The 56,934-nt window shown below is 63.9% G+C and carries 49 protein-coding genes (1 of these 49 only partly in view); 23 read left to right on the plus strand and 26 right to left on the minus strand.

Annotated features, from left to right (window positions below; genetic code table 11):
- Positions 1 to 53 precede the first annotated feature (53 nt).
- Entirely contained in the window at positions 54 to 2,378 is a 2,325-nt protein-coding gene (locus tag JQ627_RS11940) for a xanthine dehydrogenase family protein molybdopterin-binding subunit (protein ID WP_212484404.1), read from the plus strand.
- 224 nt (positions 2,379 to 2,602) lie between these two features.
- Here the strand turns inward: JQ627_RS11940 and JQ627_RS11945 are convergent, their stop codons facing one another.
- The 3 genes from JQ627_RS11945 to JQ627_RS11955 are packed head-to-tail and all read right to left on the minus strand — an operon-like array spanning position 2,603 to position 5,822.
- Positions 2,603 to 3,799, minus strand: coding sequence for an acyl-CoA dehydrogenase family protein (locus JQ627_RS11945; protein WP_212484405.1), 1,197 nt, complete (start codon positions 3,797 to 3,799; stop codon positions 2,603 to 2,605).
- A 15-nt stretch (positions 3,800 to 3,814) separates the two neighbouring features.
- Positions 3,815 to 4,963 (minus strand): acyl-CoA dehydrogenase family protein, encoded by a 1,149-nt coding sequence (locus tag JQ627_RS11950; RefSeq protein ID WP_212484406.1) that lies wholly within the window; start codon positions 4,961 to 4,963, stop codon positions 3,815 to 3,817.
- A 4-nt stretch (positions 4,964 to 4,967) separates the two neighbouring features.
- Entirely contained in the window at positions 4,968 to 5,822 is an 855-nt protein-coding gene (locus tag JQ627_RS11955; protein ID WP_212484407.1) for an enoyl-CoA hydratase, read from the minus strand.
- A gap of 139 nt (positions 5,823 to 5,961) precedes the next feature.
- On the opposite strand from JQ627_RS11955, the gene JQ627_RS11960 reads away from it, so the two are divergent.
- The 6 genes from JQ627_RS11960 (at position 5,962) to JQ627_RS11985 (ending at position 11,334) form a co-directional block, all read left to right on the plus strand.
- On the plus strand, positions 5,962 to 6,570 hold the full coding sequence (locus JQ627_RS11960; RefSeq protein ID WP_212484408.1) for a LemA family protein: 609 nt from the start codon (positions 5,962 to 5,964) through the stop codon (positions 6,568 to 6,570).
- Positions 6,571 to 6,702: 132 nt separating this feature from the next.
- Entirely contained in the window at positions 6,703 to 7,620 is a 918-nt protein-coding gene (locus tag JQ627_RS11965) for a YgcG family protein (protein ID WP_212484409.1), read from the plus strand.
- Between the two features lie 5 nt (positions 7,621 to 7,625).
- The gene (locus JQ627_RS11970) at positions 7,626 to 8,123 is read left to right on the plus strand and encodes a TPM domain-containing protein (protein WP_212484410.1); all 498 of its coding nucleotides are present in this window, start codon (positions 7,626 to 7,628) and stop codon (positions 8,121 to 8,123) included.
- A 347-nt stretch (positions 8,124 to 8,470) separates the two neighbouring features.
- The gene (locus tag JQ627_RS11975; RefSeq protein ID WP_212484411.1) at positions 8,471 to 9,454 is read left to right on the plus strand and encodes a hypothetical protein; all 984 of its coding nucleotides are present in this window, start codon (positions 8,471 to 8,473) and stop codon (positions 9,452 to 9,454) included.
- Between the two features lie 93 nt (positions 9,455 to 9,547).
- The gene (locus JQ627_RS11980) at positions 9,548 to 11,095 is read left to right on the plus strand and encodes a hypothetical protein (RefSeq protein ID WP_212484412.1); all 1,548 of its coding nucleotides are present in this window, start codon (positions 9,548 to 9,550) and stop codon (positions 11,093 to 11,095) included.
- A gap of 74 nt (positions 11,096 to 11,169) precedes the next feature.
- A complete protein-coding gene (locus tag JQ627_RS11985) occupies positions 11,170 to 11,334 on the plus strand; it encodes a hypothetical protein (RefSeq protein WP_212484413.1) in 165 nt (54 codons plus the stop codon).
- 125 nt (positions 11,335 to 11,459) lie between these two features.
- Here the strand turns inward: JQ627_RS11985 and JQ627_RS11990 are convergent, their stop codons facing one another.
- The 3 genes from JQ627_RS11990 to putA all read right to left on the minus strand — a co-directional run bounded on the left by JQ627_RS11990 (position 11,460) and on the right by putA (position 16,775).
- A complete protein-coding gene (locus tag JQ627_RS11990) occupies positions 11,460 to 12,107 on the minus strand; it encodes a glutathione S-transferase family protein (RefSeq protein WP_212484414.1) in 648 nt (215 codons plus the stop codon).
- Between the two features lie 157 nt (positions 12,108 to 12,264).
- Entirely contained in the window at positions 12,265 to 13,470 is a 1,206-nt protein-coding gene (locus tag JQ627_RS11995; RefSeq protein WP_212484415.1) for a CaiB/BaiF CoA-transferase family protein, read from the minus strand.
- Between the two features lie 305 nt (positions 13,471 to 13,775).
- On the minus strand, positions 13,776 to 16,775 hold the full coding sequence (gene putA / locus JQ627_RS12000) for a bifunctional proline dehydrogenase/L-glutamate gamma-semialdehyde dehydrogenase PutA (protein ID WP_212484416.1): 3,000 nt from the start codon (positions 16,773 to 16,775) through the stop codon (positions 13,776 to 13,778).
- Between the two features lie 114 nt (positions 16,776 to 16,889).
- Between putA and JQ627_RS12005 the strand changes: the two genes are divergently transcribed.
- Positions 16,890 to 17,351, plus strand: a complete 462-nt coding sequence (locus tag JQ627_RS12005) for an Lrp/AsnC ligand binding domain-containing protein (RefSeq protein ID WP_212484417.1) — start codon at positions 16,890 to 16,892, stop codon at positions 17,349 to 17,351.
- 171 nt (positions 17,352 to 17,522) lie between these two features.
- Here the strand turns inward: JQ627_RS12005 and JQ627_RS12010 are convergent, their stop codons facing one another.
- From JQ627_RS12010 to JQ627_RS12025, 4 genes are all read right to left on the minus strand, one after another.
- Complete coding sequence (locus tag JQ627_RS12010; RefSeq protein WP_008134691.1) at positions 17,523 to 17,723, minus strand: cold-shock protein; 201 nt, start codon at positions 17,721 to 17,723, stop codon at positions 17,523 to 17,525.
- Positions 17,724 to 17,931: 208 nt separating this feature from the next.
- Positions 17,932 to 18,240 (minus strand): cytochrome c, encoded by a 309-nt coding sequence (locus JQ627_RS12015; RefSeq protein ID WP_212484418.1) that lies wholly within the window; start codon positions 18,238 to 18,240, stop codon positions 17,932 to 17,934.
- A gap of 12 nt (positions 18,241 to 18,252) precedes the next feature.
- On the minus strand, positions 18,253 to 19,452 hold the full coding sequence (locus tag JQ627_RS12020; RefSeq protein ID WP_212484419.1) for a molybdopterin-dependent oxidoreductase: 1,200 nt from the start codon (positions 19,450 to 19,452) through the stop codon (positions 18,253 to 18,255).
- A gap of 221 nt (positions 19,453 to 19,673) precedes the next feature.
- Positions 19,674 to 21,404 (minus strand): adenylate/guanylate cyclase domain-containing protein, encoded by a 1,731-nt coding sequence (locus JQ627_RS12025; protein WP_212484420.1) that lies wholly within the window; start codon positions 21,402 to 21,404, stop codon positions 19,674 to 19,676.
- A gap of 435 nt (positions 21,405 to 21,839) precedes the next feature.
- On the opposite strand from JQ627_RS12025, the gene JQ627_RS12030 reads away from it, so the two are divergent.
- The 6 genes from JQ627_RS12030 to JQ627_RS12055 all read left to right on the plus strand — a co-directional run bounded on the left by JQ627_RS12030 (position 21,840) and on the right by JQ627_RS12055 (position 30,399).
- The gene (locus JQ627_RS12030) at positions 21,840 to 23,345 is read left to right on the plus strand and encodes a glycosyltransferase family 39 protein (RefSeq protein ID WP_249143056.1); all 1,506 of its coding nucleotides are present in this window, start codon (positions 21,840 to 21,842) and stop codon (positions 23,343 to 23,345) included.
- Between the two features lie 297 nt (positions 23,346 to 23,642).
- On the plus strand, positions 23,643 to 23,900 hold the full coding sequence (locus tag JQ627_RS12035; protein WP_212484421.1) for a hypothetical protein: 258 nt from the start codon (positions 23,643 to 23,645) through the stop codon (positions 23,898 to 23,900).
- Between the two features lie 1,138 nt (positions 23,901 to 25,038).
- On the plus strand, positions 25,039 to 28,158 hold the full coding sequence (locus tag JQ627_RS12040; RefSeq protein ID WP_212484422.1) for an adenylate/guanylate cyclase domain-containing protein: 3,120 nt from the start codon (positions 25,039 to 25,041) through the stop codon (positions 28,156 to 28,158).
- Positions 28,159 to 28,531: 373 nt separating this feature from the next.
- Positions 28,532 to 29,629 carry a radical SAM protein gene (locus JQ627_RS12045; protein ID WP_312015757.1) on the plus strand — a complete coding sequence of 366 codons (1,098 nt, stop codon included), beginning with the start codon at positions 28,532 to 28,534 and terminating at the stop codon, positions 29,627 to 29,629.
- A gap of 4 nt (positions 29,630 to 29,633) precedes the next feature.
- Positions 29,634 to 29,870, plus strand: a complete 237-nt coding sequence (locus JQ627_RS12050) for a PqqD family protein (protein WP_212484423.1) — start codon at positions 29,634 to 29,636, stop codon at positions 29,868 to 29,870.
- Entirely contained in the window at positions 29,863 to 30,399 is a 537-nt protein-coding gene (locus tag JQ627_RS12055) for a hypothetical protein (protein WP_212484424.1), read from the plus strand. Before JQ627_RS12050 ends, JQ627_RS12055 begins: the two co-directional genes overlap by 8 nt.
- A gap of 351 nt (positions 30,400 to 30,750) precedes the next feature.
- Here the strand turns inward: JQ627_RS12055 and JQ627_RS12060 are convergent, their stop codons facing one another.
- Both JQ627_RS12060 and JQ627_RS12065 read right to left on the minus strand, forming a co-directional pair.
- A complete protein-coding gene (locus tag JQ627_RS12060) occupies positions 30,751 to 31,776 on the minus strand; it encodes a YcjF family protein (protein ID WP_212484425.1) in 1,026 nt (341 codons plus the stop codon).
- Positions 31,773 to 33,242, minus strand: coding sequence for a YcjX family protein (locus JQ627_RS12065; protein ID WP_212484426.1), 1,470 nt, complete (start codon positions 33,240 to 33,242; stop codon positions 31,773 to 31,775). The genes JQ627_RS12060 and JQ627_RS12065 overlap by 4 nt, the downstream gene beginning before the upstream one ends.
- Positions 33,243 to 33,423: 181 nt before the next feature.
- On the opposite strand from JQ627_RS12065, the gene trhA reads away from it, so the two are divergent.
- Both trhA and JQ627_RS12075 read left to right on the plus strand, forming a co-directional pair.
- Positions 33,424 to 34,119, plus strand: coding sequence for a PAQR family membrane homeostasis protein TrhA (gene trhA / locus JQ627_RS12070; RefSeq protein WP_212484427.1), 696 nt, complete (start codon positions 33,424 to 33,426; stop codon positions 34,117 to 34,119).
- Between the two features lie 73 nt (positions 34,120 to 34,192).
- Positions 34,193 to 34,987, plus strand: a complete 795-nt coding sequence (locus JQ627_RS12075; protein ID WP_212484428.1) for an SDR family oxidoreductase — start codon at positions 34,193 to 34,195, stop codon at positions 34,985 to 34,987.
- 139 nt (positions 34,988 to 35,126) lie between these two features.
- Here the strand turns inward: JQ627_RS12075 and JQ627_RS12080 are convergent, their stop codons facing one another.
- Complete coding sequence (locus tag JQ627_RS12080; RefSeq protein ID WP_212484429.1) at positions 35,127 to 35,588, minus strand: MarR family winged helix-turn-helix transcriptional regulator; 462 nt, start codon at positions 35,586 to 35,588, stop codon at positions 35,127 to 35,129.
- Between the two features lie 76 nt (positions 35,589 to 35,664).
- Between JQ627_RS12080 and JQ627_RS12085 the strand changes: the two genes are divergently transcribed.
- Positions 35,665 to 36,441, plus strand: coding sequence for an SDR family NAD(P)-dependent oxidoreductase (locus JQ627_RS12085; RefSeq protein ID WP_212484430.1), 777 nt, complete (start codon positions 35,665 to 35,667; stop codon positions 36,439 to 36,441).
- Between the two features lie 78 nt (positions 36,442 to 36,519).
- Here the strand turns inward: JQ627_RS12085 and mdlC are convergent, their stop codons facing one another.
- The 4 genes from mdlC to JQ627_RS12105 all read right to left on the minus strand — a co-directional run bounded on the left by mdlC (position 36,520) and on the right by JQ627_RS12105 (position 41,418).
- Positions 36,520 to 38,142, minus strand: a complete 1,623-nt coding sequence (mdlC, locus tag JQ627_RS12090; protein WP_212484431.1) for a benzoylformate decarboxylase — start codon at positions 38,140 to 38,142, stop codon at positions 36,520 to 36,522.
- Positions 38,143 to 38,269: 127 nt separating this feature from the next.
- Entirely contained in the window at positions 38,270 to 39,121 is an 852-nt protein-coding gene (locus JQ627_RS12095) for a MaoC family dehydratase N-terminal domain-containing protein (RefSeq protein ID WP_212484432.1), read from the minus strand.
- Positions 39,122 to 39,135: 14 nt separating this feature from the next.
- Positions 39,136 to 40,239, minus strand: a complete 1,104-nt coding sequence (locus JQ627_RS12100; RefSeq protein WP_212484433.1) for a CaiB/BaiF CoA-transferase family protein — start codon at positions 40,237 to 40,239, stop codon at positions 39,136 to 39,138.
- A 9-nt stretch (positions 40,240 to 40,248) separates the two neighbouring features.
- Entirely contained in the window at positions 40,249 to 41,418 is a 1,170-nt protein-coding gene (locus JQ627_RS12105; RefSeq protein ID WP_212484434.1) for an acyl-CoA dehydrogenase family protein, read from the minus strand.
- A gap of 125 nt (positions 41,419 to 41,543) precedes the next feature.
- Here JQ627_RS12105 and JQ627_RS12110 point away from each other — a divergent pair, with 125 nt between their 5' ends.
- On the plus strand, positions 41,544 to 42,464 hold the full coding sequence (locus tag JQ627_RS12110; protein ID WP_212484435.1) for a LysR substrate-binding domain-containing protein: 921 nt from the start codon (positions 41,544 to 41,546) through the stop codon (positions 42,462 to 42,464).
- Positions 42,465 to 42,715: 251 nt separating this feature from the next.
- Here JQ627_RS12110 and JQ627_RS12115 read toward each other — a convergent pair whose 3' ends face one another.
- Together JQ627_RS12115 and JQ627_RS12120 are read right to left on the minus strand one after the other, a co-directional pair.
- On the minus strand, positions 42,716 to 43,990 hold the full coding sequence (locus tag JQ627_RS12115; protein ID WP_212484436.1) for a cytochrome P450: 1,275 nt from the start codon (positions 43,988 to 43,990) through the stop codon (positions 42,716 to 42,718).
- A 62-nt stretch (positions 43,991 to 44,052) separates the two neighbouring features.
- Positions 44,053 to 45,318 carry a cytochrome P450 gene (locus tag JQ627_RS12120; protein ID WP_212484437.1) on the minus strand — a complete coding sequence of 422 codons (1,266 nt, stop codon included), beginning with the start codon at positions 45,316 to 45,318 and terminating at the stop codon, positions 44,053 to 44,055.
- Positions 45,319 to 45,629: 311 nt separating this feature from the next.
- Between JQ627_RS12120 and JQ627_RS12125 the strand changes: the two genes are divergently transcribed.
- The gene (locus tag JQ627_RS12125; protein WP_212484476.1) at positions 45,630 to 46,775 is read left to right on the plus strand and encodes a YjgN family protein; all 1,146 of its coding nucleotides are present in this window, start codon (positions 45,630 to 45,632) and stop codon (positions 46,773 to 46,775) included.
- 3 nt (positions 46,776 to 46,778) lie between these two features.
- Complete coding sequence (locus JQ627_RS12130) at positions 46,779 to 47,891, plus strand: M48 family metallopeptidase (RefSeq protein WP_212484438.1); 1,113 nt, start codon at positions 46,779 to 46,781, stop codon at positions 47,889 to 47,891.
- Between the two features lie 73 nt (positions 47,892 to 47,964).
- Here JQ627_RS12130 and upp read toward each other — a convergent pair whose 3' ends face one another.
- From upp to JQ627_RS12155, 5 genes are all read right to left on the minus strand, one after another.
- Complete coding sequence (gene upp, locus JQ627_RS12135) at positions 47,965 to 48,594, minus strand: uracil phosphoribosyltransferase (RefSeq protein ID WP_212484439.1); 630 nt, start codon at positions 48,592 to 48,594, stop codon at positions 47,965 to 47,967.
- Positions 48,595 to 48,651: 57 nt separating this feature from the next.
- A complete protein-coding gene (locus JQ627_RS12140) occupies positions 48,652 to 49,890 on the minus strand; it encodes a URC4/urg3 family protein (RefSeq protein WP_212484440.1) in 1,239 nt (412 codons plus the stop codon).
- A gap of 7 nt (positions 49,891 to 49,897) precedes the next feature.
- Positions 49,898 to 51,154, minus strand: a complete 1,257-nt coding sequence (locus JQ627_RS12145; RefSeq protein ID WP_212484441.1) for a GTP cyclohydrolase II — start codon at positions 51,152 to 51,154, stop codon at positions 49,898 to 49,900.
- 271 nt (positions 51,155 to 51,425) lie between these two features.
- Positions 51,426 to 52,061 (minus strand): VOC family protein, encoded by a 636-nt coding sequence (locus JQ627_RS12150; RefSeq protein WP_212484442.1) that lies wholly within the window; start codon positions 52,059 to 52,061, stop codon positions 51,426 to 51,428.
- Between the two features lie 2 nt (positions 52,062 to 52,063).
- A complete protein-coding gene (locus JQ627_RS12155; protein WP_212484443.1) occupies positions 52,064 to 52,606 on the minus strand; it encodes a hypothetical protein in 543 nt (180 codons plus the stop codon).
- 133 nt (positions 52,607 to 52,739) lie between these two features.
- On the opposite strand from JQ627_RS12155, the gene JQ627_RS12160 reads away from it, so the two are divergent.
- Genes JQ627_RS12160 through JQ627_RS12170 form a run of 3 tightly spaced genes read left to right on the plus strand, consistent with a single transcriptional unit; the run spans position 52,740 to position 55,665 of the window.
- Positions 52,740 to 53,867: a threonine synthase gene (locus tag JQ627_RS12160; RefSeq protein ID WP_212484444.1), complete on the plus strand. Its 1,128-nt coding sequence runs from the start codon at positions 52,740 to 52,742 to the stop codon at positions 53,865 to 53,867.
- A gap of 9 nt (positions 53,868 to 53,876) precedes the next feature.
- Complete coding sequence (locus tag JQ627_RS12165) at positions 53,877 to 54,530, plus strand: transcriptional regulator (RefSeq protein WP_212484445.1); 654 nt, start codon at positions 53,877 to 53,879, stop codon at positions 54,528 to 54,530.
- On the plus strand, positions 54,514 to 55,665 hold the full coding sequence (locus tag JQ627_RS12170) for an alanine racemase (RefSeq protein ID WP_212484446.1): 1,152 nt from the start codon (positions 54,514 to 54,516) through the stop codon (positions 55,663 to 55,665). The genes JQ627_RS12165 and JQ627_RS12170 overlap by 17 nt, the downstream gene beginning before the upstream one ends.
- A gap of 200 nt (positions 55,666 to 55,865) precedes the next feature.
- On the opposite strand, the gene JQ627_RS12175 is transcribed toward JQ627_RS12170, so the two are convergent.
- Together JQ627_RS12175 and JQ627_RS12180 are read right to left on the minus strand one after the other, a co-directional pair.
- Positions 55,866 to 56,681, minus strand: coding sequence for a DUF2927 domain-containing protein (locus JQ627_RS12175; RefSeq protein ID WP_212484447.1), 816 nt, complete (start codon positions 56,679 to 56,681; stop codon positions 55,866 to 55,868).
- Between the two features lie 84 nt (positions 56,682 to 56,765).
- Positions 56,766 to 56,934, minus strand: the end of a protein-coding gene (locus JQ627_RS12180; RefSeq protein WP_212484448.1) for a L,D-transpeptidase. Its footprint extends 410 nt past the window's final position; 169 of the gene's 579 nt are visible here — the last part of the coding sequence; the start codon falls outside the window, past its right edge; the stop codon is at positions 56,766 to 56,768.

Here is a 56,934-nt window from a genome sequence, read left to right on the forward strand (position 1 = left end):
GATCCGCTAAAAGGCTGCCCGCAGTTTCGAAAAGACCCTGAGGACCCCACGGAATGAATATTCTTCCCGGCAATTTGCGTTTCGGAGCGGGCCAGCCCGTCAAGCGTTTGGAAGACCAGCGGCTGCTCACCGGGAAGGGCCAGTTCATCGACGACAAGCCGGAGGAGGGCGCGCTGTGGTTGCATGTGCTGCGCTCGCCGCATGCCCACGCGAACATCGTCGCGATCGACACCAGCGCAGCCGCGTCGATGCCGGGCGTCGCCGCGATCTATACCGGCGCCGACCTCGTCAGGGACGATATAGGCACCATCCCGACGCTGAGCATCTTCAAGCGCCCGGACGGCAAGCCGATGACCGTGCCGCCGCGCCGCCTGCTCGCCCATGAGATCGTGCGCTATGCCGGCGAGGCGGTCGCAGCCGTGGTCGCCTCGTCGCGCACCGAGGCGCAAAGCGCGGCCGAAGCGATCGTGGTCGAGTACGACGTGCAGCCCGCGGTGGTCGATCCGGTCGAGGCCGTAAAACCCGGTGCGCCCGTGGTCTGGCCCGAGGCGCCCGACAACATCGTCGGCGCGATGAGCTATGGCGATGCCGCAAAGGCCGACGAGGCATTCGCCAAGGCCGCGCACACGGTCGAGCTCGACATCGTCAGCCAGCGCCTCGTGCCCTCCGCGATGGAGCCGCGCTCGACCATTGCCGAGATTGACAAGAAAACCGGCCGCCTCCTCCTGCACGTGCAGTCGCAGACCCCGGCCTCGACCCGCGACGTGCTGGCGGAAGCCGTGCTCAAGCGTCCCAAGGACAGCGTACGCGTGCTGGTCGGCGACATCGGCGGCGGTTTTGGCCAGAAGACCAACCTCTATCCGGAAGACGGGATCGTCGCTTATGCCGCGACCAAGCTGAACAAAAAGATCCGCTGGCGCGGTGACCGCACCGACGAGTTCGTCGGCGGCACGCACGGCCGCGATCTCACCTCGACCGCCTCCTTCGCGCTGGACGAGAAGGGCAAGGTGCTGGCCTATCGCGTCAAGTCGATCGGCTGCACCGGCGCTTACTCCTCGGGTGCGGCGAACATCATCCCGCTGGTGCTCGGGCCATTCGTGCAGACCGGTGTCTACGATCTACCGCTGGTGCATTTCGAGGTGCAGTCGGTGATGACCAACACCGCGCCTGTCGGCGCCTATCGCGGCGCGGGCCGCCCGGAGGCGGTGTTCATCGTCGAGCGCCTGTTCGACGCAGCCGCCCGAAAGATCGGCATGGATCCGCGCGCGATCCGGAAAGCGAACTACATCAAGCCTGCGCAGCTGCCCTACACCAACGCTGCCGGGCAGGTTTACGATTCCGGTGCCTTCGCCCACATGCTCGACCGCGCCGTGAAGCTCGCCGATTGGGATGGCTTTGCCGCGCGCAAGAAGGCGGCGAAGAAGAAGGGCCTGCTCTACGGCCGCGGGCTCACCTCCTACATCGAATGGACCGGCGGCCGCGCCCACACCGAGAAGGTCAGCCTGCACGCGACCTCGCAGGGCCGCGTCGTCCTGCATTCCGGCACCATGGCGATGGGGCAGGGGCTGCAGACCACCTACACCCAGATGATCTCGGACACACTCGGCATTGCCATGGACAAGATCGACGTGGTCCAGGGCGATACCGATCTCGCCATGGGCTTTGGCAGCGTCGGCTCGCGCTCGCTGTTCGTCGGCGGCACGGCGGTGGCGGTCTCCTCCAACGATCTGATCCAGAAGGCACGTGAGAAGGCGGCGAACGTGCTCGAGACCTCGGTCGAGGACATCGAGTACCAGGGCGGCATGCTCACCGTGGTTGGTACCGACCGCCGCATCAGCCTGTTCGATCTTGCCGAGAAGGAAGGCGGCGCAAAACTCAGCGTCGATTCCGAAGGTGAGGTCGATGGCCCGAGCTGGCCGAACGGCACGCATATCTGCGAGGTCGAGATCGACCCCGAGACCGGCGTCTCCCGCGTTGTGCGCTACACCACGGTCGACGACGTCGGCGTTGCCGTGAACCCGATGCTGGTCACCGGCCAGATCCATGGCGGCGTCGCGCAGGGCATCGGCCAGGCGCTCTACGAAGGCGTATCCTACGACGCCGACGGTCAGCTCCTCACCGCCAGCTACCAGGATTACTGCATCCCGCGCGCCGACGACGTGCCGCCGATCGTGGTGACGCTAGACGATTCCGCGCCCTGCCGCACCAATCCGCTCGGCGCCAAGGGCTGCGGCGAATCCGGTGCCATCGGCGGCCCGCCCTGCGTCACCAACGGCGTGATGGACGCGCTCGCCGAGCTCGGCATCACCCAGCTCAACACGCCGCTGACGCCGCAGAAGATCTGGAAGGCGATCCGGGACGCGAAGGTTGCGGGCTAAGCGCAGCTGTTACGCGGGCTATCGCGACACATTCCACTGCCGTCCCGGGGCGCGCACAGCGCGAGCCCGGGACCCATAACCACAGGGCGCGGCTTGACGCGAAGCCGCCAACTCCGAGTCCCCGTAACCAAATCCGCCTGTGGTTATGGGTCCCCGCCCCCGTGCGCAATTGCGCACTAGGCGGGGGCGACACCGAGTAGGTGGCTCCATCCGGACTACGAGCCTCAAATCCCCAGCATCATCTTTGCGATGATGTCGCGCTGGATTTCCGAGGTGCCCCCGAAGATCGTATAGGCCCGGCCGTTGAGATATTCCGGCACCACCGTCAGCATCTCCTCAGGCACCGCGGGCTCGTGGTTGAGCTTGTAGAGCGGGCGCATCGGCTCGACTGCGAGCGCATCGTGACCGATCACGTCGACGCCCAGTCGCGTCACGGCCTGGCGGATCTCGCTGTTACGCAGCTTCAGGATCGACGACACCGCGCCGGGATTTTGTCCGGTCTGCAGCGCCGACAGCACGCGCAGCTCGGTCATCTCCAGCGCGTCGATGTCGACTTCGACCTCGGAGATGCGCGAGGCGATATCGGGACTGTCGATCGCGCGACCGGTCAGATCTGACTCGGCGAGCTCCGCAATCGCCTTCAACCCCTCGCGCAGCTTCGCCGACGCAATGCCGGAGCCGCGCTCGAACTCGAGCAGATATTTGCCGTAGGTCCAGCCCTTGCCTTCCTCACCGACGCGGTTGGCGACGGGTACGCGCACGTCGTCGAAGAACACCTGGTTGACCTCGTGGTCGCCGCCGATGGTGAGGATCGGACGCGTGGTGATGCCTGGCGTCGTCATGTCGATCAGGACAAAGCTGATGCCGTCCTGCTGCCGCGGCCCGTCGCTGGTGCGCACCAGCGCGAACATGCGGTTGGCGTGGTGCGCATGCGTGGTCCAGATTTTTGTGCCGTTGATGATGTAGTCGTCGCCGTCGCGCACCGCGCGCGTCTTCAGCGACGAGAGATCGGAGCCGGAGCCCGGCTCGGAATAGCCCTGGCACCAATAATCCTCGCCGGAGAGAATCCGCGGCAGGTAGAAATTCTTTTGCTCGGGACTGCCGAAGCCGATGATGACGGGCCCGACCATCTTCACGCCCATCACATTGACATTGGGCACGCCGGCCCGCGCGCTCTCGGTCTCGAAAATCCAGCGCTGCGCCGGCGTCCAGTCCGGGCCGCCATATTCGACTGGCCAGCCCGGTGCGCCCCAGCCCTGCCGGTGCAGCGCGCGCTGCCAGGCCATGCCGATATCAGGATCGGAGAACACCGACGGCGTCAGCGCGGTCGCGCGCTTCATCTCCTCAGTGAGATTTTTCGCGATGAAGCCACGCACCTCGTCCTGGAAGGCGCGCTCCTCGGCATTGAACGACAGGTCCATGATGCGCTCCTTGCGTCAGGCAGGCTGGGTGGTGCGGCCGAGCCAGGCGTGGCGGCCATAGTGATGCGCGCTGCCGCCGAACAGCGTGTCGAAGGCGACCAGCCGCTTGAAATAGGCACCGACCTCGAGTTCTTCCGTGACGCCCATGCCGCCATGGAGCTGGATCGACTGCTCGCCGACGAAGCGCGCGCATTTGCCGATCTTCGCTTTCGCACCCGACGCGGCCCGCGCGCGCTCGACCGGCGGGCTATCCGCCTTCAGCGCGGCGCGCAGTGCCATCGAGCGTGACTCGTCGACCTGCATCGCCATGTCCGCGAGGCGGTGGCGGATCACCTGGTTGGCGGAGAGCGGCCGGCCAAACTGCTTTCGGATCTTAGTGTATTCGAGCGTGGTGTCGAGCAGTACCTGCATGATGCCGACGGCTTCGGCGCCAAGCGCGGCCATGGTGCGATCGACGGCCCATTCGATCGCGGAAAGCGCATCGCTGCCGTCACCGAGCAGCGCATCCTCCGGCAGCTCCACGCCCGATAGCTCTATGTTGCAGGCCCGTCCGCCGCCGAGGCGCTCATAGTCGCTGATCGAAACGCTCGGCGTCTTCGCCGGCACCAGGAACAAGCCGATCCGTCCCGATGGTCCCTGATGATCATGGATATGCGCGGAGATGATGATCTCGTCGGCCGCGTGGCCGTCGAGCACGGCGATCTTGCTGCCGGCAAGGCGCCAGCCTTGGGCGGTCTTGTGGGCGACGGTCGCGACCTTGGTGAGATCGAACCGCGCCGCGCGCTCGGAATGGGCGAAGGCGAGTTTGAGTGATCCGTCCGCGACCTTCGGCAGCCTAGCCTGTTTCTGCGCCGTGCTGCCGCATCTCTCGATCAGGGCCGCTCCCAGCACGACCGTCGCGACATACGGCTCGGACACCAGCCCGCGGCCGAAAGCTTCCATCAGAATGCCGATCTCGACCGTGCCGCCACCGAGCCCGTCAAACTCTTCCGCGATCGGCAGCGCCAGCCAGCCGAGCTCGGCGAACTGCTTCCACACATCAGGGCTGAAGCCGGACGGGTCCTTCGCCATCTTGCGGCGGTGATCGGCATCGTAGCTTTCGGCCACGAAGCGTTCCGCGCTCTCGCGCAGCAGCCGTTGCTCGTCGCTGAGATTGAGGTCCATGTATCTACTCCGCGGCCGCCGCCGGCTTGCGCACGGAGGGATGAAGTCCGGATGGATCGACCACCATGCCGAACTCCTGAAGATTATGGGCGTGACAGAGCTGATGCAGCGCGAAGGCCTGGTCGATCGCGGCGGGCTGGCCCATCACGTCGACGGAGCGGTTCACCGCCTCCTTGGTCAGCTTCAGCGCGAAGGACGGCTTTGCTGCGATCCTGAGCGCCAGCTCCATCACGGATGCCGAGAGTTCCGCGCGCGGCACGACCCGGTTGACCATGCCGAGCTGATGCGCCTCCTGCGCGCTCCAGCTGTCGGCGGTGAACAGAAATTCCTTGGCCTTGCGCGCATCCAACTCCCAGGGATGCACGAACCATTCGACGCCGCAGACGCCCATGGTGACCACGGGATCGCAGAATTGCGCATCGTCGCTGGCGACGATGAGGTCGCAGGCCCAGGCCAGCATCAGGCCGCCGGCGATGCATTTGCCATGCACCTCGGCAATGGTCGGCTTGGCGAGGTTGCGCCAGCGCCGCGTGATCTGGAGATAGATTTCCTGTTCGCGCGCGAAACGTCCGTGCGCGTTCGGTTCGGCAAAGCCGCCCCAATTTCCTACCGGCGGAAAATCGACGCCTGCGGCATTTTTGCCGCCCGGGCGCAGATCGTGGCCGGAGGAGAAGTGCGGACCGTTGCCGGCGAGGATGATGACTTTGACCGTATCGTCCTGCACCGCCGCATCGAAGGCGGCGTTGATATCGTAGGTCATTTGCAGGTTTTGCGCGTTGCGCGCCTCGGGCCGGTTCATCACGACCCGTGTAATCGCCGGATCCGGCCTCTCCACGAGGATGGTCTCGAACGAGGTCATCGCGTTCCCCCTGGCGTTTCCGTTCTTGTTTTGCTCAAGTTGACTATGTCGGCCAGGGATAGGCAAGAGGCTTGCGTAAATCGGCTGCTTTTCGCCCGCAATCTGGTAGTTTGCGCCAGATTTCACCGGGAGAAATTTGATGCGCAAGATCCTCACCGTGCTGGCGGCGCTGGCGTCGCTCAGCCTGACCAATTGCGGCTACAACGCGATCCAGAGCGAGGACGAGCAGATCAAGGCCAACTGGTCCGAGGTCGTGAACCAGTATCAGCGCCGCGCCGATCTCGTGCCCAATCTCGTCAATTCGGTAAAGGGCTTTGCCCAGCAGGAAAAGGACGTGCTGCTCGGCGTCACCAATGCCCGCGCCAAGGTCGGCAGCATCCAGGCCACGCCCGAGGTGTTGAACGACCCGGCCGCGTTCCAGAAATTCCAGGCCGCCCAGGGCGAGCTCTCCAGCGCGCTCTCGCGTCTCCTCGTCGTCACCGAGAACTACCCGCAGCTCAAGTCGGACGCGCTGTTCAAGGACTTGATGTCGCAGCTCGAAGGCACCGAGAACCGCATCACGGTGGCGCGCAATCGCTACATCAAGGCGGTGCAGGATTATAACGTCACCATTCGCTCCTTCCCGAGCAACCTCACCGCGATGATGTTCGGCTACAAGGATAAGCCGAACTTCTCGGTCGACAACGAGAAGGAAATCTCGACCGCGCCGAAGGTCGATTTCAACCCGGCGCCTGCGCCGTCGAAGTAAGCGCGTTCGCCCCCAATGCGCGCCACACACTCCGCTGTCATTCCCCGCGAAGGCGGGGAATCCAGTACGCCGCGGCTCCTGCGTAGTCCTCTGGCGTCTCTGGAATACTGGATCGCCCGGTCAAGCCGGGCGATGACAGCGAGGTTGTGGCGCGCTTGTTCTGCTGTTTCACTGTGCGTTGCCCTCTTTCTCGCGCTTGCACTTACCTTTGCCTTCCCCGCCTTGGCCGATGTCACCGTGCCGCAGCTCACCGGCCGCGTGGTCGATCAGACCGGCACGCTGTCGAGCAGCGACATCGCCGCGCTGTCGCAAAAACTGCGTGACTTCGAGACGCGCAAGGGCAGCCAGGTCGCCGTCCTGATCGTACCGACGACGGCCCCGGAGACGATCGAGCAGTTTTCCATTCGCGTCGCGGACGCCTGGAAGATCGGCCGCAAGAAGGTGGACGACGGCGCGATTCTCGTCGTCGCCAAGAACGACAGGCATTTGCGCATCGAGGTCGGCTATGGCCTCGAAGGCGCGCTGACCGACGTCACGTCGCGGCGGATCATCGACGAGATCATCACACCGAAATTCAGGACGGGCGATTTCGCCGGCGGCATCTCGGATGGCGTCGATCGCATGATCCGCGTCATCGACGGCGAGCCGCTGCCGGTTCCTTCACCCAGCGTCAACTTCGGCAATCTGGACGATCTCGCACCGATCTTCATTGTGACGCTGTTCGCCTCGATCGGGGTCGGCGGGTTCTTCCGGGCCATACTGGGGCGGCTGCTCGGATCATTGGCGACCGGAGGCATCATCGCGGCGCTGACCTGGCTCATTCTCGGCTCTGTCGCGCTCGCCATGGCTGTGGGAGTCCTCGGCTTCATCATCGGGTTCATGGCCGATCTGTTCTCGGCTATAGGGCCAAGCTCGGGCTCGTCGCGCGGCGGTTCGTGGTCGAGCGGCTCCTCGGGAGGCGGGTGGAGCAGTGGCTCGTCGAGCGACAGCGGCAGCTTCAGCGGCGGCGGTGGCAGTTTTGGCGGCGGCGGCGCCTCGGGGAGCTGGTAGCGGTCATGAGCATCAAGCGCATTGCCAAACATCTCGTACAGCATCATTGGCGGGCGAAGCAGATCTTTCCGCCAAGAGTGCTCGCCCGCATCGAGCAGGCGATCAAGCAAGGCGAGACCACGCATTCCGGTCAGGTCCGCTTCGTCGTCGAAGGCGCCCTCGACGGCAGGCCGCTGTTCCGCAACCAGCCGGCCCGCGCGCGCGCGCTCGACGTGTTCTCGCATCTGCGCATCTGGGACACCGCGCACAACAACGGTGTCCTGATCTATCTCCTGCTCGCCGACCGCGACGTCGAAATCGTTGCCGATCGCGGCATTGACGCGAAGGTCGGTGGGGAGGGCTGGGAAAGCATCTGCCGCGCGATGGAGGCCGAGTTCGCCTCCGGCCAGTTCGAGCGAGGCGTGATCGGCGGCATTGAGGCGGTATCGCAGGAGCTGGCGCGGCATTTCCCGCCCCAAGGCCCGCGTGCGAACGAGCTGCCGGATGCGCCGGTGGTGATGTGACCGCGAAGCAATCCAGACCGCCTCTGCGGAAAGGCTCTGGATTGCTTCGCTGCGCTCGCAATGACGAGGTGGATGCAGCGCGCTCAACTCTCTGACCGTCACCCTGAGGTGGCCGCTTCTTCAGCGGCCCTCGAAGGGCGACGGCCCGGCCGTTGCGCGGCCGTTCATCTTCCCCCGCTTACAATTTGTTTCACGCCCGCCACACCGGTTCCACGTTCCCGGCCAAATTCGGCCCCGGATGACTTCCTAAAATTTCGGTAAGCGGGTCCCGAGGTAAGGATTTCGCAAGCAATGAAAGTTACCAAAAGGTCAATCCAGCGTGGAGTATTTGAACTGTGAGCGAACCAATGGCTGAGCAGGCTGCCCAGGACAACAGCGTCGTCGAAGCCGCCGCGACCGCGCCGGCTGTCGAGGCTGCCGGGATCGAGGCCCCCTCGATTGCTCCCGACCATGAGACGTTGCCCAAGCCGGATCCGGTGAAGGCCGAGGCTCCCAAGATCGAGCCGCCGCGGATCGAAGTTCCGAAGTTCGAAGCCAGGGTTGAGCCGAAGGCCGAGACCAAGCCCGAGCCGAAGCCCGGCAAGCTTATCGTCATGGCGCCCTCGGAGCGCTCCTGGGAGCGCGAGGAGTTTGCCCCGCATGTGAAGGCGGACGAGCCGCGCGAGACCGGCGGCAAGCGCCGCCTGTCGGCGATGGCCGCGGTGGTGGCGATCGCGGCCTGCGTCGGCGCCATCAGCGGCGCGCTCGCGACCGCCGGCATGATGCACTTCGCAGCCCCGGCCCCCGCGCCGGCGCAGGTCGCCGACACCAGCGCGCTGGACGCCTCTGTCGCCCGGATCGATGCCGACGTCGTCGCGCTGAAGGCCAACGTCGAGCACACCTCCAAGACCGGCCTCGGTCAGTTCAACCGAACCAACGACCGCCTCGACAAGCTCGAGAAGGCCCAGGCCGAACCGATGGCAAAAATCGCAAAGTTGTCGGAGGCCGTCGACAAGCTCCGCGCCACGCCGCCCGCGGCCCCCGCGCAGGCCGCAGCGGCAGCCGCGAAGGAGACCACCGGCTCGATCGCGCCGACCCAGGTTGCGACCGCCGCCGCCGCACCGGTTCCGGTCCCTGCCGCGCCGAAGACCGAGGTCGGCCGGTTGCCGACGATCGACGGCTGGGTGCTGCGCGACGTCGCCAATGGAGGCGCGCTGATCGAGGGCCGCGGAGGCCTCTACGAGGTCTACGCCGGCGACCCCATCCCCGGAATTGGCCGCGTCGACGCGATCCGCCGCCAGGACGGCCGCTGGGTCGTCGTCACCAGCAAGGGCCTTATCGTCGCGCGCTGAGCGTTCGATATCCGATCTTCAAAGAGGCGCTTCACCACCGTGTGAAGCGCCTTTTTACTTGAATAGGCCGGCTTGCGCGGTGTTACCTCAGGCATGAGCCGCGCATTGCGAATTCTCGTTGCTGCCGTCGTCTTGCTGGGCGGCACCGTGTCGCTTTTCGCCGCGGACAACGCGCCGCTGACGCGCGGCACGGCGATCACCGATCCCGATCTCCTGCGCAAGCTCGACCAGCACGACGCGCTCACGATCTCGCGCCTGCTGTGGCCGGAACGGAACGCGGACTTTCCGCTGACGACCGATCTGCTGTTTTCGCAGCTGTCGCAGCTCAAGGGAATTCCCCCCGCGATCGACGCGGAATTCGACCGCTACATCATCGGGCAGAAGGCGGCATATCCGATCGAGACCATCGGCGTCGGCGAAGGCTTTGACGTGCAGTTGTTCGACCGGGCCAATCTGAAATCCCGCGACACGCGCTTTGTCCTGGCGGGCATCGTCAACCGCATGGACCGCGCCTATGTCGCGGAAGACTCCTGCGGCGAGATCCGGCTGATCTATCGACTGGCGCATTTCGAGACCAGGCCGGACGGCGGCAAGAACGCAACGCGGCTGCCGATGACGCTCAATCTGGTGATGAAGGCGAGGGATGCGCGCCAGACCGATGCGAACGGCAAGCCGGTCACCTGCGCCGAGGTCGCGCGGCGCTGGCTCGACAATGGCGACTGGCAGGGGCTGATCGGCAGCAGCTCCTATCCTTACGATGCCATGCTCGATCGCATCGAAACCAACATCCAGATCTCCATCGCGCCGAAATCGGCGTTGCACGATTTCCGCTCCGACTATCTGCTCAAGGTGTTCAAGTACAACGCCGCCACGAAACAGTTCGAGGAATCGACGCTGGAGAACCAGATCGACCGTGATCGGATTCTCGCGGATGACGCGCTTCGACGTGACTTCAAGGCCTGGCTGCTTGCGCCGGACAATCTTCGTGAGTTCGATCGTGGCACGGTGCTGATCCCCGAGAAGTTTCTGGCGAAGGCCGCGGTGGTGTTGACGCCTGCCGGCCTCGATGCCTCCGCATTGCAGCCGGAGTTCGGCATGATGCAAGGGGAAGGAAAAGGGGAGGGCAAGGACAATCCCGTCTTCACCGACAACGACGTTGTCGGCGCGTTGAAGCAGGCGGCCGCGCGCGGGGACATGCAGAACATCCGTTCGGTCGCGGGCTTCCAGCGCCGCCTCAACGACGTCACCTGCGCCGGCTGCCACCAGACCCGCGGCATCGGCGGCTTCCATTTCCCCGGCGTCGACTGGCTCGCGGACAAGCCGTCTAATTCCACCATCGTGCCGGCTTCGCCGCATTTCTTCGGTGACCAGCTCCGACGCCGCGACATCCTGACCGCATTCGCCGCGGGCAAACGCCCTGATTTCTCACGCGGATTTGCCAGCCGACCGCAGACCCGCGGCAGCGGGGAGCTGGCCGGTACCGAATATCAGGATGGCTGGGGTGCCCATTGTTCCCTGCAAAATGCGGGATCGGGAGCGCCGGACAGGAGTTTTACGTCATGGAGCTGTGCTAAAGGTCTCACCTGTCAGGCTGCCGCGGCATCGAGCCGCATCGGCATGTGCTTCATCAAGACGCGCTAGCGCATGATCCGGAAAAGTGTGTAGCGGTTTTTCGATAAGATCATGCGCAAGAAACCGACCGATTTGGATCACCCATGACGGACTCGAGCGAAGCCAACAAAGAGCGCAATCGCGAGATCGCGCGCAATGAGGAAGCCAAGCAGGTCACCGGCAGCATCCGCGTCAGCACCTGGGCGGTCGCGGTGGTCGTCATCGTCGGCGGGATTTTGTTCACTCTAGGCTGGCTGGCGCTGAGGTAGTCGCACTCTCTTTCGTCATGCCAGGGCTTGTCCCGGGCATCCACGTTCTCGTCTCCGCGCTCAAGATCGTGGATGGCCGGGACAAGCCCGGCCATGACGGCGCTGAGAATTCGGTGCGTGCGCCCTCACGTCGCGTAATTCGTCATCCGCTTGCCGGGCAAGAGCTCGTAGGCCGGCTTCCAGCCGGGCAGTGCGGCCATGCGCCCGAGCCAGGCGTGGATCGCGGGATGGCTCGTGGCGAAATCAAAGCCGTGCTCGTCGCTCGGATAGTGCAGATAGGCCATCATCGAGATATCGGCGACCGTTGGCCTCGTGCTGATCGCGAAGGCGTTGTGCCGGAGATGCCCGTCGAGAATGCCGAGAAAGTCCTCGAGCCGCCGGCGAAAATGCTTCAGCACCTGCGGGTCGTTCTTCTCGGTGAACGCCCGCATGAAGCGATAGGTTGCCATGTAGCCGGTGAGCTTGTGGTTGTCCCAGAACAGCCAGCGCAGCAGCTCGAATTTTTCGTCCTCCGTTTCGGCGCCGAAACGGCCGTACTGCTCGGCAAGCTTGAGCAGGAGGGGCGCCGTCTGCGTCATCTTCACGCCGTCGACCTCGAGCACGGGAATCTCGCCCATCTCGTTCACGGCCTTGCGCCACTCCGCCGTGCGCGTGACGCCGCCGCCGAAATCGGTCCACACCGGCTCGAACCTCTCGCCGCAGAGCGTGAGCATCAGCGCCAGCTTGTAGCTGTTGCCGGACTCCGGGAAGTAGTGCAAGCGGTAGCTGGGCATGGGACCTCACGGCGCGGGAGCTTTGCCGGTGATTATACCGGGATGCTTCCACGCCGTCATTGCGAGCGCAGCGAAACAATCCAGCAATGCATCCGCGGTGGGATTCTGGATTGCTTCGCTGCGCTCGCAATGACGAGGTTGCGAGGACGTGCCAACCCTAGCCAACAGCGCCCGAACCTCGCAGCTGCTTGATCGCCTTCTCGTCGTATCCCGCCCCGCGCAAAATCTCGTCACTGTGCTCGCCGACGGCCGGCGGCTTGCGCGGCTGCACCTTCTTGGCGCCGTCGATCCAGATCGGGCTCGAGATGGTGAGCATGGTGTCGTTCTCGAACGGCACCAGCACCTCGTTGTCGAGCATCTGCTTGTCGTTCGGGATGTCGTCCAAAATGCCGACGATGCCGAACACGAGGCCGTTGCCGTCGAGGATCTTGCGCCATTCGGCGAGATCCTTGGTCGCGAAGGTCTCGTCGAAGATCTTGATCAGCTCGACCGAGCGGGCGTGGCGGTCGGGTTTGGTGGCAAAGCGCGGATCGGTGATGAGGTCTTCGCGTCCCAGGCACTTGGCCAGCGTCGGAAACTGCTTCTCCTCGCTCAGCAGCGACAGGATCAGCCAGCGGCCGTCCTTGCACTGGTAGTGGTTGGCGACGGCATTGAGCGCGCGCTCGCGCGGGCGTCTCTCAGCGAACTTGGCGCCGCAGAGCTTGGCCTGCGCCAGCACGCTTGCCGCCCACACCCCATTCGCCATCAGGTTGGAGGCGACATGCGAGCCCTTGCCAGTCTTCTCGCGCTGATACAGCGCGGTGACGATCGCGCCATAGAACGCCATGGCGCAGGGATGGTCGCCCATGCCGGCGACCGAGCGGGCCGGCGTCGTGTGGGTGTCGGCGCGGACGAGGTCCATCAGGCCTGAGCGCGCCCAATAGGCGTTGCTGTCGAAGCCGGGCTTGTTGGCCTCTTCGCCCTTTTCGCCATAGCCGGTGAACGAGGCGTAGATCAGCCGGTCGTTGAGATGGGCGAGATGGTCATAGGTGATGCCGAGCTTGGCGCGCACCGGCGGCGGCATGTTGGTGATGAAGACATCGGCCTCTTCGACCAGCTTGTAGAGCACGGCCTGCGCCTCCGGCTTGGAGAGGTCGAGCGCGATGCTCTTCTTGTTGCGGGCCTCCAGCAGCCAGGCGAAATTGTGCTCGCTGGTCGGATAGCCCGGAATGTTGGGCAGATTGCGGTAGGGGTCGCCGGCGCCGGGCGGCTCGATCTTGATGACGTCGGCGCCGAAATCCGACAGCACGGTCGCGGCCGCGGGCGCTGCGATGAAGCTCGCGCAATCCAGAACCTTGAGCCCTGCAAAAATGCCCTTTTCCATCGCGGCGTTGCTCCCTCGCTCTTGTTGTTTCCCGCGCGCTGGAATTGGCGCCGGCCAAGTCATGGCAGCATTAGACCGATGTTTCGCCGGGATGCAACGGCGCCAGGCGCAGGGCTCATTGCTGTGATCCGTCACCCTGAGGTGGCCGCAAAGCGGCCCTCGAAGGGCGACGGCCTGGCTGCATCCGGGCGGCCGTTCATCCTTCGAGGCTCCCGGCGCGATGCTTGGCATCGCGCCACTCGCACCTCAGGATGATGGAACTGATATCGCGCATTGTCGTGAGGACGCGAATCCGGAAGCGGAGCTCACTCCTCCCCCGCAAGCAGGGCTGCATTACCACCGGCAGCGGCGGTGTTGATCGTCACCGTCTGCTCGGTCGCAAAGCGCGCGAGGTAATGCGGGCCGCCCGCTTTCGGGCCGGTTCCGGACAGACCGTTGCCGCCGAACGGCTGCACGCCGACCACGGCGCCGATCATGTTGCGGTTGACGTAGATGTTGCCGACCTGCACGCGGTCGATGATCGCCTCGATGGTGTCGTCGATGCGGGAATGAACGCCGAGCGTGAGCCCGTAGCCGCTGCGCTCGATCGCTTGCAGGACGCGATCGAGGTTTTCCGCGCGATAGCGCACGACATGCAGGATCGGGCCGAATACCTCCTCGGTGAGCTGGCCGGCGTCCTTGAGCTCGAAAATGTGCGGGGCGACGAAGCAGCCGTCGGGCACGGTGCCGGCAAAGTGCAGCCGCGCCTCCGACTTCATCCGCGCGATATGTGCATCGAGGCGCTGCTTGGCTTCAACGTCGATCACCGGCCCGACATGGGTTGCGACATCTGCGGGGTCGCCGATTCCAAGTTCACCTGCGGCGCCTGCGATCATCTCGATCATGCGATCGGCGACGTCCTCCTGCACGAACAGCAGCCGCAGCGCCGAGCAGCGCTGGCCGGCCGAACGGAAGGCAGAGGTCACGACGTCGTCGGCGACCTGCTCAGGCAGCGCGGTCGCATCCGCGATCATGGCGTTAATGCCGCCGGTCTCCGCGATCAGCGGCACGATCGGCCCGTCCTTGGCGGCGAGCGTCCGGTTGATCAGGCGCGCGACCTCGGTCGAGCCGGTGAAGACGACGCCCGCGACGTCGGCATGCGCGGTCAGCACGGCGCCGATGCGGCCATCGCCGGTGACGAGATGCAGCGCGCTCTTGGGAATGCCGGCCTCGTGCAGCAGGGTGACGGCCTCACGCGCGATGCGCGGCGTCTGCTCGGCGGGTTTTGCCACCACGCTGTTGCCTGCCATCAGTGCCGCCGTGACCTGGCCGAGGAAGATCGCCAGCGGGAAATTCCAGGGCGAGATCGCGACGAAGACGCCGCGACCGCGCATGGCGAGCGCGTTGCTCTCGCCGGTCGGGCCCGGCATGGCGGCATCAACGCCGAACAGCTTTCGGCCCTGTGCGGCATAGTAGCGGCAGAAGTCTGCGGCCTCGCGCAGCTCCGACAGCGCATCATCCAGCGTCTTGCCGCCCTCGGCTTGCAGCAGCGCGATGAAATGGGCGCCTCGGCTTTCCAACAGATGCGCGGCCTGCTCCAGTGCGGCCGCGCGCGTGGCCGCCGGCGTTCGGCTCCATGCGGCAAAACCGGCGCGCGCTGCAGTCACCGCCGCATTGGCTTGATCCGCCGTCGCATCCGCGATCGGCCTGAGGTCGGCTGCCTCGGCCTTCACGTCTGCCAGCAGCCGGTCGAGCGCCGCGCGCGCGCCGAATTCGACGCCGCGCGAATTGCGCCGCTCCGGCGCGAAGAGATCGCCCGGCAACGGGATTTTGGGATGGGCCGCCGCTTGCGGCCGGACAATGGCATCTGCCGGACGCTGCAACAGCGCCACAACCGGCACACGATAGTCGGCCGCCTGCGCCACGAACGACGAGTTGGCGCCGTTCTCCAGCAGCCGCCGCACCAGATAGGCGAGCAGGTCGCGGTGGCTGCCGACCGGGGCATAGGTACGATAAGCGATGTCGGGGTGATCCTTGGCGAGCTGCTCGTAAAGCGCTTCGCCCATGCCGTGCAGGCGCTGGAATTCGAATCCGCCGCCATCTTGCGCAAGCTCCAGCACGGTTGCGACCGTCAGCGCGTTGTGGGTGGCGAATTGCGGAAAGATGCGCGGCCGCAAGCCGAGCAGTTTTGACGCGCAGGCGACGTAGTTCAGATCCGTCATCGCCTTGCGCGTGAACACGGGATAGCCGTCCAGCCCGCGCTCCTGCGCGCGCTTGATCTCGGTGTCCCAATAGGCGCCCTTGACCAGCCGCACCATCAGCTTGCGGTCATGCGCGCGGGCGAGCGCGTCGACATAGTCGATCACGGCGCTGGCGCGCTTCTGATAGGCCTGGATCGCCAGCCCAAAGCCGTCCCAGCCGCTGAGCGAAGGATCGGCGAGCGTTGCCGCGATCACGTCGAGCGACAGCTCCAGCCGGTCGGCTTCCTCGGCATCGACGGTGAAGTTCAGATCATGGGCCTTGGCGCGCTGCGCCAGGTCGAGCAGTTGCGGCACCAGCTCGCGCATCACACGGTTGCGGCTGATCGCCTCGAAACGCGGATGCAGCGCCGAGAGCTTGACGGAGATGCCGGGACGGTCGGGCAGGGGATGGCTGCCCGCAGCCTTGCCGATGGTCTCGATCGCACTGGCATAGGCGTCGAAATAGCGCCTGGCGTCCGCCGCCGTGCGCGCGCCTTCGCCGAGCATGTCGAAGGAGTAGCGCGTCTTTTGGCTGGAGCGGGGCTTACCCCGCTCCAGCGCCTGCTCAATGGTCTCCCCTAACACGAAATGATTGCCCATCAGCCGCATCGCCTGGCGCGTGGCGGTGCGCACCGCCGGCGCGCCCAGCCGCTTCACCAGCCGGCCGATGGTGCCGTCGGGCGTCTCGCCGGGCTGGATCACCCGTGCCGAGAGGCCGAGCGCCCAGGCCGACGCGTTGACCAGAAAGGCCGTCGACTTGGTCTCGTGGTGGATGAAGTCGCCCTCGCCGAGCTTGTCCTCGATGAACTGGTCCGCGGTGCGCGCATCGGGCACGCGGAGCAGCGCCTCGGCCAGTACCATCAGGGCGAGCCCCTCCTTGGTCGAGAGCGCGAACTCACGCAGCATGTCCTCGACACCGCCAAGCCGGTCGTCGCGCTTGCGGATCGCCTCGATCAGCCGCGTCGCGGTGCGGTCGATCCGCGCCTCCTGCGGCGGACTGAGATGCGAAGCCGGTAAGAGCCGCGTGGCAATCTCGGCGTCATCGGGCGCGTAGGGGGCGGAAAAGGAAGGCGGGATGTTCGGCATGGCGTGTCCTGTCGTTGAAGCCCAGGATAAGGCCCGCATTACCGTAGTTCGATAGACAAGTTAGCCATTTTGCCTTAGAAAATGAAGATCATTTACATATAACCCGCAAGAAATATGGAACTCGATCGAATCGACCGGAAAATCCTCGCGGTTCTGCAGCAGGATGGGCGCATAGCCAATGTCGAGCTCGCCGAACGCATCGGGCTCTCGCCGACCTCGATCGGCGAGCGGCTGAAGCGGTTGCAGCGTGAGGGCTTCGTCGAGGGGTATGGGGCGCGGCTCAATCCGCACCGGCTCGGCCTCGGGCTCCTGGTGTTCGTCGAGGTGCTGCTCGACAAGACCACGCCGGACAATTTCGAGCGCTTTGCACGCGCGGTGAAACTCGCGCCCGAGGTGCTGGAGTGTCACATGGTTGCAGGCGGCTTCGACTATCTTGTGAAGGCGCGGCTTGCGGACATGACCGCTTATCGACGCTTCCTCGGCGAGACCCTGCTGTCGATGCCGGGCGTGCGCGAGACGCGAACCTATGCGGTGATGGAAGAGATCAAGCGCGACGCACCGTTGCCGGTGGAATAAAGAAATGCCGTCGCGATTGCCATTGCTGTGGCGTTGAACAAGCGGCCTTCAAAGGCAAAACAGCTATCCTCGTGCAATCGCAACGCCTGTCGTCGAATGCACCGGCCGTCTTCTAAAATTTTTTTGGCCCGGCTCCCGGATCAATCCGGGAGGCAGCAATGGCTGCCGGGCTTATACTTTGAGGTTCTCTGCGGAGGTCTTGCCCCGGTTTGCGATCTCTTCGTATTCCACCGTCTGTCCTTCGTTCAGGGACGACAGACCGGCTTTCTGCACTGCCGAGATATGCACGAACACATCCTTGCCGCCCGACGCAGGCTGGATAAATCCATAACCCTTCGTCGGGTTGAACCACTTGACCGTACCTTTAGCCATCACGTCTTCTCCGCGGGTCTTCCTCCGAGATCTCGAACCGCCAGTCCCCGCCAACCGGCCGGTTCGGTCCTAACAGGATACGCGGAATGTGGCCGGCTTGGTAGCTCAAACCATATCGGCATTTCGCAGGATTCCGCTCAACTTCGTGGCGTTTTTGCCGGTTTTGCCCGTTTCGCGGTCAATTGATCGGCACGCCGCGCGCCATCCGTCAATAAGTCGCGGCCAGATAATCGACGATCTTGCCGACATCGGTATCGTCGATCGGGGCGCCATAGACCTTGATCATCTTGGTCACTTCGGCCTGCCAAAAGCCCTTCTTGTCCTTCATCGGCGGCTGCGTGTTGACGTAATCGGCCGAGTGGCATGCGCTGCAATTGCCCTGCACGACCTCGAGATTGGGGCCTGGCTTGAAGGCGGCGACCTCGTCGGGCGTCTTGTAGTTGAGCGGCGCTGCAAGCGCCGAACCGACCATTGCGGCGACGGCGAGTGAGACGGCGAGGAGAACGGTGCGCTGCATGATCATTCTCCCTCAGGCCACGGTCACGCGGACGGTTTCGACGACGTTGCGTAGATAACCCGCCGGGTTCCAGCGTGGCGCATCCGGCTGGGTCTCGCCGCCATTGCCGGTGGCGCGCACCTTGAGCTCGTGGGCGCCCGCCGCGAGCTTCACCGGCAGCTTCCATTCACGGAATGAGTATTTGCCGAGATCCTTGCCGAGCTTGGCGCTGGCCCAGGTCTTGCCGCCGTCGGTGGAAACCTGGACGTCCTTGATGCCCTTGCCGCCGTCGAAGGCGATGCCGCGCAGCGTCGTGCCGCCGGCCTTCAGCTTGGCGCCGTCGGGAACGCTGGTGATGAAGGAACGGATGGTGAAGCGGTTGATCGGGATCGTCGCCTTCGGCGCGGTGCCCGGCTCGACCGCATTGTTCGGCGTGTCCGGAATGCGATAGGCCGACTTCATCCAGAAGCCGTCATAGACATTGTCGATGACGGTGATCTCGTTGAGGTGCTTGACCCAGTAGGTGCCGTAATAGCCGGGCACGATCAGGCGCAGCGGGAAGCCGTTGAGGAACGGCAAATCCTCGCCGTTCATGCCATAGGCCAGCATCACCTCGCCGTCGGTGGCATGATCGAGATCGAGCGCCTTGACGAAATCCGGCGTCTTGTCGCTGACGGGGCCGTCCATGCCGTTGAAGGTGACCTGCTTGGCGCCGCTCTGCACGCCCGCCATCTCCAGCACGGCCTTCAGCGGCACGCCGCGCCAGCGCGCATTGCCCATCGCCCCATTGGCGAGCTGGCCACCGGCGACACGCGGCTCGGAGAAGCCGCGGCTGTTGCCGGAGCACTGGTTGACGGCGACGATCTCGGTCGCCTTCATTTTCCTGATGTCCTTGAGCGACAGCTTGAGCGGCTTGTCGACCTTGCCCTTGACCTCGAGCGTGAACTTGTCGGGATCGAGATTGTAGGGCAGGTCCGAGAGGTGGTAGCGCACGAAGAACGCGTTATTCGGCGTGATCGGGCCGTCGTTGAACACCGCGAACGGCGTCTCGAGCTGCGGCGGCCGGCTGGTCAGTCCGATCATCGGCCGCTTCTGCGGATACTTTACCAGCGGCCGTTCGCCATTGGCGAAGGGCAGGGTGACGGTGTCGAGCGCCAGCGCCCTGGTGGAATTCAGTGTGGCCGCAAGAGCGGCAAGCCCCGCTCCCTTGAGCAGGTCGCGTCGATCGAACATGTGGTCTCCTCCCGGAGCTTTTCGTTGGACCAGCGGTCATCACCGCGATCCTGCGCTCATCTGTCGCAACGATCGGGACGAAGTCAATTCGTGCTTTCGCAGCAGGCCCATGCCGCTGCGCTGCAGCGAGCCGGTGTTACGCGGCGACGATTGCGAGCCAGGCTCTCACCGCGTCGGCGGTGCGTTCCCTCGCCCCGCCCGCGGAGAGAGGTGAAGAAAGGTCAAGCCGCGACGCGCTCGCTTCGATCAACGAGCGCCGACAGCTCCCTGGCGTCCGCGACGACGCGCACGGCCATGGGCTCGTCGCGGCCGCGGATCGCGACCTCCTGCTGTGGCAGCGAATCGTCGGCAAGGCCGGCGGTGCGGCGGACCTCCTCCGAGACGATGGCTTCGCAGGCCAGTGTCTTGGTCATGTCCTGGAGCCGGGCGGCGACGTTGACGGCATCGCCGAGCGCGGTGAAGACGATGTGATCGCGATAGCCGATGTCGCCGATGATGACCTCGCCGCCGTGAAGGCCGATGCCGAAGCGGATCGGCTGGCGCAGATCGTGGCTCAGGAGCTCGTTGAGCTCGTCGATATGTGTGGCAATGCCTGCGGCGGCCTTCAGCGCCTGCTGGCAGGCCGTTTGCGGATCGGCGGTGAGCCCGAACAGCGCCAGCATGCCGTCGCCGACGAACTGGTTCGGCTGGCCGCCGTTCTCGATGACGGCCTGCGAGACGGCGCCGAGGAAACGGTTGACGATGAAGACCGTGTCGAACGGCAGCCGTTTCTCGGCAAGCTGCGTCGAGCCGCGCATGTCCACGAACAGGCTGACGAGATAGCGCTCCTGACCGATCCGTGCCGGCGTCGAGGCGTGCGCATTCGCCGACAACGTATGCGGCATGAAGAGCTGGAAGAAGGAGAGGTCGGAGTCCGGCCGCAGCTGGCAGGCAAGCCGGATCGAGGGATCGGCGGCGCCGACGCGCGCAAGCACGAAGGCCTCGCGCTGCGACGGCTCGGGCAGGGCGGCATGGTCGCCGATGATGCGGATGCGGCAGGTCGAGCAGCGGGCGCGGCCGCCGCAGACGCTGGCATGCGGCACATTGTGGCGCAGGCTTGCTTCCAGCACGGAGAGGCCCTTCGGCACGCGCACCGTCTTGCCGTTGCCGTAGGACAGCGCGATCATGCCGCGGCGCCGTTCGCGTAAGGCGCGTACACCGCGCGCCACCAGCGCCAGCCCGAGCAGGCCGACATAGCCGATGGTGAGGCCGCCGGTGATGCGGTCGAGCGTCTCGGCTTCGGCCGTCGTGCCGAGCTGGCGGCGGGTGAGATTATGCGTGCGCCATTCCCCGTCGTCGGCCTCGACGACGATGCTGCGCCCGCCCTGGTAGACACCGAGCAGCGACAGCGTCGGGATCAGCACGGCGGCCGCGAGCAGATAGGGGGCCGCGCGCACAAAGAACGGTTTCAGGCGGAGCCAGAAATAGATGCCGATGCAGCCGTGCACCCAGGCGATGACGAGAAGGATCGTCATCGTCCAGATGCGGTTCGACGCGACGAAGAACAGGTAGAGTTCCTGCGGATAGAGTTTTTGGTGTCCGTACAGCGTCTGGCCGAGCCGCACGCCGATCACATGTGCCATGACGAGGGCGGGAATGCTTAAGCCCAGCGCAAGCTGGAGCGGCTCGATCGTGCGCCAGCGGAACTGCCGGCGCTGATACAAGGCGTAGACGCCGAGCCCCATATGGGTGAGCGCGGCCGTATAGAACACGATCGCAACCGGCAGGAACTGCCAGAATAGCGTGTGGTAGTAGACCCCGACCTCCATGGCATCGACCGAGATGTTGCCGAGCGCATGGTTGAGGAAATGGCTGACCACGTAAGCGAACAGGATAATTCCGCAGACCAGCCGCACCTGCCGCACGCTGGTCGCGCGGACGAGTTCGGGCATGTGTACGGGAGCGGTGGCCATGATTCGGTTGTATCAGTTCATGAAGGAGAACAGCCAGCCTAGCGTTTAATTCCGCCGGCGGACGGTTGGCCGGATCACATGCGCGGGAAGGTTACAGAACCGTAGGGTGGGCAAAGGCGCGCGCCACACCCACCGCTGTCGTCCCGGACAAGCGCCGCGAAGCGGCGCGCCGATCCGGGACACGTAGCCACAGGGAGGCGTTTGGCGAAGACTCGTGGTACCAGCTCGCGCCACGATTCCTCCCAGTGGCTATGGGTCCCGGGCTCGCGACTTCGTCGCGCCCCAGGACGACACCGGTATGCGCGGCTGCCTGCATTGACTCCCCCCCGCAGGTTGGCGAAAAGCGCGGCCGTGACGACAGCCCCTGATATCACCATCCCCTCCAACGGCGCCGTGCGCCGGCCCCTCCTCGTGGCCGTGCTGATCATCGCCGCGATGACCGTGCTGCGGATCGTCTATGCTTCCGCCATCGAACTGCGCACCGACGAGGCCTATTACTGGACCTGGTCGAAGGAGGCTGCGCTCAGCTTCCTCGATCATCCCCCCATGATCGCCTGGTTGATCCGCCTGGGCACCGCGATCTTCGGCGACACTGTGCTAGGCGTCCGCCTCAGTGGCATCGTCGCGATGCTCGTCACGCAGCTGCTGCTCGCCGACATCGTCCGCCGCCTCACGCATGATGCGCGCGCCATCATGTTCGCGATACTGATGCCGGAGGCTGCGCTCTATTACGGCCTGCTGATGGCCAAGGTCGCGCCCGACGTCGCCATGATCCCGTTCGCGGTGGCGATGATGTGGTCGCTGGTGCGGCTCGCACAGAGCGGCGACGGACGCTGGTGGCTTGCGGCCGGGCTGTTCGCCGGGCTGTCGATGCTGTCGAAATTCACCGCGATCATGTTCGCGCCTGCGGTTGCCGCGTTTCTGCTGGTGCCGGATTGGCGCTGGCGCTGGTTGCGCAGTCCTTACCCTTATCTCGCGGTGCTGATCGCGATTGCCGTGTTCTCCCCGGTGCTGATCTGGAACGCACAGCACGACTGGGCCTCGTTCCGTTTCCAGGGCGTGCGGGCCACCGCCAATTACGGCATCTCGCTGCGCACGATCGGCGACTACATCGGCCTGCAATTCGGCCTGGTCGGCTTCGTCATGCTGCCGGTGGTGCTGTCGGGCCTCGTGATGACGGCGTGGCGCGGCTACCGCACGCGCGAGCCGGTCGCGATCCTGCTGTCGACCGCGGTGCTCGTGCCGTTCCTCTATTTCCTCTTCAAGTCGACGACGCTCAGGGTCGGCGACACCTGGCCGATGTTCATGTGGCCGGTCGGTTTCGCAGCCGCCGCGGTCAACCTCGTCATGCTGTCGCGTGAAAACCGGTCGGCGCGGCTGATCCGGTCGAGCCTGTTCTGGTTCAACACGGCGGTCGTCTCGGGGATCGCCTTTGTCGTCATAGTATTCCTGTACTACGTCGCCGCGCCCTGGAATTTTCTCGGCAAGATTGATCCGATCGGCGCCGAGGCCGGCTACGAGCAGGTCGCGGCGCGCGCGCAGGCCGCGCTCGACGAGACCGGCGCCACCTGGATCGCGACCACGGACTATCGCACCTACGCGATGATGCGCTGGCTGTTCAGGGGCCGCGTGCCCGTCATCGAGATCAACGAACGCGGCCGCTTCCAGGGTTTTCGCGATCCAGGCATGGATCGGATCCGCGGGCATGCGGGCATCTACGTCGGCCGAGAGCCGGACAATCGCGCGCCGGTGTGGGAGTCTATCCCGGCGAAGCGCGAGCAGCTTGGCCAGGTCGAACGTCGTTGGCGCGGCGTTCTGACGGACACCTATGCGATTGAGAAGCTCACCGGCTGGACGCCCGAACTCTCACCGCCAACGGATTCGCCGCTGTTTCAATGGCGGGTGCTGGCGGGGGAATTCGAGAAGCGTAGGCTCTCCTAGCGAGGCACCCTTCTTCCCTTTTCCCCTTGCGGGAGAAGGGGCTGACCGCCACCGTAGCCAGGCATTGCCAATGTCCCAAATGCAAAAGAGGCCAAGCGTTGAAGCGGCTTGGCGTGGCTTGAGAACAACATACAAACAGAAATCTGAGCTGATCGTTTAGCTGCCGCCAGCATTTTACCGACATTCACAGGCCGCCATCCCAGAATACCACCCGCTCGAGCATCTAAGCCACTAAGCTGGAGCAGTCCTGACGAAACATATTTGCTCTAATTAATATTATCTGCGGGGGGATGAGACATGTTTGATGTCTATCGCAATGGCAAGCGGGACTTCCTCGTCGTTAGCAACGGCTCTCCGATGCCCGTGCTCTACTCTTCCAATAAATGGCGCAAGAGCAGAGGGAGAGTTCTCAAAGTCAGCGAGGAGATCAGGGCAGCCGTGCAGGAGCGAGGTTATTATCTTCGCAGCGCGCGAGTGACTAAGAAGGACCTGATCCACGCCGAGTGCGCCGTTGCCGATACTACACGGGCAATCTCTAAACATCCGGCCGACTAGGCAACCGCAAGCTCCCCAAGCCTCATTAGCCCAGTCAAGGCACTCCCGACTGAGCGAGGATCGAGCGCGCCAATGGGCTGCATGATTCAATCCCGTGCACCGAGTTCTTCCAGAACAACGCGCCTCCGCAACTCGTGCGCAGCGGCCGTCAAATGGGACCCTGCGATCAGCCCCAGCCGCTTCAATCTTGGGAGAGCGACGGGGTCACACAGCTCGATCGAGAGCCCGGCTCCCAATATCGCAATGGCGCGTTGCTCCTCCGCATCAAGATCAGTCCAGCGGATGCCCTTCATCACCGGCCTCAAATCGTCCAGCGCACCTCAAAATCCAAACGCGCGCCTGATTTGCAGCAGCATGTCAGTGGCCGCGTCGGTGTACCGACCGTTGGTCAGGTATCGATCCAGTTGCAGTGTGCTAATCAGCGCCACAAGCGCTGCCGTTAAGCCCTTAAACATTGGGCCTCTCCTGAAAGAGACCGCCAACCGGGCGTGTCGAAATATTGAGCCGTTCTCAGAAAGCGCGCCGCATATGGCGGCCTAACATGCAAATGGTGACATTGACTGGTAACCAGTTTCTTAATGGGTTGATGCGCCGTGGTATGGAAGGCGCTGGCACGAGCGTTGCCGGATTGCGTGCTGCGACGCGTGAACCGATCAGCGGACAAGCGCGGTCACGTCCGACGTCTGCCAGAGAACAGACATAGCAGTGACCCGTACCGCCGTTCTGCTAAGGGCCAAACCTAACGAGGATTGGCCATCCGAGATGTTAGGCAGATGGTCTTTCGCCAATACCCCGCGTGACCTCAACCGCCGACGAGATTGCCCTCTGGTGAATGAAAACTCCTCAGAAGGAGCGGTCTTCTTGAGCCACAAACGCCACTCTGATCTGAGCGCGGTGCAATAGTCACTCGTTGAGAGCGATGTCAGGCTCGTTCGCGTCTAAACGCTGGGCAAACTCGCCATGCTGCCGCTTCGTGGCGGCTTGCGATTCCCCGCAAGACCTAGCAGCAGAAGGACCTGAACGAAAACTGCCACTTTATCGATGAAGTTTCAAGATGTACGCTTTGTTGTGCTTGTTGCAACCCATGAGGGATCGAAGCCCCGTTTGCGACCATCCTTCTTCCATGGAAGTGGCTTCAATGACTGCGACAGTGGAGGGACAACCTCTCAGCGCCTTTGCCGAAGCTGAGCGTCGTCAGGTGACGGTAGTGTTCGTAGATCTAGTCGGATCTACTCGCTTGGCCGAAACACTCGATCCGGAAGATGTTGGCGATCTCATCGTCGCCTTTCGGCGTGCGGCGACGACAGCAATCGAAGCGCACGGCGGTTTTGTGGCTCGCTATCTTGGTGACGGCATCCTGGCCTATTGGGGGTATCCGAAGGCGAACGAGCAGGATCCCAGACGAGCCGTATCGGGCGGTCTTGCAGTCGTCGCAGCAATCGGCGAGGTCAACCGAACCTTGCCGATTGGCGGTGCGCAGCTCAGCGTCCGTGTGGGGATTGATTCTGGCATTGTCGTGGTGGGCAAAATTGGTACTACGGGCGCAAGCGCTACCGCCGATATTGTAGGCGGAGCCCCAAACGTCGCCGCCCGAGTGCAGCAACTCGCCCATCCCAACACTGTCTTTGTAACCGAAACGGTACGTCAGCTTGTGCATTGGCAATTCGAGTTTGCCGCGGGTGCCTCCGTTGAGCTGAAGGGTGTGGCCGCTCCAGTTTGGATTCATCAGGTAATCGCCGAGCGTAAGGGCTCGGAGCGAATACGGAGTACACGTTCTAGGCGGATCTACGACCGAGAGATCGAGCGGAGTCTTCTCGATCAGTGTTGGCGCGGTGTTTTAGCGGGTCGAGGCCACACGGTTCTCATTAGCGGTGAACCAGGGATAGGGAAGACCACATTGGCCGACTATTTCCGGCAGACTGTTGTGGTCAGCGGCGGTACTTGCCTCTACAGTACGTGCGCCCCCGAAGGCACTCACTCTCCGTTACTGCCGATTCGCGATCTAATGCGGCAGGCGATTGGAATTACGCTCCTCGACGATGCTGCAGCACTACGGTCTAAGCTGGCCGCGTCGCCGGTCAATGCTGACGCAAGTGAAATATTGTGCAAGTTGCTCGAGCAGCGCGCTTCGGATTTGCAGCCCTTAGAATTGGGCTTTCGTGCCCCTGCTACTACCGAGGCCAAAGAGCAGATCTTCACGGTCATAGCGGATTGGATGCTGGGGCACTCTCGCGGCACGCCCCAGGCGTTGATTATCGAGGACTTACAGTGGGCTGATTCCTCCACGCTTGAGGTTCTCGACCGAATAATGAGCAGCGTTGCGTCGACTCGCTCGTGTGTATTGCTGACTTGGCGAACCGGCTTCCAGACTACGTGGATCGATCGCGCCGATGTAACCCAGCTTTCCGTGATGCGCCTTAAAGATGAGACCGTGCAAGACCTTGTCGCAGGCATGGTCGGCGACAAAGCGATGGAGATGCAGGTCCAGCATGCCATTGTTGCGAGAGCCGAAGGCAATCCGCTGTTCGCCGAGGAGCTTGTTCTCCTAGCCGGCCAGCGGCCAGCCGCAACCGCCCCAGGCGATATGCTCACATTGCCATCGTCACTCAACGACTCGCTATCAGCGCGCCTTGATAGCCTAGCAGACTTGAAGCCGATAGCTCAGATAGCTGCCGTGATTGGTCGCGAGTTCGATAAACACGTATTGGCGCGTGTACTAGACGTTTCGCATGCCGATCTCGCACCAATGCTCGAAACACTGGTGGCATCTGGCCTCGTTGTCGACTTAGGCGCTGGGCTTCACGCAAGCCACAGTTTCAAGCACGCCCTCGTTCGCGAAGTCGGGTATAATAGTCTACTCAAAGTGCGCCGCCGCGCCATCCACGCCAAGATCGCCGCCGTCCTTGTTGGTGAATTTCCACGGACTGCTGACGCGCACCCCGAACTCATTGCGCAGCATTACGAACGAGCGTCAATGTTTGACGAGGCACTAATCTGGTGGAGTAAGGCGGGAGTTCAAGCAGCTCAGCGATCGGCGACAAGGGAGTCTATTTTGTCGCTCGAACGTGCCCGCACACTATTTGACCGCTTGCCGGATGATGAGACGCGGGCCTGTCAGAAGGCCGAACTGCTTAATATGCTTGGTGTGCAATACATTGCAGCTCACGGTTACGCTTCGCCGTTGGTTGAACAATCTTTCCGAGAAGCGGCCGAGATTCTAGAGGCTCGTCAAGGGGCGCCATCCGACCAGTTATTCACCGCTCTTTGGGGGCTACATACGCATGCCATGGTGCGGTCAAACGTTCCGGTCGCCATCGAGATTGGTGGTCGCATCCTCAAGCTCGCCGATGCAGAAAGCGATTCTGACAAGATATTGCAGGCACATCGCCTCCAAGGACTTGCTCGATTGCTCATGGGAGAACACCGCAAATCAGCCGACCATTACGAGGAGGTCCTGAGACGTTACAATTCGCTCCATCATGAGAGTCATCGATTCCGATATGGTGCTGATCCGGTAGCATTGGCGCTGGCGCAGCTCGCATGGAGCGAATGGATTAGTGGACATATAGCACAATCGGAGCGCCACAGCTTGGAGGGCGTTGCCCAGGCGCAAAAACTCGAACATCCTCACTCAATCGTTTACGCCAGCGGCGTCAATGCGTTGCGCCTGCTTACCGCACGGGAATTTGCGCGGAGTGCCCACGTTGCGGATGAGGCATACAGTCTGGCAAAGAAACATGGCTTTATCTACTGGATCGCATGGTGCGAAGTGATCCTTGCCGCACTTCAGCGCGCAGCAAATCCGGAGCGTGCAAGGGCTTTGCTTGCTGCAGCTAAGGCTAAATATCAGAATACGGGGGCCCGTCAGATAATTCCTTATGCTCATGCTCTAGAGGCAGAGTGCTGCCTCGATCTCGACCGTGTGGCGGAAGCGTCGACTGTACTGGACGAGGCGCTCGGGCTTGTGGAGGAAACCGGCGTGAGAATTTATCAAGCGGAGCTTCTTCGCTTGCGCGCATGCGTAAGCTTTCGTCTGGGCGAGCCGAGTGCCAAGGGATACATCGAAGCGTCACTTAATATTGCTCGGGCACAGGCAGCAGAATCTTTCGTGTTGCGGAGTCAAATCACGTGGCTTGAAAATGCGACCGAAGCGAAGGTGCGCAGCGAGTTGCGCCGCGACATCTTGAATACCCTTCTTGGAATGGCAGAGGAGCCGGAAACCGTAGATATGCGCCATGCTCAACGACTCATTGTATGATGCTCTTGTGTTTGATGACTTCGTCAGCGCGCGCAGGCTCGGGCGGTGAACGCGGCTACCACTTGCCTCAATTGCCATTGAGCTAACGTAGATGCCCATTCAGGGCGGGCCGGGACGAGAGCCTCCTTTTCGAGCCGCCTAGCAATCTACTATGATTTGGTCACGTCGGGCTCGTCTGTGAGATCATGACCGTTGTTGGGTCCCGACTGCGAACATGCCGCTTTCCTTTTTGCCCCGAAGCGGTCATTCGGACTGATGCATGCGCGCTACGGCGGGCACACCACCGCGGCACAACTGCAGCCTGAGCCTCGCACGCAAGTTACTGCAGGGTTGCCAATTTGCGCATCTTGTGCCAATTTAGCACTCTCAACGTGTGCCTGATATTGTTGCGACGCCAAGATTTTGCGAAACAATATGGTTGGCCGTTATGGCGCCCATTCAGAACCCGTTTTCGTTGGAGAAACCTCTCAAACTTTCGGTCTGCTTTACCGAGACGTGTAACCTCTCGTGCCGGCATTGCTATGCTGATTGCTCGCCCCAAAAGGCAGCTGCCGAACTGACCGGCGATGACTGGGAGCGTTTTCTCAACGAAATTGCAGGGTTAGGTGTAGTTTTCCTCTATATCGAGGGAGGAGAACCCTTTCACAGGCCCGACTTCCTGCCCTTCCTTACTTCCGCATCAAGTCGTTTCTTTACGGAAGTTCGTACTAACGGGACGCTCATCACCCGCGCTCTTTCCAAGGAATTGAGAGAGATCGGCGTTGGTATTGTACTTGTCGATATTCTTAGCCCGCGCGCCGAGGTCCACGACTATTTCACTGGAACGAGTGGAAGCCATGCACTCGCCTGTGAAGCCGTCAAACACTTGCTGGATGCAGGAATTGAGACTCAGCTACTTACAATCCTTAATCAAAAGAATGTCGGAGATCTGCAGGGCTTTGTTGAGCTAGCCAACAAGCTTGGTGTCAAGACGGTCGGCATTTTGCGGCCGTATCCGCTTGGACGCTTCAAATATAGCTGGGCGGAATTCGCTCTGTCGCTCGACGAGATGCATGCGGCTCTTGATTCACTTCGGTTGCCTAGCGGCATGAAACTTATGCAATCTTGGCATCCAAATAATGGCAATTCGTGCTGGCAGATGGCTGCCGTTAACGCATTCGGAAGTTCGATAGGTTGCGCCTACCTACGAGAGTACGTTGATTACGGGAACATCAAAGATGTGCCCTTCATGGAGACGTGGCAACATCCGCTTTATCGAGAGTTGAGGTCAGGTCGCGTTACAGACACCTGCCCAAGTTGTTCATCGAGCCAAGGCTCCCATGGTGGGTGTCGTTCTACCGCGTACGCGTTTCACGGCGCCTGGGACGCACCAGATCCATTCGATAAAGTGCTTAACAAAGGAGTAGACGTGCGTGTCCTTCCTGAATGGTTGCTACAGGCGCGTCCCAAGCCTCCGGGTGCGGCCGGTTGAAGAGATGAAGAGTTGTGTGGTGTTTCGGCCAAATCCGCCGAAGCTGTTTATGCTGAACCTCAACGCTTGGCTGATATTCGAACTCTGCGACGGCGGCACTTCGTACGAAATTGAGCAACGGTACCGACAAAAAGTGGAAGGCCAGATGTCCGAGAGCGAAGCTAGGCGTCATCTGGTGATTGGTCTCAAGAATTTACACGAACGAGGTCTGATAGAATTTGAGGAGGGACTGAATGAGTAACATTGATTCAACCCAACTTGTTACCAGTCTTATAGCGGGCGAAAGGCTTACCTCCCCAAGCATTGAGTCGATTGAGCCAGAGGTGCGAACTGGCGTCTCTTTCCCTTTTTGTGACCTTCTCAAACATGGGGAGGGTAAGGCTGATATCGAAAAGCTCCTTGCCGAAAGCGTCCTCCTTGGATCGCTCGTGGTTGAATGGGGTTACAACGTCCCATTTGATCAGCATGATGCATTCAAAAAGTGGCTGATCGTCAATGAGGCGAAGATTGCGAATGCAGTTCCAAAGGACGTGACGTACCGTGGAACGTACGCAGTTTCGATAAGTAGTGAAAAGCACAGTGGGCGTTATCGCACTATTTGGGGATTTACCACGCTCCACGCTCTCGAGACGTTCGGCGATGAGATGCACACTGCATCTGCCTTTGCACAACTTGTTGCTGACCTGAATGCCTTCCGTGACCGGGATCGCGGTGCGGAGTATAGCGAGCAGATCTACCAGCCGGTGCGTTGCTCTCTGCGATACGGCTAATCCATCGGAAAGCCACGTCACCTTTCGTTGAACTGCGGGGAGATCATCGAGAGGGACGAGCGTAGCTTCAGCCCGAGCACCGTGCTGCAACTGATCGTGGTTCTCGATGCTCGGGGGCAGGACCGCGGGCAGCTGATGGCCGAACTTGTACGCACTGCACGGTCAAAAAGCGCGTGAGCGAAACACTGCTTTTTTGACCGTCGTGTCTTCAGTCGTCGCCGGACCTTTCCACTCGCGGCCTGGATTCTTCATTGCGTGACGGGGCGTTGGCGCATCGAAGATAGCCGCCGAACTGGGCTGCCGTGCCGGGCCGGTGGGCGAACGGCGCGAACGAAGGCCCGGATAGTACCGCTACTCCTCGTCCTTCTTCCGCAGCAGATCCGTTGCGAGATCAGAGAGCTTCGGCGGCGGCAGCGCTGCGAACGGCAGCGGCCTTGTGACGTCGATCGCGGCCAGGCCCAACCGCGCCGTCAACAACCCGTTCAGTACACCTTCACCCAGCCGCTGCGACAGCTTCGCCGCGATCCCATGTCCGAGCATCTGCTGCACCAGGCTGTCGCTCGCGGCCATGCCGCCCGTGATGGCGAGATGGGCGATGACGTGGCGGAGCAGGCGGATCATGCCGAGCGCGCCGGGGCGGCCGCCATAGAGATAGGCGAGCTGGCGGATCAGCCGCAGCGCGGCCACGAACACGAACATCACGTCGATCGCCGCGCGCGGCGAAACGGCGGTCACGATCGAGACTTTTTGCGCGGCTGATGACACCAGCCGCCGCGCCTCTGCGTCCAGCGGAGACATCAATTCGCGCTCGGCGAGCCGGATCATGTCGGCGCCGTCGATGATCTCGCCGGCGTGGCTTTCCAGCGTGGCACGGGCGCGCGCGAGTTGCGGGTTCTGGTGCGCGATCCTGAGCAGGTCCTGCACGATGACGCGGCTCTCCTTGCGATCGTCGCTGGCAAGGACCGCGGCTGCACGCTGATGCAGTTTCTCGATAGTCGCGAGGCGCGCCAGTCCGAACGCCTCGCGCCCGATCACCACCGCGAGCGCGAGCGTAGTGACGAAGGCGAGGGCAAGGCCCACGAAGCCGAGGCTTTCGCTGCGCGCAAACAAATCCTCGATCAGATGAACGACGCCGAGCCCGACGCCGAGCACCGTTAGCCCGGCGAGGCCGGACCAGAACAGCGTGCCCCAGGGAAAACCGCGCCGCGCCGGAAGCGCGGTTTGAACCGGCACCGGCAGCGTCGAGGGATCCGGCTCCGGCGTGATCTGGATCGTGGCGCGACCGATCCGGCTCGTCTCGTCGGCTTCGGTGACGACGACGCCGGGATCGTCGAGCCGGAACGTCGCCGGCCGCCGCGGCTTGGATCGGTCGTTCATGACAGCTTGTCTCCGATCAGGAACTGCAAGGCACGGTCGAGGCGGATGTGTGGCAGCGCCGGCTCGTCATTGCCCTCGCGCTCGAGCTTTGGCGGACGGAAGCGCAGGAAACGAAAGTCGCTCTTTTCGGCAGCTTCCGTCGAGAGGCCGCGGAATGCGTCTGTGCCGTTGAACAGCGGCTCGGGGTCCGGAGGCAGGTCACCCGGAAAGGTCGCAACCTCCGTGTTGCCGTCGAAGAACTCGCCGCCGGCGCTTTCGCCGGCCGCCGGCGTTCCCAGGATCGAGGGCAATTTGTCGCGGCCATGGGCGACCTGGGCCTCGCGCGTGGCGCGAACGGCGGCGAGCGCCACCACGTCGATCGCAGCGCCGGTGTCTTCCGCGCGCGCAACCGCGCGGGTGACCGCACGGCGCAGCACCGCCTCGAGGCGGTCGTGACTGGAATGATGCAGATGGTCCGCCTTGGTCGCCGCGAACAGGATGCGGTCGATACGCGGCCGGAACAGGCTGGTGAGGAAGGTGCTGCGGCCGATGCGAAAGCAGTCGAGAATGCCCGCGAGCGCGGCTTCGAGATCGTGCAGCGCTTCGGGGCCGGAGTTGAACGCGGCGAGCGCGTCGGCCAGCACGATCTGGCGATCGAGCCGGGCAAAATGATCATGGAAGAACGGCCGCACCACGACGTCCTTGTAGGCCTCGAAGCGGCGGACCATCATCGCCCATAGCGAGCCGTCCGGTGCCTGGCCGCCAACGGGCACGTCGAGCGGTGCAAAAGTCAGCGCCGGCGTATCGGCGAGATTGCCGGGCATCAGGAAGCGGCCGGGCGGCAGCAGGCTCATCGCAAAGCGCTCGTCGCGGCAGGCGCGCAAATAGCCTTTGAAGAGCTTTGCCGCCGTCAGCGTCGCCTGCTCGTCCTCGCGCGCCCCGGGCTTGAGCGTTGCGAGATGCGCGTGCCAATCCGCCGCAAGATGCGCACGCGGCGCCTCGCGCGACAGCGCGAGGCTTTCGGCGGACCATTGCTCATAGCTCTTCTGGAGCAGCGGCAGGTCGAGCAACCACTCGCCGGGATAATCGACGATGTCGAGCGTCAATGTGCGGTCGGAGCCGTTCTGGCGCTGATAGTCGATGACGAGCCTGAGTTCGCTGATGTCGACGGTCGAGTTCGGCCAGCGCCGCTCCTCGATCAGCGCACGCAAATGGTTCTCATAGGCAAAGCGCGGCACGGCGTCGTCGGGCTGCGGCGCCAGATGCGCCCGCGCGATCCGGCCCGAGGCATAGGCCTCGAACACCGGAAAGCGGCCGCCGCGCGTGAGGCCGTGGATCAGCGCAGTGATGAATACTGTCTTACCGGCCCGCGACAGGCCGGTGACCCCGAGCCGCACCGTCGGGTTGAAGAAGTGCTCGCCATAGTCGATCAGCGCCCTTGCCGACAGCCGCGCTTCTTCGACCATATCCTGGAAACTGAATGCCATATGAACGTGATTGATCCGGGGGCGGGCGGAACAGTGAGACTGTTCACAAAAGTGGCAATCGCGTGAGGAAAATCAAGCTTCATACTTCCACCGCCTTTGTCGGCAAATCAGCCGTTTGAACGACGCGCCGATCTCGAAAGACCCCTACAAGAGGGCATTGTCCTCGCCTTTGCGGATTGCCATGACCGTCTTCCAACTGAAACAGCTCGCATCCACCTCTGTCCACGCCGCAGCCGACGTGATCGGCTGGAACTTCGACCGTGCCGAATTGATCGCGGACGGCGTCATCCACGCGATCGGCGTGTTCTGCGGCATCGTTGCCGCCACGGTCCTGGTGGTGCTGACGGCGATTTATGCCGATGCCACCAACATCGTCGGGGTCTCGATCTATGTCGCCGGCCTGCTCTCGATGCTGGTGCTGTCGGCGACCTATAATCTCTGGCCGGTCTCGCCGGCCAAATGGCTGCTGCGGCGGTTCGACCATTGTGCGATCTACCTGCTGATCGCGGCGACCTACACGCCGTTCATCCTCGAGGTGAAGGACAGCGTGTTCGCGCTGGTGCTGCTCGCCGGGGTCTGGTGCGTGGCGATCCTCGGTATCGTGCTGAAACTTCTTTACCCCGGCCGGTTCGACCGCGTCGCGGTCGGCATCTATCTCGCGATGGGCTGGAGCGCCGTGATGCTCTACGACGCCGTGGTCAAGGCGCTGCCTGCGCTGGTGCTGGGCTTCATCCTTGCGGGCGGCCTGTTCTACAGCTTTGGCGTGATCTTCCATGCCTGGCGGCGGCTGCGCTTCCAGAATGCGATCTGGCACGGCTTTGTCTTGGCCGGCGCGGCATGCCATTATACCGCGGTGCTCGACCTCGTGTTGAGCTGAGCAAGATCCGCGAAGCGGAATAAGCGAAGCGGTATAAGATAGCCGAGGGCTATAAGAAAAGAGGAGACGTCGCATGCAGGTGACCGGCAAGGTCGTGGTCGTCACGGGCGGCGCCAACGGCATCGGCAAGGCGCTGTGCGAGGCTTTTCACAAAGCGGGCGCGGCGAAGGTCGTCGTCGCGGACATGGACGCCGCCAATGCGAGGGCGGTCGCAGCCACGGTGGATGGTGCGGCCTTCAAATGCGACGTCGCGCAGGAGAAGGATATTTCGCACGTCATCGAGGAGACCGAGCGGCAGTTCGGTCCGATCGAGTTGTTCTGCTCCAATGCCGGCATCGGCGGCGGCTTCGATCCGATGTCGGTCAATGCCGGCGGCGCCTCCGACGAGCCTTGGCAGCGCAGCTGGGCGATCCACGTCATGGCCCATGTCTATGCAGCGCGGCATCTGATCCCCCGTATGAAGGCGCGCGGCGGCGGCTATTTCCTCAACACGATCTCGGCCGCGGGCCTGCTGTCGCAGGTCGGGAGCCCGGCTTACTCGACGACCAAGCACGCCGCGGTCGGCTTTGCCGAGAACCTCGCGATCTCGCACAAGGCGCACAATATCAAGGTTTCGATCCTGTGCCCGCAGGGCGTCGACACCAACATGCTGCGCTCGATCCCCAAGGGCCCGCAATCCGGCGACGGCGACCTCACGCCCGAGCAGGTGGCGAAAGACGTGCTCGCCGGCCTCGAGCAGGAGACGTTCCTGATCCTGCCGCACCCGCAGGTGCTCGGTTACATGCGCAAGAAGACCGAGAATTACGACCGCTGGATCGGCGGCATGGCCAAGATCCAGGCGAAGATGCGGGAGGAGTTCGGGAAGTAGGGAAGGCTGTTGCCACCCGCACCGCTGTCATTCCCCGCGGAAGCGGGGAATCCAGTACGCCGCGGCCTGTCGAGGAATCACAGCCGTCTCTGGAATACTGGATCGCCCGCCTTCGCGGGCGATGACACCGAGAGTGTGGCTACGCCGCCGACTCCGCCTCATCCTCCACCCGGCTCTGCCGCAGCGCCCGCGCATAGAGCATCATGCCCTCGCGCACTGTGCGCTGTTCGGTCTCTGTCAGCGCGGCCAGCGCGCCGCGCACCTGCTGCCGGCCGAACGCGTGCAGCGCCTCCAGCGTGCGCCGGCCCTTCGCCGTCAGCGACAAGAGCTTGCTGCGCGCATCGGCCTCGTCATGCGTCTCCCGCAGCTCGCCGCAGTCGACCAGCTTGCGCACCATGCGGCTGACGCTGGATTTCTCCAGACGCAGGAAATCGCCGAGCTCGCCTGAATTCATCGGACCGCGGATGCCGATCTCAAGGATGGTGTGCACGGCCGAGGGCGGATAGTCCGAGGCCGCCACCGTCGCATCCATGAAGCCGAGCTCCCGCACCATCAGCCGCGAGGCGGCGCGGATATCGTCGATCAGCGAAGGCTCGGTCATGCTTGACTCTCCGCATATAGTTGTATCATACAACTATATGCGCGCGACGAGGCGCGCAAGCGTTTTGGAGTGACCCATGAGCGGAACTGTGCCGGCCGGCGAGCGGATGAGAGGCAAGGTCTGCCTCGTCACAGGCGGCGGCAGCGGCATCGGACGCGCCACGGCGCTGCGGATGGCATCCGAGGGCGCCGAGGCGATCATCGTCGCGGGACGGCGGGAAGCCGAAATCGAGGCCACCGCGGTCATATGCCGGGAGCTCGGCGCGAAAGCCATCCCGGTCAAGACCGACATCACGCGAGAGGACGACGTCGTGCGCCTCGTCCGCACCGCCATCGAGCGCTGCGGCCGGCTCGACGTCGCCTTCAACAATGCGGGCTTCCAGGAGCGCCGCGCGCCGCTGGAAGAGCAGGGCACGGACATCTACGACAGCGTGTTCGACACCAATGTCCGCGCGCTGTTCCTGTGCCTGCGCCACCAATTGCCGGCGATGCTGGCGAAAGGACGCGGCAGCATCGTCGTCAACGCCTCCGTCAGCGGTGTGCGCAATCCCAATCCCGGCTTCTCGCTCTACTCGGCCTCGAAAGCGGCTGCGATCTCGCTGACGCGCTCGGCTGCGATGGAGAACGCCCCGCGCGGCATCCGCATCAACGCCATCGCCCCCGGCCGCGTCGTCACCGACATGATGCTCCGCGCCGGCGTCGGCGATGTCGCGACTGTCAGTGCTGGCCTGCCGCTGCGGCGGATGGGGAGCCCGGAGGAGGTGGCGGAAGCCGTGGTGTGGCTGTCGTCGGATGCGTCATCCTACGTCGTCGGGCATGTGCTGGCGGCGGACGGGGGATTCTTGGCGTCGTGATGTGTGGCGTGGTCGCGCCAAATATTCAGTGTCGTCCCTGCCTAGTGCGCAATTGCGCACCAGGCAGGGACGACAAAGTTAATGCTTCTGCCCGTACAGCACCGGCACCGCCGAATCCACGACGACCTCGACGAGGCTCGTCCCCTCGAACGCCATCCCGCGCTTCAGCGCCTCGTCCAGCTCCGTCGCCTTGCTCACCCGCACCGCATGGCACCCCATGCCTTCGGCGAGCCGCACGAAATCGATCCCCGGCAATTCCAGCCCGGGCACGTTACGCACCTGCATCACCTGGCTGAACGAGCGCATCGCGCCGTAGCCGGAATTGTTGATGACGACGATGGTCAGCGGCAGTTTTCGTTGAGCTGCGGTCCACAGCGCCTGGATCGAATACATCGCCGAGCCGTCACCGATCAGGCACACCGTACGACCGTTCGGCTTGCCCAACGCCATGCCGACGGCGGCGGGTAGCGAATAGCCGAGGCCGCCGCTCGCCATGGTGTAGAAACTGTCCTGGCCGCGCATCGGCATGAACTTCTGCATCGCCGGCCGGTGCGAGGGCACTTCCTCGACCAGCGATGCGCCATCCGGCATCGCCTGCGACAGCGAGTGCAGCAGAAATTCGACCGGAAGCGGATCGGCGGCCTTCGGTGCCGGCGGCAGCGTGCGGCCTTTTGGCGCCGCGCGTTTGCTGTCCGGCAGCATGTCGAGCAGCGTGGTGAGGGCCGGCTTCATCGTCGCGACGATGCTGGTGCCGACGGGCGTAACCGCAGCCGCATCCGGATCATCGGTGATCTGAAAGATCGTCGCGCCTCCGTCGAAGATCGCGGCGTGGCCTTCGACGTGGAAGGTGAACACCGGCGCGCCGATGACGACCACGAGATCGTGCTCACGCAGCGCGTCGGAGAGTTGCGCCGGCGAAGCATGCAGGAAACCCGCGAATTGCGGATGCCGCTCGGGAAACGAGCAGCGCGCCGAGAACGGGCTGACCCAGACGCTCGCCTTGGCCTTCTCGGCCACGCGCACCATCAGGTCCACCGCGCCGGCGCGGTCGACGCCGGGGCCGACGACGAGGGCAGGGTGCTTTGCCGAGCCGAGCGCGGCAACCAGCGCTTTCATCGCGTCAGCCTCGGGACCGGTCTCGCGGCTGACCTTGCGCGCCTCGATGGGAGCTGCGGCATGCGCCCAGTCGTCGATCGGGATCGACACGAAGGTCGGCCCGCAGGGCGGCTGCATTGCGGTGTAATAGGCCCGCGCGATCGCTGCCGGCACGTCCTCGGGCCGCGCCGGCTCGATGCTGTATTTCACGTAAGGCCGCGGGAATTCCGATGCGCGCTCGGCATAGAGGAACGCCTGCAGCGGCAGGATCGAGCGCGCCTGCTGGCCCGCGGTGATCACGAGCGGGGTCTGGTTGCGATGTGCGGTGTAGATATTGCCGAGCGCGTTGCCGACGCCGGCGGCCGAGTGCAGATTGACGAAGCCGGCATTGCGCGTCGCCTGCGCGTAGCCGTCCGCCATGCCGACGGCGGAGGCTTCCTGCAGCGCCAGCACGTAATCGATGTCGTCAGGCCAGTCGCTCAGGAACGGCAGCTCGGTCGAGCCGGGATTTCCGAACACCCTGTCGATGCCCAGGGAGCGCAGCAGATCGAGAGTCGCCTGCTTCACGGTGACGGACTTGCTGCCGCTCTTGCCGTTCTTGGCCATGGTTTCCGTCCCTGTTGTTGATTGCTGCTACCAGCCGTCATTGCGAGCGAAGCGAAGCAATCCAGACTGCCTCTGCGGTGACAGATTGCTTCGTCGCTTCACTCCCCGCAATGACGAGGAGAGTGCGTCACCACACCGCCGTTCCCTTCATCGTCGGCTGTCCCTCGGCATTCGCTGTCCACAGCTCCAGGCCCGCCTCGGTCTCGCTGGCGTTGATGGAGAATTCCGTGCCCTCGAACAGCGGCTGCACGCCGCGATAGGTGAACTTCTTCGGCGCCCTGCCGTCGCGCAGTTTCGCCGCCATCTCGATGATGAGCGCCGCCTGCAGCGGCCCGTGGAAGATCAGGCCCGGGTAACCCTCGACCTTGGTGACGTAGTCGCGATCGTAATGGATGCGGTGGCCGTTGAAGGTCAACGCGGAATAGCGAAACAGCAGCACGGGGTCCGAGACGTGCGTCTCGCGGTGTTGCGCCTTCGGCGGCGGAGGCGGAGCCTTGGCGCCAGCAGGCGCGCTGCTCGTCATCTCGCGATAGACGATGTCCTGCCGCTCGCGGATGGCAACGCCCCGCGGCGAGGAGATGCTGTGCTCGACCGAGACGAAGCACAGCGTGCCGGTCGAACCGGTCTTGACCTGAACATCGGCGATGCGCGAGGTCCGGGTCGACTCATCGCCGACCTGCAGTGGCTGCAGGAACTCGATCTCGCCGCCGGCCCACATCCGGCGCGGCAGCGGTACGGGCGGCAGGAAGCCCCCGCGGGTCGGATGGCCGTCGGGGCCGAGCATCGACATCGGAAACACCGGCTGCGCCAGGCACCAATGCACCGTGAACGGCGCGGCATCGCCCGCTTTGGGCTCGCCGACCTCCTGGAACAGCGTCGCGCGCAGGCCCTTCACGAGCTGCGCGGTGACGATGTCGGTGGCCTCCGTGCTGCGGCCGATCCATTGCCGCAAGTGATCGATGTCGAGCTTCTCGGTCATGGCGCCTCGCTCTGTTACTTCTTGGATTGGGGATTCTCGCCGATGCCGGGCACGGCGCCATAGGCGCGCGTCTCGCCGACGATGATTGGCGCCGGCGCGGGATAGCTGACGCGGCCGTTCGGCGTGTCGACCTCGATGCGGCGCAGATGCGGATGGCTGGTGAGATCGGCCATGGTATTGACCTCGGCAAAGGCGATGTCGGCGTCCGACAGCCGCTTCAACAGCTCGTCGCGCGTCATCTTGCCGAAAATGTCCGCGACCGTCGTGTCGGTGAAGTCGCGGTTGCGCACGCGCTCGACCATGTTGGCGACGCGCGGATCGGCCGGCAGATCAGGCTGATCGAGCACCTTCACGCAAAGCGTCTTCCACTCGCGCTCGCTCTGGATCGAGATCAATATGTCCTTGCCGTCCTTCGAGGTGAACACGCCGTAGGGTGCGATCGAGGGATGGCGCAGGCCCATGCGCTTGGGCGGATTGCCGGCCTCGGAGTTGAGCAGCGGCACGGTGCACCAGTCCGCCATCACGTCGAACATGGAGATGCGGATGTCGGCGCCCTTGCCGGTCCGTCCACGCCCAATCAGCGCCTCCAAAATCGCCGCATGCGCAGTGGCACCGGTCGCGACGTCCACGATCGACATGCCGACGCGCGAGGCGCCGTCGGGATTACCGGTGATGGAGGCGAGCCCACTCTCGGCCTGGATCAACAGGTCATAGGCCTTGCGATGCGCGTAAGGACCTTCGTCGCCATAGCCGGTGATCGTGCACGAGATCAGCCTTGGATAATCCTTCAGCAATCGCTCGCGCGAAAAGCCGAGCTTGTCCATCGAACCCGGCTTGAGGTTCTGGATCAGCACGTCGGCGCTCGCGATCAGCTTCTCGAGCTCCGCGCAGCCTTCCTTGGTGGCGAGATCGACCACCGCCGATTGCTTGCCGCGGTTGAGCCACACGAAGTAGCTGCTCTGGCCCTTGGCCGCCGCATCGTAGCCGCGGGCGAAATCGCCTTCGGGCCGCTCGATCTTGATCACCTCCGCGCCGGCATCCGCCAGCCGCGACGAGCAGAACGGCGCCGCGACCGCCTGCTCGACCGCAATCACCCTGATCCCGTCAAGTGCTCCCATGGCGCGACCTCAGTACGAGCGAGGCATGCCGAGCACGTGCTCGGCGACAAAGGACAGCACGAGATTGGTCGAGATCGGCGCCACCTGGTAGAGCCGCGTCTCGCGGAATTTGCGCTCGACGTCGTATTCCTCGGCGAAGCCGAAGCCGCCATGGGTCTGGATGCAGGCATTCGCCGCTTCCCAGGACGCATCGGCCGCCAGCATCTTGGCCATGTTGGCCTCGGCGCCGCAGTCGAGCCCGGCCTCGTATTTGCGGGTGGCTTCCTTCACCATCAATTCGGCCGCGCGCATCGAGGCGTAAGCCTTCGCGATCGGGAACTGGATGCCCTGGTTCTGGCCGATCGGCCGGCCGAACACTGCGCGCTCCTTGGCGTAGTTCGTGGCCTTCGCAATGAACCACTTTGCGTCGCCGACGCATTCGGCCGCGATCAAAATGCGCTCGGCATTCATGCCGGAGAGAATGTAGCGGAACCCCTTGCCTTCCTCGCCGATCAGATTCTCCGCCGGCACCTTCATGTCGGTGAAGAACACTTCGGTGGTGGCGTGGTTCATCATGGTGCGGATCGGGCGGATCTCGAGGCCCTTGTTCTTGGCCTCGCGCATGTCGACGATGAACACGGAGAGGCCGTCGGTGCGCTTCTTGCTCTGTTCCTTCGGCGTGGTGCGCGCCAGCAGAAGCATCAGGTCGGAATGCTCGGCGCGGCTGGTCCAGATCTTCTGGCCGTTGACGACGTAGCCGGCGTTGCCGTCCTTGCGCGCAAACGTCTTCAACGAGGTCGTGTCGGTGCCGCTGGTCGGCTCGGTGACGCCGAACGCCTGAAGCCGTAATTCGCCGCTTGCGATCTTCGGCAGATATTTTGCCTTCTGCTCGTCGTTGCCGTGCCGCAGCACGGTGCCCATCGTGTACATCTGGGCGTGGCAGCCGCCGCCGTTGCAGCCCGCGCGCTGGATCTCTTCGAGGATCGCGGCCGCGGCGGAAAGCTTCAGGCCCGCGCCGCCATATTCCTCGGGGATCAGCACCGAGAGATATCCGGCCTGCGTCAGCGCATCGACGAAGGCCTTGGGGTAGGCCATCTCGCGGTCGAGCTTGCGCCAGTATTCACCAGGAAACTGCGCGCAGAGCTTTGCGACGGCCTCGCGGATGTCGGCGTGATCTTCGGTGTGGTGTTCTTCACTCATGGCGTTTCCCGTCTGTAGCCGCAGTTAAGATAACGCCGGCCGATCCTCTGGCGTTGTGAAAACAATGCCAGCCCCCTATGCTCATTTGCTATAGCGTATGAAGTAGCCTTCCAGGATTGGCAAGCATGGATTTCCGGCAGCTCAGGACCTTCAGTTGCGTGGCGGAGCTCGGCAGTCTCTCGAAGGCATCCGACACGTTGCGCGTGGCGCAGCCGGCGCTGAGCCGGCAGATCAAGCTCTTGGAACACGAGCTGCGCACGGAGCTGTTCACGCGCAATGGCCGCGGCATGGTGCTGACGGAAGCCGGCCGTCTCTTGCTGGCACGCACCTCCGGCATCGTGCGGCAGATCGACCAGATTCGCGACGATATCCAGTCGGCCAAGGGGCCGCCGTCCGGGCAGGTCGTGCTCGGCCTGGTTCCGACCGTGAGCTGCGTGCTGTCGGCGCGTTTCGCGCGGCGCTGCGTCGAAAAGTTTCCCGGCATCTCGCTGCGCATCGTCGAGAGCTACAGCGGCCATCTCGTCGAATGGCTGCATCGCGGCGAGATGGATCTGGCCATCCTCTACGGCCGCTCCGCCGACCTGCATCTCAACGTGGAGAGCCTCGGCCGCGACAACATCGTCGCGGTCGGCCCGCACGGCTGCGGCCTCGCGCGCAAGAAGAGCGTCGATATCGGCTGGCTGCTGCGCCAGCGGCTGGTGCTGCCCAGTCATTCCCACGGCCTCCGCGCGTTGATCGAGCACGCGGCCGCCCAGCGCAAGATCAAGCTCGACGTCCAGCTCGAGGCGGATTCGTTCCGCGTGCTCACGAGCCTGGTCGAGGAAGGCCTCGGCTTTGCGCTCTTGCCGCCGTCATCGGTCCACGGCGAGGTCGCGGATGGGCGGTTGGAAACCGCGCCCGTATCCAAGCCGATGACGCGCGAGCTCATATTCGCCTCTCCGATCGACCGTCCCGCCTCGACGGCCTCGCTCGCCATCACGACACTCTTGCGCGAGGAGGTCGCCGCCTGCCGCAAGGAAGGGGTCTGGGACATCCGCCTCGCCTGAGGCGCCGGCACTGTGTTCTCAGGAGGATTTAGGACACGAGGCTGCAGTCGGCCCTTCGCATCTTGAGCGAGCTGTCATGCCGGAATTTTATAGCTGGGCGGTGTCGCCGCGTTAGCCGCTGTGGCCGTGACAGGCCGGTGTACCCACGACCTCGTCATTGCGCGCGTAGCGAAGCAATCCAGGAATCCCTCCGAGGCGACAGTCTGGATTGCTTCGTCGCAAGGGCTCCTCGCAATGACGGAGGAGAGAGCTCAGCCTGGAATCCTCACCGGCAGCGACTCATATCCCTTGATGAAGCTCGAATAGATCCGCTTGGGCTCGCCGACCACCTCGATCCGGTCGAACCGCTTCAACATCTCCTCCCAGACGATCCGCAGCTGCAGCTCGGCCAGCCGCATGCCGACGCAGCGGTGGATGCCGAAGCCGAAGGAGAGGTGGGTGCGCGGCCGCGGGCGGTCGATGATGAACTCGTTCGGCTTCTCGAACATCTCCTCGTCGCGGTTGCCGGAGACGTACCACATCACGACGCGGTCGCCCTTCTTGATGTGCTTGCCGCCGATCTCGGTGTCGGCAAGCGCGGTGCGGCGCATATGCGCCAGTGGCGTTTGCCAGCGGATCACCTCGGGCACCATGGAGTCGATCAGCTCCGGATTGGCGCGCAGCCTGTCGAACTGGTCCGGGTTCTCGCTCAGCGCCAGCACCGAGCCGCTCATGGTGTTGCGGGTGGTGTCGTTGCCGCCGACGATGAGCAGGATGATGTTGCCCATGAGATTGTCGGGGTCCATGAAGCGCGTCGCATCGTTATGCGCCATCAGCGACAAGAGATCGTTGCGCGGCGCGGAGTTGACGCGCTCGTTCCACAGCTTCGACATGTAGGCGTAGCATTCGTCCATCTCGCGGCGGCGTTCTTCGGCGGACGCAACGATGCCGCTCTTGGGCAGCGCAGTCGCGACATCCGACCAGCGCGTCAGCTTGCGCCGCTCTTCCCAGGGGAAGTCGAACAGGGTCGCCAGCATCTGCGTCGTCAGCTCGATCGAGACGCGCTCGACGAAATTGAAGGTCTCGTTGCGCGGCAGATTGTCGAGCACGGTCTGCGAGCGCTGGCGGATCAGCTTTGCTAGCTCGTCCAGATGGGTCGGCGTGAACATCGGCGAGACAGTCTTGCGCTGCGCCGAATGCTGCGGCTGGTCCATCGCGATGAAGCTCGGCCAGTCATAGCCCTGCGGTACATCGCGGATCCCGATGCCGCCGAGCGTCGAGTCCGACGAGAAGATGCCGTGGCTGGTGTCGACATGCATGATGTCGTTGTACTTCACCACCGACCAGTACGGATCGATCGGCGCATTGGTGCAGTAGTGCACCGGCTCTTCCTTGCGCAGCCGCTCGAACCACGGCCACAAGGTGTCGTCCTGGAACAGCCTGGGTGCGCCGGGGTGGAATTGCGCCAGCGGCGTCGCATAGGCCTCCTCGCGGGCCTTGCGCATGCGTTCCGCCTTGTCGGTCTTGACCGGAGTCTGGATGTTCATGGTGGTAGCTCCAGTGTTTCTCTGTCTTCGCATCTCCCCGCAAGCGGGGAGAAGGAGCAATCTCACGCCGCAATCTTGACCGGCAAGGTTTCAAGACCCTTTACGAAACTCGAATAAACCCGCTTGGGTTCACCGACCACGTCGATATGGTCGAAGCGCTTGAGGATCTCTTCCCAGATAATCTTGAGCTGAAGTTCGGCAAGTCGCAAGCCGACGCAACGGTGGATGCCGAAGCCGAAAGACAGATGCGTGCGCGGCCGGGCGCGGTCGATGATGAAATCGTAGGGCTTTTCGATCGCCTCTTCGTCGCGGTTGCCCGAGACGTACCACATCACGACCTTGTCACCTTTCTTGATCTGCTTGCCGCGGAACTCGAAGTCGGCAAGCGCGGTGCGCCGCATATGCGCCAGCGGCGTCTGCCAGCGGATCACCTCCGGCACGAAGCTGTCGAGCAGGCCGGGGTTCTCGCGCAGCTTGCGATACTGCTCCGGATGCTGGCTCAGCGCGAGAAGCGAGCCCGACATGGTGTTGCGGGTGGTGTCGTTGCCGCCGACGATCAAAAGGATGAGATTGCCGAGGAAGTTCTTGGCGTCCATATCGCGGGTGGCGGCACCATGCGCCATCATGGAGAGCAGATCGCTCTTCGGCGGCTGCGCGATGCGCTCCTTCCACAGCCGCGCGAAATAGCCCGCGCATTCCGCAAGCTCGGCCTGACGTTCGTCTTCGGTGGCGACGAGGCCGTCGGGCCCGGGAATGGTGGTGGCGATATCAGACCAGCGTGTCAGCTTGCGGCGGTCCTCCCAGGGAAAGTCGAACAGCACCGCGAGCATCTGCGTGGTGAGCTCGATCGAGACCTGGTCGACCCAGTCGAACACCTCGCCGCGGGGCAAATTGTCGAGGCACTCGGCCGAGCGCTTGCGGATGTTGAGGGCGAGATTGTCCAGATGCGTCGGGGTGAACATCGGCGCCACGGTCTTGCGCTGCGCCGCGTGGCGCGGTGGGTCCATCGAGATGAAACTCTCGCGCCGCAGGTCCGGGTCGATGTCGCGGATGGTGATGCCGCCGAGCGAGGAGGCCGAGGAGAACACCGAATGGTTGGTCTCGATCTCCATGATGTCGTTGTAGCGCGTCACCGACCAGTACGGCCCGAACATCGAGGCCTTGCAATAGTGCACGGGGTCTTCGCGGCGCAGGCGATCGAAATAGGGCCAGAACGTATCAGTCCTGAACAACTCGGGATCGCCCGGATCGAACTGCTCCAGCGGCAGTGACGTGGCGCGTGCGCGTAACGCGTCGAGGTTCGCCGCGCTCTCGATGGTCCCATGCATGACCGCTCTCCCTGACATTCCCCGCGCGCTTTTTTCTGAATTCTGCGCTGCGGTATTTGATTTGCAATTACAGCCCGTTGTCTGCTTCGGAGCAAGGGAGAGTTTTGCCACATCCAACCTTTGCGAGAGGGCCGGACGGCCGTCACGCAGATGTGTCAACGCGATCCTCCGCACGCCCCGCCTGCGGAATCATGCGAGTAATCGACTGAAATCGAGGCAAATCGAACCCGCTCATCTTGGGGATCGACTAATCTCTGATCTATAGTTTGACCGTACCAGGTCCGCACCCCGAGGTTGCCGCCGTGAACGACATGCAATGGGCCCCGATCGGCTCTGAACCGCTCCCGCCGCCGCTGCCGCCGACGCGGGTCGATTTCACCGGCAACCGCTCCGAGTTCCGCAAAATGGTCACCAAGGGTGCCATGCTGGAGCTCGTTACTTTCGGCTTCTACCGGTTCTGGCTGGTCACCGACATCCGTCGTCATTTGTGGACGAACACCGCGATCGACGGTGACGCCGCCGAATATACCGGCCGGGCCAAGGAGCTGCTGATCGGCTTCCTGTTCGCGCTCGCGATCCTGGTCCCGATCTACCTCGCTTATTTCCTTGTCGGCATCGAGTTCGAGCGCTGGCAGGGCTTTGCCTCGACGCCGCTGTTCATCAGCTTCTACGCCTTCGGCCAATTCGCGATCTTTCGCGCGCGGCGCTATCGCCTCACGCGCACGGTCTGGCGCGGCGTGCGCTTCTGGATGGACGGCTCGGGCTGGGCCTATTCGTTCCGGGCCATGCTGTGGGGGCTGCTGGCGTTCCTGACCCTCGGCCTGGCGCTGCCCTGGCGCGAGGCCTCGCTCGAACGCTACAAGATGCGGCACACCCATTACGGCGATTTAAGCGGCGACTTCGAAGGCGACGGCTGGACGTTCTTCAAGCGCGGCTGGTGGCTGTGGCTCTTGAGCCCGATCGCAATCGTGATCTTCCCGCTCGCCCCGTTCTTCTATGCCGAGTTCAAGGCGCGTGAATGGCGCTGGTGGCTTGACGGCATCCGCATCGGCGGCGTCAGCCTGTCCTCGGAGTTGCCGCACAACGCGTTCTACGGCCTGTACTGGAAAGTGATCGGCTGGTGGATGCTGCTCTCGACCGTTTTCGCAGCCTATATGGGCGGTGGCGCCTTGCTCATCGTCGCGCTGAGCGGCGTTCCGGCCGATCAGGTGTTCGGATCCGACAATGCCGCCAAGAGCATCCCGATGGTGGTGATGATGGTCATCGGCTATTTCGCCCTGGCGCTCGCGATCAACATCGTCATGCGGGTCTATCTCCAGCGCGATATCTGGGCCAAGGTGCTGGAAACCGTCGAGGTGCACAACATCGCGGCCGCGGCGGATGTACGCGGCACCGGCGAGCTTGCCAGCGCGCTCGGCGAAGGTTTTGCCGACGGGCTCGATGTCGCGGGATTCTGATCTGTGAGTGACTTGTCCACCGAAGTTCCGGCGCAGCCTGCAAAGCCGACGATCTTCTTCGACGGCGAGTCGAGCCGCAGGCGGCAGGTGATGCTGACGCTCGGTGATACGCTCGAGATCCTCGAGGAGGGGGGAACGCCGGTACGCTGGGCCTATGCCGACATCCGCCGCACCGACAGTCCGGCCGGCGTTCTCCGCCTGGCCTCCACGTCCGCGCCGCCGCTGGCGCGGCTCGAGATCCGCGACGCCGCGCTCGCCGCAGACGTGACCGTCCGCTGCACGCGCCTCGACGAGCACCAGACCACGCGCCGCGGCGTCGCAAGAATCGTCGGCTGGTCGGTGGCCGCCGCCGTCTCCATTGTCTGCGTCGTGCTGTTCGGGGTGCCGCTCGCTGCCGACCGTCTCGCACCGCTGGTGCCCAAGCCGGTTGAGCGGCGCATCGGCGACGCCGCCGAAGTCCAGGTGAAAACCATCTTCGGCCGCAAAGCGTGCGAAGACCCTGCGGGCAAGGCCGCGTTCACAAAACTCGTCAATCGTCTGCGCGATGCCGCGGGCCTCGACGACGATTCCATGACGGCGGGCGTGCTGCCGACCTCCGTGCCGAACGCGTTCGCGCTGCCTGGCGGCAAGGTCTACGTGCTGAAGGGCCTGCTCGACAAGGCGGAAAGCCCGGACGAACTCGCCGGCATCCTCGCCCACGAGCTCGGCCATCTCAAGCATCACGACAACATGCGCGGCCTGATCTACAACGGCGGCACCTCGTTCCTGATCGGCCTGCTGTTCGGCGACGTCACCGGTTCCTCCGCCGTGATCTTCGCCTCGCGCAGCGTGGTCGAAGCCTCCTATTCGCGCGAGGCCGAGACCGCCGCGGATACGTTCGCGATCGAGATCATGCACAAGCTCGGCCGCTCGCCGAAGCCCGCGGCCGAATTGATGTTCCGCATCACCGGCAAGGAAGGCGGCTCCGGCCTCACCACGATCCTGGCGAGCCATCCGCTCACCGAGGATCGCCTCGCGCGCATGACGAAGGAAGATCGTCCCGCCAGCGGCCTGCCGCTGTTGACGGACAAGGAATGGCAGTCGCTCAAGCTGATTTGCGGCAGCGGGAAGATCTAGAGCGTTTTCGAGCGAAGTGGCTACCGGTCCGCGTGGAGAAAACGCGTCAAAAAAAGAATCGAGAGTTCCGCGCTCATCTCGTCCCGTAGGCGCGGTCGCCGGCATCGCCGAGGCCCGGCAGGATGAAGCCGTTCTCGTCGAGCCCTTCGTCCACTGCGGCGGTCCAGATCGGCACGTCCGGGTGCAATCCGCGCAGTCGTTCCAACCCTTCCGGCGCGGCGATCAGGCAGGCGAGGCGGATGTCCCTGGCGCCGCGCTCCTTGAGGCGGTCGATTGCGGCGACGGCTGTGTTCGCGGTCGCGACCACCGGGGTCACCACGATCGCAAGGCGCTCGCCGAGGTCGGACGGCGATTTGAAGAAATATTCGACCGCGGCAAAACTGTACGGCTCGCGGTACAGGCCGATATGGGCGACGCGCGCGGTCGGCACCAGATCCATCATGCCGTCGACGAAGGTGGTGCCGGCACGCAGCATCGGCACGAACACCAGCTTCTTGCCGGCGATCTTGGCCGAATGCATCGTCGCCAGCGGCGTCTCGATGACGGTATCGGCGAGCGGCAGGTCGCGCGTCACCTCGTAGCACAGGAGCATGCCGATCTCCTTGATCAGCTCCCGGAACGACTTGGTCGAGATGGACTTGTCCCGCACCAGGGTCAGCTTGTGCTGGACCAGCGGATGATCGACGATCGTGACGCCTTCCATGACGGGATGCTCCTGAAATTCATCGATACGCAATGGTTCACGTTGCGGATGAATGGATTAAAAAACCGTGCCGTCGCTGATGACCTTGAGCGGCGGTGCCCCGTCGGGCCGGCGCGCGAAGGCGATGGCGCGGCCGGCGGCCCAGGTGCCACCTTCGAGAATGCTCGCGAGGGGCAATGTCTCAGGCGTGCGGCCGAGCTTGGCGCGGACGCCACTCGCGAGCCGGTCGAGCAGCGCGACGGTGAGCGCACGCCACTCCACGACGAGCAGGGAATCCACCGCATGCGCGCGCTCGGCATCGGCCGGATCGCGCAGGCGCAGCACCTCGTGATCGACGAACAGGCCGCCATTGCGGTATTCGGCAAGCCCGGTCAGTCCGTCGATGTCGGTGACCTCAAAGCCGGCGCGCTGCAGCGGTTCGATCAGCGAATAGCTCAGCCATTGCGACAGCTTGTGCAGGGGGACGAGAGCTGCGGTTGCGTCGTCCGCCTTGATCGCCGGATGGCGCCAGCAATCGCCGAGTGGAATCCCGGCGAGCTCGAGCCGTGACGGCCAGATCGGCCCGAGCTGGTTCAGCACTGCGGCCAGGATGGCGGGCGCGGCGACCGCGCCGCCCACAGCCTGCGCCGCGATGTGATCGAACAGGCCGCCCGGCCGCGGCGTATCGTGCAGGCCGAAGATCTCCGCACCCTCGGCAACCAGCTTGCCCAGACGCCGCAGCAGATCAGTGCGTCCGTCGAGACCGAGCAGCGGATTGGCATCGCTCACCTGAAAGGCGGAGGTGAGGGAGGCCAGCGGCAGTTTCGCGAGCACGTCTGCATCGGCCCTGAACGGCGCACGCGGATCGCGCGAGAAGAGGCCACCCGCAAACATGTCGAGGCTTGCAATGGCAAGCCCTTCCGATCGACCGATGCTTTCGCCCGTCACCACGTCACGGTATCGCCACGCCGCGCCCGCGCCGGCATCGAGCAGCACGCTGACGATTGCGAGGTCGAACTCCGCGCGCGCCCGCGCCGCACGGTCGGGCCACGACGTCGCGTCAGCCAGCCGTGCCCAGCGGTCAACGCCAGCAAGCACAAAGTGCCGCCAGCGTGCATGGAAGGGAATCTCCAGTGTCGGATAGGCTTTGCGCGTGACCGCGATCACGGCCTCCGCCACGCCGTCCATGCGGTCGAGGTCGATCGTGAAGTGCTGGAGCCCGCCGGCGAGGCCGATCTCGAGCATTTTTGCGGCACGCGCGCGAACCGCTCCTGCGCTGAGCAGGGAGCGGGCCTGTTGTTCCAAAGCCTCCGCCATCGCGCGATCAGTACTTTTCCAGCGAACGTCCGACCACGCCGTTCACGTCCTTCTCCGGCGCGATGTCGGTCGAGTAATAGCCGGCAGCCTTTTTCGCGGCGATCTCGACATAGGCGTCGGCCGGGATCAGCTCCGGCGGGATCGGTACGCGCTCCACGATGTCGATGCCCTGCGAGGTCAGGGCGTCATGCTTCATGTCGCTCATCGACAGGAAGCGGTCGATGCGCTTCAGGCCGAGCCAGTGGATCGTATCCGGCATCAATTGCTGGAAGCGCGCGTCCTGGACGCCGGCAACGCATTCGGTGCGCTCGAAATAGGCGGCCGCCGCATCGCCGTCCTCCTGGCGCTTGCGCGCATTGTAGACCAGGAATTTGGTGACCTCACCGAGCGCGCGGCCTTCCTTGCGATTATAGATGACGAGCCCGAGCCCGCCCTCCTGCGCGCCGCGCGCGGATTCTTCGATGCCGTGGATGAGGTAGGGGCGGCAGGTGCAGATGTCCGAGCCGAACACGTCGGAGCCGTTGCACTCGTCATGCACGCGGCAGGTGATCTTGGTGCGGTGGTCCGGCAGTTTTGTCACATCGCCGAACATGTAGACGGTGGTGCCGCCGATCGGCGGCAGGAACACCTTCATGTCCGGCCGGGTGACCAGCTCGGGGAACATGCCGGCGGTCTGCTCGAACAGCGTGCGCCGCAGCTCGGTCTCGCCGGTGCCGAAGCGCGTCGCAAGGCCCGGCAGGTACCAGACCGGATCGATCGCGATCTTCACCACCGACACGCTGCCATTGGCGTGCACGACCTCGCCGTCGGCGCGCAGCCGTTTTGCGGCCAGCGCCTCGCGGATCTCCGGCAGGTCGAGCCGCGCGCGCGTCACCGCGATACTTGGGCGGATATCGACGCCCTCGGCGATGTCCTTGCCGAAATTCTCCGCGACGAGATGCCCCCAGGGATCGAGCGCGACGATCTTGTCGGGATCGCGCCATTGCTCAAACGGCCCGATGGTCGCGGCCGGAAAGGTGTTGGTGAGGTCGGGACGGCGGATTGGATCGAGCGCGCCGGCGGACACCGCGAGCGCGCGGTACATCGCGTAGGAGCCGCCATGGCTGCCGATCACGTTGCGATCCCCAGCGCGCGATACTGTGCCGATGATCGGCCCCCGGGCGCGCGCGTCGGTTGCGCCCCAGTGAATCGGAAACGCGGCCTTTTTGCCTGGCTCCGGATGGGAGGTGAGGCGGATGTGATCGGTACGGTTCGCGCGGCTCATGACCAAACTCCCAAAAAGCCGACGGCCCGCCGCTCGGACGGGCCTGGCTCGGTCGCGTTGCCAATGCGGAACACCGGCGACGCAAGCTCAATCCAACATATTGTAGCGGCCAGCCACGACAGACAAGTTAATGGTGTCCACGCTGGCCTGTGCCGCCGATGCCGTTCAGATGGGCATACGTGGGTCGGGCCCGAACGGCGCTCGGCGTCGCATTGTGAGCTATATGTATGTAATTGTTTGTATTTTTGAAGGGGTGGCGCCCCTGGCGCGCCTAGACCAATTGCCGGTCGCCCTTCGGGGTCCGGATCACCGCCCGAAACGAAGGCGCGGGATCGTGACTGAAGCGGATACGCGGATCGTCGAGAAAACCCGCCAGCGATGACTTGATCGTGTCCACATCGGGATGCCGTATCTCGAACTCGACCAGCGAGCAGCCGAGATCGGCCATGCGCGAGGCTGGATGCGGACCTTCAGGCCACTCGATGATTGTCGGGAACGCACCGTCGAACGGCATCGACCCGTCGGGCGGAACGGAGATCAGCCATTCGAGATTGCCGCGCGTCACCGTGATCGCCGGCCGGGCGGCATGCGGGATCTTCGCAAGCGCGGACTTGATGTCGGACGTGTTCGCGACCCACGTCATGAGCCTCGGCGAAGAGGCGAGCGCCGCATGGGTCCGCGCATCGTCCATCGCGAACCAGCGCGGCCGGCTCGGGGCGGGAGCCGACGGGTTCGGCGCGATGACTTCGAGGAACGACGTCCCGCTCAGCCGCAGCAGATGATTATGCGTCCCCATCAGCGGATGCGCGCCGCCGGCCGGTGGCGCAATGCCGAGCGCTTTCTCGACATAGGCGACGCCCTCGGCAAGGTCGTTGGCGGCGACGGTGATGTGGTCGAGATGGAGCATGGCTAGCGATCCAATTTCTTGTTGAGCTCCTCGAAGCTATAGCCATATCGCGCGGCGAGGTCGGACCAGAAGCGGATGTACTTGAACTGGCTTAGCGGCACCCGGAAATCGGATGGGGCATACTCGCGCTCGAAATAGTCATCCAGATCCATCCCGTAATAGATTGTGTCGAAGCCGAAGACGGAAAACACCGGGTTGCCCGATTCATGCGGCTCCTCGGGCAAGTATCGATGGGCGATCAAGGGAATCAGTTTGGGTGCGCGCGAGACGATGTCTCGCAACACTTCCTTGCGGGCCTGCATATCGGAAGGCCGCTCTCCCCACTCCGGCCACCAGAACGGATTGTGCTCGATGGAGGAGAGCAGCCGGGCGAGAGGAAAGTCGAGCGCCCGCCTGATTGCGGCGTCGTCATTCCAGTCGTGTCCTTCGACCGGTCGCTTCTCTCTCAGAAGAGCGACCAGGTCCGGCGGAAAGATCAGGCCAAATCGCTCCTGCGCACGATCGAGCTCGCTCTGACTGTAGCCTTTGGTCCATTGAACGGTCATTGCCTGCCCGCACCGTGAAAGAGATGGCGTATCTTGCACATGTCGACCCTGCAGACACGCTCCAAAGGGCGTCTGGACAAAATGTATATTTTCAGACATAATGTATAGGTCAGCTCCGCCCCAGGGAAACGCCATGTCCGCCGCCAGCTACATCGACCCTCGCAACGGAAAACTCTATCCGCTCGACCAGCCGCGCTGGTGCTCGGACGAGCGCACGCCGCTTCTGGTGACGCCGGGGGCGGGTATCTCGCGCGAGGACATTGACGGCCGCGCGCGCTCGCTCTGGCGCTACAGGGCGGCGCTGCCGGTCGAGATCGCAAAGCCGATCTCGCTCGGCGAAGGCTGCACGCCGCTGGTTCAACAGGCCTGGGGTGACCTGCGCCCGTTCTTCAAGCTCGAATGGTTCAACCCCACCGGCAGCTTCAAGGATCGCGGCTCGGCGGTGATGCTGTCGTTCCTGCGGCAGATCGGCGTCGACGCGATACTCGAAGACTCCTCCGGCAATGGCGGCTCGTCGATGGCGGGGTTAGGAGCCGCCGGCGGCATGCGCGTGAAGATCCTGGCGCCCGCCTCGACATCGCCGGCCAAGATCGCGCAGGTGCGCGCCTATGGCGCGACGGTGCAACTCGTCGAGGGCCCGCGCGAGGAGTCGGAAGCCGAGGCCATTCGCCAGTCGAGCCAGACCTTTTACGCCAGCCACAACTGGCAGCCGTTCTTTCTCGAAGGCACCAAATCGCTCGCCTATGAAATCTGGGAAGATTTTGGTTTTCGCGCGCCCGACAACGTCATCGTCCCCGTCGGCGCCGGCAGCAGCCTGCTCGGCTGCGCCTTCGGCTTCCGCGAGTTGTTGAAAGCCGGCCAGATCGCAAAGCTGCCGCGGCTGTTCGCGGTGCAACCGCAAAACTGTTCGCCGATCGATGCAAGCTTCAAGGCCGGTGTCGACACGCCTGTCGCGCGTGAGGTGAACAAAACCATCGCCGAGGGCACCGCGATCAAGAATCCGCTGCGCCTGCGCGAGATCATCGGCGCCCTGCGCGAGAGCGGCGGCGGCACCGTTGCGCTCACCGAGGACGAGATCGTCGCGGCCTTGCGTCGTCTTGCGCGGCAGGGCCTGTTCGCGGAGCCAACCAGCGCCAGCGCGGCCGCTGCGCTGAAAAAGCTCTCGGCTGCCGGAGCGATCAAGGCGAACGAGACCACGGTCGCGGTCCTCACCGGTACGGGGCTGAAGGCTGCAACCACTGTCGCCGATCTCGTGCAATAGGGGCGGGCGATGGGCCGCGCTAAATTCACTGCGTTGAGCAGGGCGACCGCCGAGCAAAAATTGCTGTTCGATCAGTTGCGGCAGATCGCGCAAGGTCTGGGCGAGACCTTTGCGCCGTTCTGCGAAGTCGTGCTGCACGATCTCACCGACCCCAAACAGGCGATCGTCGCCATTCACAACAATCTGTCCGGCCGCAAGGTCGGCCAGGGCGCGACCGAGCTTGGCCTCGCCCGCATCGCCGACCCCGACTACGCGCAGGTGATTTCGAACTACGCCAACAGCTTTGCCGACGGAAGGCAGGCCAAGAGCACCTCCATCGGCATCAAGGGTGCGGACGGTTCTTACGTTGCCGCGCTCTGCCTCAACGTCGACCTGACGCTGTTCCAGGGCTTGCAGAGCGCCATAGGCCAGTTCGTCAGCGTCGATGCGAACAACAGCCCGCGCGAGTCGCTCAACCCCGTCGGCGCGGAGGCAATCCGCGCCCATATCGACCAGTTCGCCGCGCGCCGCGCCACCACGCCCCGCGCGCTCAACACCGAAGATCGCCGCGCGTTGCTGCGCGAATTGCGGGACGCCGGCTGCATGCAGGTACGTCGCTCCTCTGACATCATCGCGGCCCATCTCGGGGTGTCGCGTGCCACGGTGTATGCCGATGCCCGCTAATACGGATTTGCTGGATCTGGAAACGCCCTGCCTGCTGCTCGATGAGCAGCGGCTCCGCGCCAATGTCGCGCGGATGAAGGCGCATCTCGCTGGACTTGGCGTGGCCTTCCGCCCGCATCTGAAGACCGCAAAATCGCTCGACGTCGCGCGCATCGCCATGAGCTCGCCAGCGGGGCCGGCCACGGTCTCGACATTGCGCGAGGCCGAATATTTCGCGGCCGGCGGCGTGCGTGACATGATCTACGCCGTCGGCATCGCACCGGCGAAGCTCGCGCGCGTCTCTGCCATCCGCGCCACCGGCGCCGATCTTGCCGTGATCCTCGACAGTCTGGAGCAGGCCGACGCCGTCGCCGCACATGCCGCGCGAACCGGCGAAGCCATCCCTGCGCTGATCGAGGTCGACGCGGACGGCCATCGCTCCGGCGTCGCGCCGACCGACGCGGCAACGCTGGTCGCCATCGGCAAGCGTCTGGTCGCAGGCGGCGCGACCTTGCGCGGCGTGCTGCTGCACGCTGGCGACAGCTACGCCCTGAACGATCCCGCAGCCATCGCGGATGCGGCGGAAGCGGAACGCATTGCCGCCGTGACTGCGGCGAACGCCTTGCGCAGCGCAGGTCTGCCCTGTCCCGTCGTCAGCGTCGGCGCGACACCGACCGCGCGTTATGTGCGCGACCTGACCGGCATTACCGAGGTGCGCGCCGGCGTCTTCATGTTCGGCGATCTCTATCAGGCCGGCGTCAGCTCGGTGGCGATGGACGATCTCGTGCTCTCCGTGCTTGCCACCGTCATCGGCCACCAAAAGGCGAAAGGCTGGATCATCGCTGATGCCGGCTGGATGGCGCTGTCGCGCGACCGCAGCACGGCGAAACAGGCGCTCGACCAGGGTTATGGCGTGGTCTGCGATCTCGCTGGGAAACCGTACCCGGACCTCATCGTCACCGACGCCAACCAGGAGCACGGCATCATCGGCTTGCGCAAAGGCTCCAATGCCGCGCTGCCCGATCTGCCCATCGGCTCCCGCGTCCGCATCCTCACCAACCACGCCTGCGCGACCGGCGCGCAATATGATCGCTATCAGGTGCTGGATGGTGAAGGCGGAGTCAGCGCCGTGTGGCCGCGGATCAACGGGTGGTAAGCACAGCGTCGCGCGGCCTTGCTTACCCTCCCCTGGAGGGGGAGGGTCGATCGCGCGAAGCGCGAGCGGGGTGGGGTGATCTCTCCGCACGGGCACCGCCTCGGTGGAGAGACTGTCACCCCACCCCGTCTCACATTTTCGCTTCGCTCAAATGCGAGCCGACCCTCCCCCTCCAGGTCCCTCCAGGGGAGGGTAAGAGGTTACTCCTTCAGATCATTCGCGCGCTTCACCCAGGCTCGTACGTCGGCGAGCACGGCGGGTAGCACCGCCTTGACCTCCTGCAGGGTCATGCCGGGCTTGATGCGGGGATCGTAGAGCAGGTTGAGGATGTACTGGTCGTAGACGTCGAAATAGCCCATCGACACATTGTCGTTGAACATGGTCCAAGGCACGCTCGGGGTGTCGTTGATGGGCCCAAGTGATTGCAGCAGCTCCTCATAGGCGCAGTCGAGGAAGGTGAAATCGCCGTTGTCGACGGTGAGGATCACGTCGGAATGCTCGATCTCGAAATTGTCGTTCTTGCGGAAGCCGGACAGGCATTGCGGATCGAGCGAGGTGCGGATCTCGCGCGCCTTCTCCGCGCCGTAGAAGGCGGCAATGGTGCGGAAGAGATCGCGGTCGCGTACGAGCTTCACCCGCACGTTCGCCGCCTCGCTGGTCGTGGTCATGGCGATGTCGAGATGCTGCACGCGGGCGGCGATGTCGGCCACGACTTTTGCCAGCTGCGTCTTGCGGTCGGCGCGGTCGCTCTCGGCGTAGACGCGCACCGGCCCGTCGAATTTTCGGATGCGGTCGACGCGGCCGGCGAGGTGGTACTCGGCGCCGAACGCGGTCTTCAGAAAGCCTTCGACGATCTCGCCGTCGGTGAAGCTCTTCTTCTCGGCGCGCTGGCGCGAGGCGATCGCGGGCAATTCGCCCGCGACGGCGATGGTAGCGGTGTCAGGGGCGAACGCGAAGGTGGCGAGTGCCAGCAGGGCGATGCGAAAGCCGGACGAAGGCGGGGCCAATGCGCTCATTGCTATCCGACGCTGCCGTATTCGGAAGCGACGCACAAGACCGCATATTCACGCGCCCTGCGGGTTCCCGCAATTCGTCGGCGGCTAGTTGTTGAGCACCACCACCTTGGTGCCGACCGAGACGCGGCTATAGAGGTCTGTGACGTCGTCATTGGTCATGCGGAAGCAGCCCGAGGACACCGCCTGGCCGATCGTCTCCGGCTCGTTGGAGCCGTGGATGCGGTACAGCGTCGAGCCTAGATACATCGCGCGC

Origin of the sequence: Bradyrhizobium liaoningense (assembly GCF_018130785.1) — a bacterium.
In the GTDB taxonomy this organism is placed as follows: Bacteria; Pseudomonadota; Alphaproteobacteria; order Rhizobiales; family Xanthobacteraceae; genus Bradyrhizobium; species Bradyrhizobium liaoningense_A.

Bases quoted from the DNA above. Each gene is read 5' to 3' on its own strand.
- JQ627_RS11965 (WP_212484409.1), top strand. From the start codon at position 6,703: ATGACAGCGAGGTTGTGGCGCGCTTGTTCTGCTGTTTCACTGTGCGTT.
- JQ627_RS11970 (WP_212484410.1), top strand. From the start codon at position 7,626: ATGAGCATCAAGCGCATTGCCAAACATCTCGTACAGCATCATTGGCGG.
- JQ627_RS12145 (WP_212484441.1), bottom strand. From the start codon at position 51,154: ATGAGCCGCGCGAACCGTACCGATCACATCCGCCTCACCTCCCATCCG.
- JQ627_RS12040 (WP_212484422.1), top strand. From the start codon at position 25,039: ATGACTGCGACAGTGGAGGGACAACCTCTCAGCGCCTTTGCCGAAGCT.
- JQ627_RS12080 (WP_212484429.1), bottom strand. From the start codon at position 35,588: ATGACCGAGCCTTCGCTGATCGACGATATCCGCGCCGCCTCGCGGCTG.
- JQ627_RS12020 (WP_212484419.1), bottom strand. From the start codon at position 19,452: ATGTTCGATCGACGCGACCTGCTCAAGGGAGCGGGGCTTGCCGCTCTT.
- JQ627_RS11990 (WP_212484414.1), bottom strand. From the start codon at position 12,107: ATGCCCAGCTACCGCTTGCACTACTTCCCGGAGTCCGGCAACAGCTAC.
- upp (WP_212484439.1), bottom strand. From the start codon at position 48,594: ATGGAAGGCGTCACGATCGTCGATCATCCGCTGGTCCAGCACAAGCTG.
- JQ627_RS12085 (WP_212484430.1), top strand. From the start codon at position 35,665: ATGAGCGGAACTGTGCCGGCCGGCGAGCGGATGAGAGGCAAGGTCTGC.
- mdlC (WP_212484431.1), bottom strand. From the start codon at position 38,142: ATGGCCAAGAACGGCAAGAGCGGCAGCAAGTCCGTCACCGTGAAGCAG.
- JQ627_RS12060 (WP_212484425.1), bottom strand. From the start codon at position 31,776: ATGAACGACCGATCCAAGCCGCGGCGGCCGGCGACGTTCCGGCTCGAC.
- JQ627_RS12120 (WP_212484437.1), bottom strand. From the start codon at position 45,318: ATGCATGGGACCATCGAGAGCGCGGCGAACCTCGACGCGTTACGCGCA.
- JQ627_RS11995 (WP_212484415.1), bottom strand. From the start codon at position 13,470: ATGGAAAAGGGCATTTTTGCAGGGCTCAAGGTTCTGGATTGCGCGAGC.
- JQ627_RS12055 (WP_212484424.1), top strand. From the start codon at position 29,863: ATGAGTAACATTGATTCAACCCAACTTGTTACCAGTCTTATAGCGGGC.
- JQ627_RS12115 (WP_212484436.1), bottom strand. From the start codon at position 43,990: ATGAACATCCAGACTCCGGTCAAGACCGACAAGGCGGAACGCATGCGC.
- JQ627_RS12065 (WP_212484426.1), bottom strand. From the start codon at position 33,242: ATGGCATTCAGTTTCCAGGATATGGTCGAAGAAGCGCGGCTGTCGGCA.
- JQ627_RS12105 (WP_212484434.1), bottom strand. From the start codon at position 41,418: ATGAGTGAAGAACACCACACCGAAGATCACGCCGACATCCGCGAGGCC.
- JQ627_RS12110 (WP_212484435.1), top strand. From the start codon at position 41,544: ATGGATTTCCGGCAGCTCAGGACCTTCAGTTGCGTGGCGGAGCTCGGC.
- JQ627_RS12035 (WP_212484421.1), top strand. From the start codon at position 23,643: ATGTTTGATGTCTATCGCAATGGCAAGCGGGACTTCCTCGTCGTTAGC.
- JQ627_RS12075 (WP_212484428.1), top strand. From the start codon at position 34,193: ATGCAGGTGACCGGCAAGGTCGTGGTCGTCACGGGCGGCGCCAACGGC.
- JQ627_RS11945 (WP_212484405.1), bottom strand. From the start codon at position 3,799: ATGGACCTGTCGTTCAATGCCGAGGAGCGCGCCTTCCAGGACGAGGTG.
- JQ627_RS12170 (WP_212484446.1), top strand. From the start codon at position 54,514: ATGCCGATGCCCGCTAATACGGATTTGCTGGATCTGGAAACGCCCTGC.
- trhA (WP_212484427.1), top strand. From the start codon at position 33,424: ATGACCGTCTTCCAACTGAAACAGCTCGCATCCACCTCTGTCCACGCC.
- JQ627_RS12140 (WP_212484440.1), bottom strand. From the start codon at position 49,890: ATGGCGGAGGCTTTGGAACAACAGGCCCGCTCCCTGCTCAGCGCAGGA.
- JQ627_RS11950 (WP_212484406.1), bottom strand. From the start codon at position 4,963: ATGGACCTCAATCTCAGCGACGAGCAACGGCTGCTGCGCGAGAGCGCG.
- JQ627_RS12030 (WP_249143056.1), top strand. From the start codon at position 21,840: ATGACCGTGCTGCGGATCGTCTATGCTTCCGCCATCGAACTGCGCACC.
- JQ627_RS12125 (WP_212484476.1), top strand. From the start codon at position 45,630: ATGCAATGGGCCCCGATCGGCTCTGAACCGCTCCCGCCGCCGCTGCCG.
- JQ627_RS11980 (WP_212484412.1), top strand. From the start codon at position 9,548: ATGAGCCGCGCATTGCGAATTCTCGTTGCTGCCGTCGTCTTGCTGGGC.
- JQ627_RS11975 (WP_212484411.1), top strand. From the start codon at position 8,471: ATGGCTGAGCAGGCTGCCCAGGACAACAGCGTCGTCGAAGCCGCCGCG.
- JQ627_RS12005 (WP_212484417.1), top strand. From the start codon at position 16,890: ATGGAACTCGATCGAATCGACCGGAAAATCCTCGCGGTTCTGCAGCAG.
- JQ627_RS12175 (WP_212484447.1), bottom strand. From the start codon at position 56,681: ATGAGCGCATTGGCCCCGCCTTCGTCCGGCTTTCGCATCGCCCTGCTG.
- JQ627_RS12155 (WP_212484443.1), bottom strand. From the start codon at position 52,606: ATGACCGTTCAATGGACCAAAGGCTACAGTCAGAGCGAGCTCGATCGT.
- JQ627_RS11985 (WP_212484413.1), top strand. From the start codon at position 11,170: ATGACGGACTCGAGCGAAGCCAACAAAGAGCGCAATCGCGAGATCGCG.
- JQ627_RS12150 (WP_212484442.1), bottom strand. From the start codon at position 52,061: ATGCTCCATCTCGACCACATCACCGTCGCCGCCAACGACCTTGCCGAG.
- JQ627_RS12160 (WP_212484444.1), top strand. From the start codon at position 52,740: ATGTCCGCCGCCAGCTACATCGACCCTCGCAACGGAAAACTCTATCCG.
- JQ627_RS12100 (WP_212484433.1), bottom strand. From the start codon at position 40,239: ATGGGAGCACTTGACGGGATCAGGGTGATTGCGGTCGAGCAGGCGGTC.
- JQ627_RS12165 (WP_212484445.1), top strand. From the start codon at position 53,877: ATGGGCCGCGCTAAATTCACTGCGTTGAGCAGGGCGACCGCCGAGCAA.
- JQ627_RS12015 (WP_212484418.1), bottom strand. From the start codon at position 18,240: ATGCAGCGCACCGTTCTCCTCGCCGTCTCACTCGCCGTCGCCGCAATG.
- JQ627_RS11960 (WP_212484408.1), top strand. From the start codon at position 5,962: ATGCGCAAGATCCTCACCGTGCTGGCGGCGCTGGCGTCGCTCAGCCTG.
- JQ627_RS11940 (WP_212484404.1), top strand. From the start codon at position 54: ATGAATATTCTTCCCGGCAATTTGCGTTTCGGAGCGGGCCAGCCCGTC.
- JQ627_RS12095 (WP_212484432.1), bottom strand. From the start codon at position 39,121: ATGACCGAGAAGCTCGACATCGATCACTTGCGGCAATGGATCGGCCGC.
- putA (WP_212484416.1), bottom strand. From the start codon at position 16,775: ATGCCGAACATCCCGCCTTCCTTTTCCGCCCCCTACGCGCCCGATGAC.
- JQ627_RS12050 (WP_212484423.1), top strand. From the start codon at position 29,634: ATGAAGAGTTGTGTGGTGTTTCGGCCAAATCCGCCGAAGCTGTTTATG.
- JQ627_RS11955 (WP_212484407.1), bottom strand. From the start codon at position 5,822: ATGACCTCGTTCGAGACCATCCTCGTGGAGAGGCCGGATCCGGCGATT.
- JQ627_RS12025 (WP_212484420.1), bottom strand. From the start codon at position 21,404: ATGGCCACCGCTCCCGTACACATGCCCGAACTCGTCCGCGCGACCAGC.
- JQ627_RS12010 (WP_008134691.1), bottom strand. From the start codon at position 17,723: ATGGCTAAAGGTACGGTCAAGTGGTTCAACCCGACGAAGGGTTATGGA.